The organism is Lacibacter sp. H407, assembly GCF_037892605.1.
Taxonomy (GTDB): Bacteria; Bacteroidota; Bacteroidia; order Chitinophagales; family Chitinophagaceae; genus Lacibacter.
Genome location: NZ_JBBKTU010000001.1, coordinates 2,652,889 through 2,710,559, shown reverse-complemented (window position 1 = coordinate 2,710,559; position 57,671 = coordinate 2,652,889). Strand labels below are relative to the sequence as shown.

Annotated in this window: 39 protein-coding genes (1 of these 39 running past the window's edge); 7 read left to right on the top strand and 32 right to left on the bottom strand. The window is 39.4% G+C overall.

Features of this window, described 5'->3' with window-relative positions; genetic code table 11:
- Positions 1 to 12 precede the first annotated feature (12 nt).
- The 8 genes from WG989_RS11800 to WG989_RS11765 all read right to left on the bottom strand — a co-directional run bounded on the left by WG989_RS11800 (position 13) and on the right by WG989_RS11765 (position 14,347).
- A complete protein-coding gene (locus WG989_RS11800; protein ID WP_340429625.1) occupies positions 13 to 1,089 on the bottom strand; it encodes a hypothetical protein in 1,077 nt (358 codons plus the stop codon).
- Positions 1,090 to 1,111: 22 nt separating this feature from the next.
- Positions 1,112 to 1,831: a fasciclin domain-containing protein gene (locus WG989_RS11795; RefSeq protein WP_340429623.1), complete on the bottom strand. Its 720-nt coding sequence runs from the start codon at positions 1,829 to 1,831 to the stop codon at positions 1,112 to 1,114.
- 28 nt (positions 1,832 to 1,859) lie between these two features.
- Positions 1,860 to 3,422: a RagB/SusD family nutrient uptake outer membrane protein gene (locus tag WG989_RS11790; RefSeq protein ID WP_340429621.1), complete on the bottom strand. Its 1,563-nt coding sequence runs from the start codon at positions 3,420 to 3,422 to the stop codon at positions 1,860 to 1,862.
- A gap of 11 nt (positions 3,423 to 3,433) precedes the next feature.
- Positions 3,434 to 6,505 carry a SusC/RagA family TonB-linked outer membrane protein gene (locus tag WG989_RS11785; RefSeq protein WP_340429619.1) on the bottom strand — a complete coding sequence of 1,024 codons (3,072 nt, stop codon included), beginning with the start codon at positions 6,503 to 6,505 and terminating at the stop codon, positions 3,434 to 3,436.
- A gap of 497 nt (positions 6,506 to 7,002) precedes the next feature.
- Positions 7,003 to 9,987 carry an endopygalactorunase gene (locus WG989_RS11780; protein WP_340429618.1) on the bottom strand — a complete coding sequence of 995 codons (2,985 nt, stop codon included), beginning with the start codon at positions 9,985 to 9,987 and terminating at the stop codon, positions 7,003 to 7,005.
- Between the two features lie 16 nt (positions 9,988 to 10,003).
- Positions 10,004 to 11,197 carry an alginate lyase family protein gene (locus WG989_RS11775; protein ID WP_340429617.1) on the bottom strand — a complete coding sequence of 398 codons (1,194 nt, stop codon included), beginning with the start codon at positions 11,195 to 11,197 and terminating at the stop codon, positions 10,004 to 10,006.
- 12 nt (positions 11,198 to 11,209) lie between these two features.
- Complete coding sequence (locus WG989_RS11770) at positions 11,210 to 13,363, bottom strand: alpha-galactosidase (protein WP_340429615.1); 2,154 nt, start codon at positions 13,361 to 13,363, stop codon at positions 11,210 to 11,212.
- Between the two features lie 105 nt (positions 13,364 to 13,468).
- Positions 13,469 to 14,347: an AraC family transcriptional regulator gene (locus tag WG989_RS11765; RefSeq protein WP_340429614.1), complete on the bottom strand. Its 879-nt coding sequence runs from the start codon at positions 14,345 to 14,347 to the stop codon at positions 13,469 to 13,471.
- A gap of 620 nt (positions 14,348 to 14,967) precedes the next feature.
- Between WG989_RS11765 and WG989_RS11760 the strand changes: the two genes are divergently transcribed.
- Positions 14,968 to 16,647, top strand: coding sequence for a UxaA family hydrolase (locus WG989_RS11760; protein WP_340429613.1), 1,680 nt, complete (start codon positions 14,968 to 14,970; stop codon positions 16,645 to 16,647).
- A 13-nt stretch (positions 16,648 to 16,660) separates the two neighbouring features.
- Here WG989_RS11760 and WG989_RS11755 read toward each other — a convergent pair whose 3' ends face one another.
- The 8 genes from WG989_RS11755 to WG989_RS11720 all read right to left on the bottom strand — a co-directional run bounded on the left by WG989_RS11755 (position 16,661) and on the right by WG989_RS11720 (position 29,140).
- On the bottom strand, positions 16,661 to 17,827 hold the full coding sequence (locus WG989_RS11755) for a LacI family DNA-binding transcriptional regulator (RefSeq protein ID WP_340429611.1): 1,167 nt from the start codon (positions 17,825 to 17,827) through the stop codon (positions 16,661 to 16,663).
- A 480-nt stretch (positions 17,828 to 18,307) separates the two neighbouring features.
- The gene (locus WG989_RS11750) at positions 18,308 to 19,366 is read right to left on the bottom strand and encodes a tartrate dehydrogenase (protein ID WP_340429610.1); all 1,059 of its coding nucleotides are present in this window, start codon (positions 19,364 to 19,366) and stop codon (positions 18,308 to 18,310) included.
- Positions 19,363 to 20,958, bottom strand: coding sequence for a phosphoenolpyruvate carboxykinase (ATP) (gene pckA / locus WG989_RS11745; protein WP_340429609.1), 1,596 nt, complete (start codon positions 20,956 to 20,958; stop codon positions 19,363 to 19,365). Before pckA ends, WG989_RS11750 begins: the two co-directional genes overlap by 4 nt.
- Before the next feature lie 43 nt (positions 20,959 to 21,001).
- Entirely contained in the window at positions 21,002 to 21,940 is a 939-nt protein-coding gene (locus WG989_RS11740; RefSeq protein ID WP_340429607.1) for a hypothetical protein, read from the bottom strand.
- 3 nt (positions 21,941 to 21,943) lie between these two features.
- Positions 21,944 to 23,227 carry a dicarboxylate/amino acid:cation symporter gene (locus WG989_RS11735; RefSeq protein WP_340429606.1) on the bottom strand — a complete coding sequence of 428 codons (1,284 nt, stop codon included), beginning with the start codon at positions 23,225 to 23,227 and terminating at the stop codon, positions 21,944 to 21,946.
- A 321-nt stretch (positions 23,228 to 23,548) separates the two neighbouring features.
- Positions 23,549 to 24,439 carry an alpha/beta hydrolase gene (locus WG989_RS11730; protein ID WP_340429605.1) on the bottom strand — a complete coding sequence of 297 codons (891 nt, stop codon included), beginning with the start codon at positions 24,437 to 24,439 and terminating at the stop codon, positions 23,549 to 23,551.
- Between the two features lie 14 nt (positions 24,440 to 24,453).
- Positions 24,454 to 25,872 (bottom strand): SusD/RagB family nutrient-binding outer membrane lipoprotein, encoded by a 1,419-nt coding sequence (locus WG989_RS11725; protein WP_340429604.1) that lies wholly within the window; start codon positions 25,870 to 25,872, stop codon positions 24,454 to 24,456.
- Positions 25,873 to 25,891: 19 nt separating this feature from the next.
- Positions 25,892 to 29,140, bottom strand: coding sequence for a SusC/RagA family TonB-linked outer membrane protein (locus WG989_RS11720; protein WP_340429603.1), 3,249 nt, complete (start codon positions 29,138 to 29,140; stop codon positions 25,892 to 25,894).
- 177 nt (positions 29,141 to 29,317) lie between these two features.
- On the opposite strand from WG989_RS11720, the gene WG989_RS11715 reads away from it, so the two are divergent.
- Positions 29,318 to 30,526, top strand: a complete 1,209-nt coding sequence (locus tag WG989_RS11715) for a hypothetical protein (RefSeq protein WP_340429602.1) — start codon at positions 29,318 to 29,320, stop codon at positions 30,524 to 30,526.
- A 788-nt stretch (positions 30,527 to 31,314) separates the two neighbouring features.
- Positions 31,315 to 31,662 carry an outer membrane protein assembly factor BamB family protein gene (locus WG989_RS11710; protein ID WP_340429600.1) on the top strand — a complete coding sequence of 116 codons (348 nt, stop codon included), beginning with the start codon at positions 31,315 to 31,317 and terminating at the stop codon, positions 31,660 to 31,662.
- A gap of 196 nt (positions 31,663 to 31,858) precedes the next feature.
- On the opposite strand, the gene WG989_RS11705 is transcribed toward WG989_RS11710, so the two are convergent.
- The 11 genes from WG989_RS11705 to WG989_RS11655 all read right to left on the bottom strand — a co-directional run bounded on the left by WG989_RS11705 (position 31,859) and on the right by WG989_RS11655 (position 49,393).
- Entirely contained in the window at positions 31,859 to 34,111 is a 2,253-nt protein-coding gene (locus WG989_RS11705; RefSeq protein WP_340429598.1) for a TonB-dependent receptor family protein, read from the bottom strand.
- Between the two features lie 515 nt (positions 34,112 to 34,626).
- Positions 34,627 to 37,941 carry a T9SS type B sorting domain-containing protein gene (locus tag WG989_RS11700; RefSeq protein WP_340429597.1) on the bottom strand — a complete coding sequence of 1,105 codons (3,315 nt, stop codon included), beginning with the start codon at positions 37,939 to 37,941 and terminating at the stop codon, positions 34,627 to 34,629.
- Between the two features lie 57 nt (positions 37,942 to 37,998).
- Positions 37,999 to 38,580, bottom strand: coding sequence for a hypothetical protein (locus WG989_RS11695; RefSeq protein WP_340429595.1), 582 nt, complete (start codon positions 38,578 to 38,580; stop codon positions 37,999 to 38,001).
- Between the two features lie 419 nt (positions 38,581 to 38,999).
- Positions 39,000 to 40,421 carry a TolC family protein gene (locus tag WG989_RS11690; RefSeq protein ID WP_340429594.1) on the bottom strand — a complete coding sequence of 474 codons (1,422 nt, stop codon included), beginning with the start codon at positions 40,419 to 40,421 and terminating at the stop codon, positions 39,000 to 39,002.
- Positions 40,405 to 43,650 (bottom strand): efflux RND transporter permease subunit, encoded by a 3,246-nt coding sequence (locus WG989_RS11685; protein ID WP_340429592.1) that lies wholly within the window; start codon positions 43,648 to 43,650, stop codon positions 40,405 to 40,407. The genes WG989_RS11690 and WG989_RS11685 overlap by 17 nt, the downstream gene beginning before the upstream one ends.
- Positions 43,651 to 43,676: 26 nt before the next feature.
- A complete protein-coding gene (locus tag WG989_RS11680) occupies positions 43,677 to 44,762 on the bottom strand; it encodes an efflux RND transporter periplasmic adaptor subunit (protein WP_340429590.1) in 1,086 nt (361 codons plus the stop codon).
- A 127-nt stretch (positions 44,763 to 44,889) separates the two neighbouring features.
- Entirely contained in the window at positions 44,890 to 45,342 is a 453-nt protein-coding gene (locus tag WG989_RS11675) for a hypothetical protein (protein ID WP_340429588.1), read from the bottom strand.
- Positions 45,343 to 45,562: 220 nt separating this feature from the next.
- The gene (locus WG989_RS11670; RefSeq protein ID WP_340429587.1) at positions 45,563 to 46,471 is read right to left on the bottom strand and encodes an NmrA family NAD(P)-binding protein; all 909 of its coding nucleotides are present in this window, start codon (positions 46,469 to 46,471) and stop codon (positions 45,563 to 45,565) included.
- Between the two features lie 374 nt (positions 46,472 to 46,845).
- Positions 46,846 to 47,607 carry an SOS response-associated peptidase gene (locus WG989_RS11665; RefSeq protein ID WP_340429585.1) on the bottom strand — a complete coding sequence of 254 codons (762 nt, stop codon included), beginning with the start codon at positions 47,605 to 47,607 and terminating at the stop codon, positions 46,846 to 46,848.
- A 324-nt stretch (positions 47,608 to 47,931) separates the two neighbouring features.
- On the bottom strand, positions 47,932 to 48,432 hold the full coding sequence (locus tag WG989_RS11660; RefSeq protein ID WP_340429584.1) for a nuclear transport factor 2 family protein: 501 nt from the start codon (positions 48,430 to 48,432) through the stop codon (positions 47,932 to 47,934).
- 457 nt (positions 48,433 to 48,889) lie between these two features.
- Complete coding sequence (locus WG989_RS11655; protein ID WP_340429583.1) at positions 48,890 to 49,393, bottom strand: hypothetical protein; 504 nt, start codon at positions 49,391 to 49,393, stop codon at positions 48,890 to 48,892.
- Between the two features lie 457 nt (positions 49,394 to 49,850).
- On the opposite strand from WG989_RS11655, the gene WG989_RS11650 reads away from it, so the two are divergent.
- Both WG989_RS11650 and WG989_RS11645 read left to right on the top strand, forming a co-directional pair.
- Positions 49,851 to 50,291 carry a hypothetical protein gene (locus WG989_RS11650; protein WP_340429581.1) on the top strand — a complete coding sequence of 147 codons (441 nt, stop codon included), beginning with the start codon at positions 49,851 to 49,853 and terminating at the stop codon, positions 50,289 to 50,291.
- A gap of 27 nt (positions 50,292 to 50,318) precedes the next feature.
- Entirely contained in the window at positions 50,319 to 50,948 is a 630-nt protein-coding gene (locus tag WG989_RS11645) for a hypothetical protein (RefSeq protein WP_340429579.1), read from the top strand.
- Between the two features lie 383 nt (positions 50,949 to 51,331).
- Here WG989_RS11645 and WG989_RS11640 read toward each other — a convergent pair whose 3' ends face one another.
- From WG989_RS11640 to WG989_RS11625, 4 genes are all read right to left on the bottom strand, one after another.
- Complete coding sequence (locus WG989_RS11640) at positions 51,332 to 51,787, bottom strand: hypothetical protein (RefSeq protein WP_340429577.1); 456 nt, start codon at positions 51,785 to 51,787, stop codon at positions 51,332 to 51,334.
- Positions 51,788 to 51,929: 142 nt separating this feature from the next.
- Positions 51,930 to 53,120 (bottom strand): alpha/beta hydrolase-fold protein, encoded by a 1,191-nt coding sequence (locus WG989_RS11635; RefSeq protein ID WP_340429575.1) that lies wholly within the window; start codon positions 53,118 to 53,120, stop codon positions 51,930 to 51,932.
- A 361-nt stretch (positions 53,121 to 53,481) separates the two neighbouring features.
- The gene (locus WG989_RS11630; protein ID WP_340429573.1) at positions 53,482 to 54,033 is read right to left on the bottom strand and encodes a hypothetical protein; all 552 of its coding nucleotides are present in this window, start codon (positions 54,031 to 54,033) and stop codon (positions 53,482 to 53,484) included.
- 161 nt (positions 54,034 to 54,194) lie between these two features.
- Positions 54,195 to 56,144, bottom strand: coding sequence for a hypothetical protein (locus tag WG989_RS11625; protein ID WP_340429571.1), 1,950 nt, complete (start codon positions 56,142 to 56,144; stop codon positions 54,195 to 54,197).
- 255 nt (positions 56,145 to 56,399) lie between these two features.
- Here WG989_RS11625 and WG989_RS11620 point away from each other — a divergent pair, with 255 nt between their 5' ends.
- Together WG989_RS11620 and WG989_RS11615 are read left to right on the top strand one after the other, a co-directional pair.
- On the top strand, positions 56,400 to 57,125 hold the full coding sequence (locus tag WG989_RS11620; protein ID WP_340429570.1) for an SOS response-associated peptidase: 726 nt from the start codon (positions 56,400 to 56,402) through the stop codon (positions 57,123 to 57,125).
- On the top strand, positions 57,122 to 57,436 hold the full coding sequence (locus tag WG989_RS11615; RefSeq protein WP_340429569.1) for a hypothetical protein: 315 nt from the start codon (positions 57,122 to 57,124) through the stop codon (positions 57,434 to 57,436). Before WG989_RS11620 ends, WG989_RS11615 begins: the two co-directional genes overlap by 4 nt.
- A gap of 1 nt (position 57,437) precedes the next feature.
- On the opposite strand, the gene WG989_RS11610 is transcribed toward WG989_RS11615, so the two are convergent.
- Positions 57,438 to 57,671, bottom strand: partial view of a DNA/RNA helicase domain-containing protein gene (locus WG989_RS11610; protein ID WP_340429568.1) — the end only. It continues 1,629 nt past the right edge of the window; 234 of the gene's 1,863 nt are visible here — the last part of the coding sequence; the start codon falls outside the window, past its right edge — the gene reads right to left on this strand; its stop codon occupies positions 57,438 to 57,440.

The window sequence follows — 57,671 nt, the reverse complement described above, 5'->3', positions numbered from 1 at the left end:
GTTTGTATACAATTACTTTAATATCTGTCCGTCATTATTGATATAAACATGCTTCATTACGAGTGTTGTACCGTTACTGGATGAGTTTTGTCTTGAAGGGAACGCTACACGATATTCTCGTGGTGAAGGATCCTGAAAGCCAGGATAAGCAGCTCTGGCACCTGCCAACCAGTCTTTAATACCGTTGCTGGTAAACCATTCCGCACCACCTACGTACGCATGAAAAACTTCATTTGCATCAATTGAAAAACTGAAGTTCTTCAACTCACCATTTGCCAATGAAAAAATAGGGCTCCTTCCGGTTACCGGACTGATTAAAGGCAATGGATTGGGAAATGTATTTCCTACCGTACTAAATTTTGATGAGTTTGTAGCGGGAACAAATGTTTCATAGCGTATCTGAAAATTATTGGTAGTAGCCGGATTATTCGTTGGCCAAATTTCCCAGCGTATTTCCCGGATATAGGGATAAGTAGGATTTGATGGCTGATTAAAAAACATACTGATTACAATAGTTGAACTGGCTCTGAAAAAAGTTCTCCAACCCAACCTTGTACGAACTGAAAAAGGAATCTTCAACTCTGCAAGGTCAAGGTTTCTCCGAACATTGGGCCCGTTGGTAGAAGATGATGTAAGATTTAATTGAGACAAAGCGGTATCAACATTTGTAACCAGATTATTTGTGGTGTTACTTGTACTCCAGCCGTTTCCGTTCAAGGTATAAGCGCTTTGAAATTCATCAAAATAATACCGGGTTACTTTCATTGATGTAGACTTGGATGAAGTACCGCCACTGCTTTTTGCTGTTGCTGTAACTGTATAATCACCGGCGGTATTGGGTGCTATCCACAAGTTTTCAAACAGATCCTGTGTACGAAACCCATCAAATGTTCCGCCGGTAGCCTTCCATTCGTAAGTAGTTTCATTATTATCACCGGAAGTTGATGCCCATACAGGCACTTTTTCTCCAAAATAGAATTCTTCGCCTGCTTTATTCAGCGATTCTATTTTTACACCGGGACCCTTTTTACAGGCAAATGCCAAAAAAGAAACGGCGATGATTGCAAGAGAGCTATATATTTTCCGCATAAAAAACAAGATTAGTAGGTAATTAATTATTCAAGATGGCATTTCGTGTGGGAAGAATAAACCACTTATTCATTACGTGAACTACACCGTTTGTAGCATTTAAGCCGGGTGTACGTGGCGCATTGTTTACCCAACCCATGCTTACGCCTTTATAACTGGCCGGCAAGCCAACGTAGTTATTAACACGCAAATTGGCTTCACGTACATTCTCCAGATAGAGATAAACTTTTGCTGAATCATTCGTTGCGCTCATTGCAAATGTTTCAACCCACTTTGGTCTTGAATCGAGTGTTTCGTATGTATGCCTGCCTTTCAATACATGATAACGCAACAGTTTTGCAATCGTGTCTCTAGGGTATTGCGACCAATCAGAGCCTCTCATTGAGATGGTTTGTGAAGGATTATCAGGGTTAGGACCCATTACGGTATTCACTGCCCAATAACTCGTCGCATCTTCCAGATTTGTTAGTGCAGTATTGTGAAGCAACAGAAATGTGTTGCCCGTGCTTGAGTACATTTGTTTTACATCCTTAAATGCGGGATCGCCATCTACATATTCAATTGCAGCTAACATGCCGGAAAAAATATCTTTTCGGGATTCCATAAACTCCAATACCGTCATTTTCAATTCGGTGTTGTAAAAAGAAGGATTGTAATCAAACCCATCCTGCAACTTATTACAGCCGGAAAAAACAAGCGAAATGGCTAATATAAATAATATAAATTGATGATTATTTTTCATTATACGTAGTTTAATAATTCTTGATAAATTACTCATCATAAGGTTGATTCTGATCGCCCCTTAATTTCGGATTGGCATTAAACATGGCTGCATTAATTGGATATAAAATGCGTCCCATGTTTTCATTCTCATACAAAATAGAGCCTGCACGTGTAGATAAAATCGGATTCAATGTTTCACGTAAATATTCATAACCTGCATTGGTGTAGTCATAAATTTTATCGATCCTGCATAAATCAAACCAACGTTTTCCTTCACCCATCAACTCATATTGACGTTCTTTTAAAATGGTGCGCTCAATGCCTTTCGTAATATCTCCGGTATAATCAACCAGTAATGCATTGACAGTGTATCCCACTCTGTTACGTACGATGTTTACAATGTCAAGTGCCTGCTGGTGCTGCCCCTTTTTATTTAATGCCTCCGCCCTCAACAACATGATATCTGCAAATCGATAGATTGGAATTTTTACACTGCAATCAGTGTTTCCTTCAAAGGTGAAAAAAGCACCGGGTGTTTGAACAGTTCTCCAGGGTGAAAACTTACCCAATTGTACAACACCTGGACCATCATAAATTGTTTCATCTCTATAAGTTAAGGTATCCCAATAAGCCCATAAACGACCGTCGATAGATTTACCGCTTACGGGATCAACACGATTCTTCATTTCTAACCATATTTCGGTGGTGGGCTCATACTGGTTTGTATTTGAACTGGAACCAACTTTTGAGCAAACACCAACTCCACCACCTCTTTCTGTAACCGACCAGAAGAGATTAAAAATCGTTTCGGTAGATGTTTCAGGAGCAACGAAAATATTTTTAAATCCGGCTATGTTTGTAACCCATGTGCACCCGCTTGCGGTAATACAATTTTGTGATGCTGTAAGCGCAAGGTCGTAATCCTGAAACCACATCGCAACATCTGTCTGCAATGCATACACAGCAGCTTTTTGCATATAATATTTCTGCGTTGTTGAGCTTCCGATTGTTTTTAAGGATTCTGTAATGTCACTCAGAATTTGGGTCTTCATCTCATCAATCGTCGAGCGTGATAACTCAATCGGTTGATTCAGTGACTCAATAGGTTCGATGTGCAATGGCATTCTACCCCAAACACGTAATCCATAAAAGTACAGAAGTGATCTCAACGCATAACATTGACCCAGATAATCACGGTAGGTTGCTGCAGCACCTTCAATGTTTGCTTCAATCATACCAGGCAAATATTTGATACCATAATTACAAAGAGAGATGGTTGTATACAAATTACTCCATCTTGTAATTCCATTGATGTCAGCATCATTCGCCGAAAGCGTATTGGTGATCATTGTAAGCTGCGCATTACCTGTTCCCCCTACTCGTATATGATCGGCACGAACTTCACCCCAATCATAAAAATTGGTACTTAACGTTGTTTGTAATGAATTGTAAACGCCGGCCATCCATGTAGCTGCATCGTTTCGATCCTTCCAGAATTTATCCGGCGAAACTGTTGAAATTGGTTTTTCATCTAAAAATTTCTTACATCCCAAACCCGGTACGATTACGATGAGTACAACCAGTATAGAAATAATTTTTATTCTTTTCATGATTCGTTTAATTAAAATGATACATTAAGACCCATACCAAATTCACGTCTGCGTGGGAACCTGCCGGGATCATTGCCTGGCTTAATTACACTGCGTTGTCCAACCTCGGGATCAAAGCCTGAATAATCTGTCCATGTTAACAGGTTGGTGCCGTACACATATACATTTAAACTACGCATAGCAGCCTTGGAAGAAATTTTTGAAGGGAGTTGATACCCTAAGCGTACAGATTGTAACCGAAGGAAGGAACCACTTTCCAAATACTGACTTCCCCCACGACGCATGTTATCGGTCGATCTGTCGCCACCACGATAAGCGCTGGACAGTTGACCAGGATACTTCCACATGTCTCTAACAAAATAAGAATCGGGAGTAGTGTTACTGTTTGAAAAAGATGCGAGGTTACGTCTGTTATCATTATACACCATACCTCCAAAATTTCCATACATATTTACAGAAAGATAAAAACCTTTGTATGAGAAGCTATTGTTCCATCCAATACTCCAACGTGGTTGACCATGACCAATAAACTGTCTGTCTTCATTACCGATATCACCATTCAATTCTCCTTTTTCATCGGGCAGATCTTGCCAGATCACATCGCCACCTCTTGATACAACACCAGCAGTTGTCATTTGCTTTACTACACCAGTGTATGGTGAACCGTTTGGCAAGGTGTAGCCCAGTAAGATTGGCTGCATATTTTTCTGAATGATTACATTGCCTTGTGCATCTGTTTGGAATTGAGGAATCAATCGTTGTGAGTAATCTTCTGTGTATGCATTTGACTGATCGTATTGATAAATGCCCAGGTAGCGATAGCCAAAAAAGTTTCCCGCTTCTTCGCCTTGACGTACACTCCAGATATCATCAATATAATCAACAGGCAAACTCACAATTTTATTTCGAACTGCAGACCAGTTTACAGATGATTGCCAGCTGAAGTCTCTGTTACGTACAGGATATCCCGACAGCATTAACTCTATCCCTTTGTTTTGAATAGAACCTGCATTTGTTCTTACGCTTGAAAAACCAATTTCGGCAGGTAAGGGAGCATCATATAACAAATCAGAGGTAGTTTTTACATAGTAATCACCAATGAAACTGATTCTTCCACCGAGGAATGTTAGATCAAGACCTATGTTTGTTTGTGTTGTTTCTTCCCACTTCAGTGAAGGATTTCCAAGCCTTGTATTGCTTCTTACACCACTCGCTCCATTATAGAAATAAGAACCGAAGATGTATTGTTGTACGGCATCATAATCACCGATCTGCTGATTACCCGTCATACCCCAGCTTGCACGCAGTTTACCATCAGTAAGAATTTCATTAAACTTACCCATGAATTTTTCATCACTGAAACGCCAACCTACAGACACCGATGGGAAATTACCCCATCTGTTTTCCGGACCGAACACTGAAGATCCATCTCTTCTTACGGTAGCATTTACAAGATATTTTCCTTTGTAATCATAACCTACCCTTCCATAAAAACCAACGAGTGCTGAACCACTTGCAGTAGAGAACAGATCCGTTAAATCGTACACACCTGCTGCATTGAGTGTGGTAACTGCTTCAGTTACAAAAAAAGTACCTGCGATATTTGTTTGTTCGTATTTGTTTTTTTCAACGTTCATACCAAGTAATCCCGTTACATTATGATCGCTTTTGAATGTCTTTTTATATGATAAAAACGCATTTCCCTGAAGCCTCAGTGGTATTTGTGTGGCGTCACTTCCTGAACTGATCGGCGGATTACTGTTGCTCAGGAATTTAGAAGCAAACTGATAATTTCTTCGTAACTCAAGATCAGCCGATCCATCAATATGAAGCGTTAAAGGTTCTGCGAGTTTAAAATCAAACCCTTGAAAAAGTACCCCTTTGTAAATAGTTGAAACGTTTTTACGCAAATACGCTTCTGCTAACGGATTCCTACGTCCACCATTAAAATAGATGTATTCACCATTAGGGAAATATAAAGCCATTCCGGGAGGACGTTGCAGCGATTGTGCAATCACATTCCCTTCACTGATATTATTGCGATCTTGGTAGCTGAAATTCAAACGTGTAAACATACTTACCCGCTTCGAAGGACGGTACTCCACATTCGTACGGAGTGTAAGGCGTTTGTTATAACTGCTGATCACAATACCTGTTTCATCGAGGTACTGAATGCTGTTGAAATAATTCAGGTTTTGATTACCTCCCTTAATACTAACATCTACCTGGTTACGTACTGCAAGTTGAGTAATGAGTGCCTGATAATCGTTATCAGTATTTCTGGTGAAAGCAGTGGAATCATTTGGCTTTGGATCAAGACCAAGGTTACCTCTGCGATCATACATTTGACGCTCCAAACGATTCGATTGAGAAATCCTGTTTGAAAGTTTGTTATAACTTCTTAAGAAATCAACATTTATCTGAGGTTTACCCGATTCACCACGTTTTGTTGTAATGATGATTACGCCATTCGCTGAACGTGAACCATAAATGGCTGCCGAAGCCGCATCCTTCAAAATTTCCATCGACTGGATATCCTTCGGATTGATGGCGTTGATGTTATTCATGGGTACTCCATCAACAATGTACAATGGGCGTACACCTGCATCTGACAATGTTGACAAACCACGAATGGTTATATCTGCCTCCTCACCCGGCGCACCAGAACCGCTCATTACACGTACACCCGGAGCTGCACCTTGTATGGCATCGAAAACGGAAATCGGTTGCCTTTCTTCAATCGATTTTGCATTGATGGAACTGATGGCACCGGTAACATCTCTTTTCTTTTGTGTACCGTAACCAATTACAACCACTTCATCGAGGTTGCTGATTGATTCGGCTAACTCAACGCTGATGCTGGTTCGTGCGCCAACAATTTCCTCTCTGCTGGTGTAACCTACAAGTGAGAAGACCAAGACAGCATTGCTGCCGGTAGTTTCAATTGTAAACTGACCATTTTGATTGGTTGTTGTTCCTGTCTTGCTATCGCCTTTTAGCGTAACACTAACCCCGGACAAAGGACTCCCCTTACTATCCTTGATAGTACCTGTTACACTTTTTGACTGGGCTTGTGCTGACATGACTGCGAAATGCAGTAAAAAGGCTAAAAGTAGATAACAACTTTTCCGTAAGCTGTTACTACCAAACGTGAAAATTGTGACTTTTCCCATATAGCAGTTTGGTTTTAAGAAATGATCCAAATAAATCGTTAACTGTTGACCGTTAAAACACCGATTCGTTTTGGTTAACCTGTGCGTTCGGTCATTTCAAATAAATTTATCAATAGTTTTTTATACGCTCTTGTCTGGCTGTACTTAGGCAATATATGCTGCAAACTAAACAGATTCCCATAACTCAGTCGTCTGATGATTAACTAAACACTAAGTTATTTTAACATATTTCAGGCCTTTGCCAACATAGCTTAACCATTCATATACCACATCGGAACCTGGGCTCACAAAACAAAATTCTTAATACATATAAATAACATCTTCAATTCAAGCTTTCAAAAAGAAACCTGTTATAAAAAGCCAGGATTCGAACGCTTACTGATATATGATTAATAATTTTGCTGTATTTAAAATCGAATAATCTTGCTACCCTCTTCATGTAAACCGTTTGACACCTCAATAGGTTGCTCGCTCCACTTGATATTATAGTAGAGCAACTTTCCCATAGTAAAAGCTGCACAGTCTTTCAGTTTAATTATAATTGGATTATTTGCAGCCTTTACAGTTTTAATGTCTGAAACGTCCGCTCCTATTACATCATCAAAAAACAATGCATACCGGCTATCTGTTTTTTCAACATTGAAACTACAATTGCGGATATCAATTCCCTTTACATGCCGGGCCCATAATCCGAACGATGGTTGTACTTTTAAATTAGATACATTGTACTGTCCCACTCCCAGCTCTGGTGGACTGGCAGCAGTATCAGTAATCGGATTTCCTCCTTTCAACGTAAACTGAACATCATTGAAGGAAATATTTTTGATATACCCCGTGTGCAGTCCATTCGGTAAAGTAAAATTCAACCCTCCTTCTACAAATTGATTCTTTGGTAAACTGTATCCCGCAACAATAGGCGTTGCTGTTCGTTGAGTAGCATCATATGCTTTCCATCTTTCCCGTTTGCCTCCAAAGGAACTGCCAGCATAAACTTCTGAAACATCCACCCCATTGATCAAAATATTTTCCACGATGCCGATATTCACGTTGGTAACAAGTAACTCATCGTGCTTTACGCCATTTTCATCAAACTTAAATCGACTTACAGTTGCGCCAAGGATACGACCACGGTTGGAGATAGAAATAAAAAACGGCGTGTGCGTACGTAACATTTTGGAACGAGAATGAAGAATGCCTGTATGGCCACAATTGAGATGAATGTCTTTTATATGCGCCCCATCGTTTGTTGAGATAGAAAAGCCTGCTTTGTTTGCACCGAGCACATAAATATTATCGACATGAACATCCATTATATCATCAGCAGTTTCAGAACCGATCTGAAACAGATTACAATTGGTGTCGCCAATAATGTTCCGCACCTTATAATTTCTTGCAGGGCGAGTGAATCCTAATGCACAATCAGAACCGGGCTTTACGATGTCATCGGAACTAACCTTTGAATAAATATTGGTAACGGTCACGTTGTTACAAGCCATAAAATCATAAATATCACGCACGTTCGATTGATTGCGTTTGGCAAAATAGGTATTGTGTACGTTGATATTGTCTGTACCTGTAGCTAACAAAACAAAGTGGCCACCCTGATCGATCTGCAACATATTGTCGGTATCAAAATCGATTGATCCATCTTTCCGAATATAGTAAGGCTCATCTTTTGCCGCATCATACCACAAATCTTCGCTTCTGTAAATACCTCCAATTTCTATATTGGTACAAAGTTTAAACGTAAACATTTTATCTGCACGGTTATCCGGTGCATTGTTCATTACTCTGTCGCCCGTTACTAAATTTCCGTTACCGGTAATAAGACCACTGCCGATAATTTTAATATTATCTTCTCTTTCTGAAAAGAACATAGAGTTACGGAAATAGTGATGGCCAACATCTTGCTTCGTCATATAATTTTCCGGATCATCATAGGGACCAGTATCAGTTGGCGATAATCCGGAACGATATTTTTTATCGCTGAACCATGTGGTCTCGGGAGCATCCGCTCCTTTGATTGCACGGATAATAGCACCTTTTTTCACATACAACCACACATTACTTTTTAAATGAACAGTTCGTACATTATAAACACCATCACTGAACAACAGCGTTCCTCCGCCAATGCTGTTCAAATAACTGATGGCTTCATTTGTCTTTTCTGTATGATCCGCTACACCATCGCCGTTTACACCAAACAGCTTTACATCCATTTTACCTGAAAAGAAAGTGATTTCATTTGACGATCCTTTGTGTACTCCTTCTTTTGTATATAGTTTGAAGCGATAGAGCTTATCCGGGATTAAACCGGCAATTGTAGCCGTATTTTTTTTACGATCGATCTTTGCGTTTGATGCAACCCAAGTTTTTCCGCTATCAACTGATTGCAATAATTGTAAGGTGGAAGAGGCAATGTACGAACCCCATTTGAAAGAAACAGATGTGTACGTATCATTTGTTTCCCGAAACTGTAAATCCTTATTCAACATCCGTTCGAAATCAGCAATGGTTGGAGTAACGGTAATGCTTGCTGTTTCAGTACCTGTACCTGCGCTTGTTAATGTTTCCGGTTTCGAAGTTGTATAAGATGCTTTGACAAAATAGTCACCTGTCCTGCTAAATTTTATATCCCGTATTACCAACCTGACATCTGCACCATTCGCAGGACGGAGATCAAGGTGTTTGAAAGTAAGCAACGTTCTACCATCGGCTGATTTTGAAATAGCAACATCTCCAACTTTCTTGTACGAGTATTTACTTCCAACCCGTCCGATAGGTTGCGTTGACAGATCCTTTAACAAAACATCACCACGACCGATAACGTTTACTGTTGTATTTTCTTTTGTTACTGTGATACCTGCCGGCACCCATATCCTAACCGTGGCATCAGGTGATCGTTGCCCTGCTGTCAAGAAGATGGTGAGATTGGAGATGGCGTTTACAGTAAGTTGCTTTTTTTCTAACCAAAGCTGACCACTTAATGCCATTGGCTCAACAGCAATCGTATATATTTTTTTTGTTTTGCCGTCTTGTGATGTTACGATGAGTTGATCACCGTTGACCAGTTCCCCTTCGGTTTTTATACTCCCTTCTTTGCTATGGACACCATATTGTTGAGTTGAACCATCTTTTGATCTTATTTGCGAAAGCAATTGCTTTACGGTTGTTCGGGTAGAAATAAGTCCACTCTCGGCATGTGTATCAACGGTAAATGCATACGTGCTGCCTGTAATAACAATGATCTTATCGTTTGTAACGTTTGCAACATGGGTTGAATTCTTTGGAATAATTTCTACAGAAAATTTCGGTGCACTCGTTTTCTGTGCAAATGCAGGGAGATAGACACCGAGCATTGCAAACAGAGTCAACGATACTATTTTCTTCATTCTATTCATCAATCAACTATTTGCCTGCTTTTTCTTTTTCAAAAAGAATATCATTCACGAAAGTTCTGCTTTCTTTTTCAATTTTTTTGGCTACAGAAAAATATTTCGGTTCGTTAAAACCAACTCCTGCCTGCAGTAACAAAGTATAGAGATCACTCTTGTTGTATTTACTGATCTGTTGGTATTCCCATTTCTTTTCTCCCATCGCATACGGCATCAGCCAATCAAGTGCCTTGTATAAACCTGTACCTTGTTTGGTTTTATAATTCCACAGATCGAACCCTGCTTTCTTTGCTAATGTTGCTACAGTAAACCAACCTCGCAGGTTCATTGTACTATATCCGAGTCCATTGGTTCTTTCTAACTCCAATGGTTGCTTTCCTTCTTTTGTTAATTGGCTGTCGAGCCTGTTTTTACTTTCTTCAATCAATTCGTTTGCCGTTACTTTATTGTCAGTAAATAATGCAAAGTCAATTGCCTGTGCATAATACCAGGTCCCGTGATTATTTTTTGCTTTGTGCTCATCCATTCCATACTTACTGATCAGCAACCAGTTTAAATAATCCGCATACCACTTTTTTAATGATTGATGATCATTCGTCGTCCATGCGTTCGATCCTGCAAGAAGTGAAGCGGCATCGGCAATCGTAATCAATGCAACGGTTTCAATAATACCAATGCCTCTTCCTGTATTGATTCCGGGAATTGCCTGCCCGTATTCAAGATGCGGATTCATTTTTGTTGCTTCGGATATAAACCAGGTACGTAGCAACGAGGCAGATTTCCGTGCATACTTTTCTTCGCCTGTTAAAAACCATGCAAGTGATAATATTCTGGTTGCATTTTCAAGTCTGCCAAGATAACTGCGGTCAGTGATCTTGTAAATTTCCGGATTGCGTACACCATCTTTCCGCATATATGGCAAACCATTTGGCTTTGTGCTATCGTACCAGAAATAAGGTGCCTGACTCATATAGTCATGTTTGTTTCCGCTTACAGGAGTAAATTCTTTCTCCATTACAGAAAGCGGCTTCATGTTCAATAATGAATCAGCCTCTTTACATAGGTCTGTAACTATTTTGAGTTGTTGCTGCTGATGAAGTTGTTTAAGTTCCTGCAAGCGACTTGCATTCATGACCAATGTATTGGGCACTTGAGCAACCGCATTGAAACTTATTGCAAGGCAAACAATGGTCAATAATTTTTTCATACTCATGTTTTGTTAATCTGCAGTGATTTCAAAAACTGTACTGCTTAATGCATTTGCCCTTCCGGGTGCCAAATTCAAACCTACTTTCATCAAGTATTCGCCACTAAACACTTTCTCATTATCTGGCTGTGTTGATTTTGTTCCCGGAAAAAGATTGATTTCTTTTAAACGATACTTCTTTTGATGATCTAAGCCTTGTAACAGAACTCGTGAAAAAATATCTTTTCGACGGGTAGTTGTAAAATAATTAAAAAGAATGGCCTTGCTTTTATTTTCATTTACATACATTAACACAGCCCTGCTCTCTTCGTAGGGTGAGATTAAACGATAGAGATCGCCAAACCAAATGACATCGCTGATGCGTTTGTAAGTCTTTACTGCTTCATTACTAAACTCCAATTCTTGCTTTGTAAAATTGTTCACTCTTATGTCGTAGCCCATTTTGCCCATCATAGCAACATCCGTCCTGAATTTCAACGACTGCTGTTTGCCCATACTTGTTACATGTGCAGAAATAGTGTTTGCAGGAAAGAAATAAGAGTAACCCCATTGGATGAATATGCGTTCGAGTCCGTCTGTATTATCGCTTGGCCAGAATTCTGTAAAGTATTTCATAGCACCATAGTCTGTACGACCTCCACCTCCTGCACACAACATGATAGGCAAGTGTGGATGCTTTTTGCGGATGCGTTCCATTACTTTATACAACCCTTTTGTATAATCAAGAAACAGATGCGTTTGCTTTTCTTTTAAATAAGGCGAATAAGCATTTGTCATACTCCGGTTACAATCCCATTTTATAAACGCAATACCAGGGTAATTCGTCAACATGTCGTTTACAATATTGAAAACAAAATCCTGTACCTCCGGATTCACTAAATCAAGTATCAATTGATTACGTCCATAATTCTCTTCACGATTTGGCAGTTTCAATATCCAATCAGGATGCTGCTCGTATAATTCACTTTTAGGGTTTACCATTTCCGGTTCTAACCAGATACCAAATTTTATTTCCTTTTTTTCTGCTTCTTTCACCAGATAACCAATACCACTGGGCAACTTCAATTTATCTTCCTGCCAATCGCCCAATCCATTTTTATCATCGTTGCGTGGATATTTATTTCCAAACCATCCATCATCCAACAAAAAAAGATCGACACCTAATTTTTTTGCTTCGTCAAACAGCTCAACCAATTTTGTCTCAGTAAAACTGGTGTGGGTTGCTTCCCAATTATTCAAAAGTGTGAACCTGGGTTTGTTACCATCTAATACGGCATAATTTCTTGCCCAGCGATGAATATTCCGGCTTGCTAATCCTTTTCCGTTTGCAGAATAAGTAAATATAAATTCGGGCGTTGTAAATTTTTCGCCTGGCTGCAGATTGTATTCCGAAGCATATGGATTAATACCAGAAAGCACACGAAGTCCGTTTCGTTGATCAACTTCAAACGTGAATTTGAAATTACCCGTCCAGCCTAAAGTTCCTGCAATTACGTCACCATCCGTTTCAGTAGAAGGTTTGTTGAGTGATAAAAAGAAAACCTGCGTTTGGTAAAAATTTGTACGGGTGCCAAGCTTACTCTCAATTGATTTTATTCCGTTTGTCAATTTTTCTTCCACAATGTTCATTTCTCTTGCCCAATCTCCATGAAACTGCGTGAGCCAATATTCATCTGCTGTGAAATGAAGTAAGGAAGAAGCGTATTGTGTAAGCAGCACCTGTTTCTTTTCCTTATGTACAATTTCGCTCCAGCATTTGAAAACATCTTCATTAAAATAACTAACATAATGCAGAATCACTTCTACTGGGTAAACAGGATCCTTTAATACAATAGCAGTTGATTTCACATTTGCATCACCCGTTGTTTTATGCGAAACATATTTTAACTCAAGCGAGGGATTCCCATCGGCATGAATCACTCGAATAGCTGGTTCAAACTGATTTTCCATGCCTGCAGTTAAATAAACTTCTCGCCCACCTTTCATTTCATTGTAATCTGCAGCCCCTAATTTTTGACCGATATACGATTGCTGTAAGCGTTGGTTATTTGCAACGGTCAAAACAATCGCTGTATTTTTTGTTTCAATAACAATCGGCTTCGTTGCCTGTCCAAAAGCATGGAACGTAAAAAGAAAGCACGCAACAACTGCAGGCAAAATCCTCATATAGCAATAGTTAATGTTAAAGCAAAGAAAACAGGTTACAGGAAAAGAGGATAGCTACAGGTTGCCACTCTATTCAATTATATTAGCACAGTTTTAGAGATTCAGTTAAGCCGTTAACTTTCCCATAAACTCCTTCTGATACGTGAGCGGACTTTTACTTGTAATCAATTTGAAATACTTATGAAAACTTGTAAAATTATTAAAGCCGCTTTCGTAACAGAGCTGCTTAATACTTAAATTATTTTCAATTAAAAGTTTGCAGGCATGCCCAACTCGTATTTCAATTAAAAATTGCGAATAGGTTTTTCTGGTTCGTGATTTGAAGTAACGGCAGAAAGAGTTTGGACTAATATTCGCAACACCCGCTATCTCTTCCAGTAAAATAGGCCGTTTAAAATTTTTGAGACTGTATTCGTAGATCGCATTGATCCGGTCTTTTTCATCTTCTACCATATCATACTTAAATCCAATGGAAGATAATGGCTCTAACTGTTTACAAGATGCAATGATATTTAAAGCCTCCATCAATAAAATAATGCGTTGATTGTTGGTACTTTCCAATAACGACCCAAGCAAGGTTGCCACTTTAATGCGGGTATTACCTGTTACCTGTAAACCTCGTTTTGCTTTGTCGAGCAAACTCTTAATGTTCATATTTTCCGGCAGCTCCAAAAATTGGCTTCCCCAGAAATTCTCACAAAAATGTGCCACCCTAACGTCGGCTTCAACAGGCGCATTTTCTTCAAAATAAGCATCATCAAACCTCCAGTAATGTGGCAGGTTTGCTCCTACTATCACAACATCTCCGGCTTTAAAAGGTCGAATGTTGTCTCCAATAAACTGGGTGCCTTCTCCTTTCTTAAAATGAATCAATTCAACTTCAGGATGATAGTGCCAACGGTTATTGACATACGGAGCATGATCTCTACGGACACTAAAAGAGTATTGTGGCTCTTTGGACACTTTTAATAGTTGGGGACGCATACAGCAAGTTTTCGTTTGTTAAGCAATCTTGTCCTGAATCTCAGCAAATTCAGGATCCTAATGCCAATATAGCTTACTACCCATGCCTTCTGCAAAAAAATGTCCGCAATCGTTTTCGTAATAAAAAAAAGTAATTAAAGAGTTGACTTATAATTGATTAGAAGCAAAAAGGTCGAAAAGAACCGGAAAATTCTACATCCCAAAAAGAAATAAATTTTTACGCAATCGTTCCCGAAAAACCTAAAATACCTGCGTTCGGCTGCCAAATTCTGTCTGCGACTCGACCGATTTAATGCAGAACTTCTTCATACTCTTTCCACTGAATGCTAAAATTGTTGAATGATAGGGCAATCATATAACGAATGCCTGTTTGCATTATCTCTTAATTTGTTTTTTGCATTTACTGGTGTTTGAAATTGTTTCTCATAATAAGTTATCTCACAAAAGAATTAGAAGCAAAATTTATAATGATCGTACAGCATCCTATATTTCTTCAGGTAGGCGTTACAGTTTGTAAAACAAGGTCTGAAATAAGAAAAGCAATTCCGTATACTAATCAAGAACAAAAAAAGATCAGCAAAGGAGAACAGGAAAGGATGCTGACATCAAAATAAAACGCAATGGAAAATGATTTACAAAGCGCAGGTACAGTAGAAAAACTACAACATACTTTTTTAAGAATACATCCGAGTGATAACGTTCTTGTAGCGTTAAAAGATTTAGCCATAAGAACAGTAGTTACAGACAACGGAGATGATATTATCATACATGATCCGGTTCCTGCAAAACATAAGTTTTTTATAAAAGATATGGAAGCTGGCGATGATGTGATTATGTATGGTGTGTTAGTGGGTGAAATTCAATTCCAGGTAATGAAAGGTCAGGTAATGACCACTGCCAACACCAAACATGCTGCAGGCAAGTATACCTATCGGGATACGCATTACGAGTGGACAGCACCCGATATTACAAAGTTTGTAAATAAAACATTCAACGGATTTAAACGAAACGATGGCCGTGTAGGTACTGCGAATTACTGGCTGTTTATTCCAACTGTTTTTTGTGAAAACAGGAATCTTGATGTGATAAAAGAAGCGATGTGGAATGAACTTGGCTATGCAGTTACAGATCGCTATAAGCAATTTACCCGGCAAATGTTCAAAGCATATCAGGCCGGAGAAGACATTGACAACATTAATTTGAACCCGATTCAATCTCCTAATACAGAGCGTTTTTTTAAAAATGTAGATGGTATTAAATTCTTAAATCATGCAGGTGGTTGTGGTGGTACCAGACAGGACTCTGCAACATTGAGTGCCTTGCTGGCTTCTTATGCAGATCATCCAAATGTTGGCGGAGTTACATTGCTAAGTCTTGGATGCCAGCATTTGCAGGTAAAAAATTTCCTTGCCGATCTCAAACAACGAAATCCTGCATTTGAAAAACCCATTTATATTTTCGAGCAACAAAAAATACAAAGTGAAGAGCACTTAATTTCAGAGGCAATCAGGCAAACATTTAAAGGACTCATTGAAATCAATAAACTTGAACGAGAACCTGTTCCGCTCAGTCATTTATGCATGGGTGTAAAATGTGGTGGCAGTGATGGATTCAGTGGTATATCCGCCAACCCGGCAATAGGCCATACATCCGATTTGCTTGTTGCCCTGGGAGGAAAAGTATTGTTAGCAGAATTTCCGGAATTGTGCGGAGCAGAACAGGACCTCATTGACCGATGCGTAAATAAAGAAGCGGCGGCGAAATTTATCAACCTGATGGAAACGTATGATCAGCAGGCTCGCAACGTAGGTTCCGGTTTTCACATGAACCCATCACCCGGTAATATTAAAGATGGGTTGATCACAGATGCAATTAAATCTACAGGTGCAGCACGAAAAGGTGGCACCTCTCCTGTTGTGTCTGTATTGGATTATACAGAACCCGCAACAGAACCTGGTTTGAGTTTGGTTTGCACTCCGGGAAACGATGTAGAAGCAACTACCGGCAAAGCAGCGTCCGGAGCTACATTAATTCTTTTTACAACAGGATTGGGAACTCCAACCGGCAACCCGGTTGCACCCACAATCAAATTATCAACTAACTCTGTTCTGGCAAAACGAATGAGTGATATCATTGACATTGACACCGGGCCCATTATTTCCGGCGAAAAAACAATTCAGCAAATGGGCGAAGAAATCCTTGAATTCTGTATTAAAGTAGCCAGTGGGGAAATAATCACAAAAGCAGGGCAATTAGCGCAGGATGATTTTATTCCCTGGAAAAGAGGAGTATCTCTTTAATCCTTCCAAGAAATTACCTGGAAGTTGATCTGCGCTCAATGATTTGTGAAGAGATCGATATCTTCTTATCATTCGGAAGCAAGGTTTTCTTTTCAATGATTTTGAACAGAACATCAGCCGACTTTTTGCCAATTTCATAAGCAGGCTGAACAATTGTTGATAAAGGAGGATTAAACAAAGCAGCTGCAGATAAATTCGAAAAGCAAATGACCTTTAGCTGCGATGGCACTATTACTTTAAGTTCATTGCAAACTTCATATGTATTAACAGCAAACTTTTCAATTGCTGCAAAAATAGCGTCAGGTTTATCGTTCCCAGACAACAGCTCACGAATCTTAACCCTGTTACTTTCCTCGTCAATTCCACACTCCACAACTAATCTGTTATCTGCTACATGATATTTTGAAAGTGCTCTTTCATATCCTGCAATCCGGCGCTTGCTGATGGATAAGTTATCCGCCAACGATAAAAATGCAATTTTTCTACATCCTTTTTTCAGCAATACTTCCGTTCCTTTGAAAGCAGCTTCTTCATCGTCGGAAGTTATCCTTGGCGACTTCATCACTTCACATACCCTGTCAAAAAAAACGAGTGGCATTCCGGATGCACGGCAGGCCTCCAGATGATCAAAGTCAGTTGTTGTATTCGCCACAGAAATCATAATTCCATCTACTCTGCCGTTACGGGATAAATTGAGAATCTCTTTTTCCCGTTCATTGTCTTCATGTGTTAAATAAATCAATACATGATAGCCCTTTTCTTTTGCTACCTCTTCCACACCATTCAACGCCTGTGCGAAAAAGTTATTCTGTATTTCCGGCAGGATCACTGCAATTGTTTTGCTTGTACTTTTTCGCAAACTGCTGGCATGGGGATTTGGCTGATAACCCCATTTTGCAGCAAGTGCTTTTACCCGATCCCTTGTTTCACTACTAATTTCATGACTATCCCTCAAAGCACGTGAAACAGAGGAAGGGGAAAGATTAAGTTCTTTTGCTAATTTCTTGAGATCCAGTTTATCCATAATAATCCAGTAAATGTAAGACCAACTCCAAAGGTCATGCTTTTCAAAGCAGTGTCCTAAAAAAGAATGTGCAATTTCATACTGTTTTCGTATGAAAACTAGTGAAAAAAGACTTTTTATCCTGAACTCGTTTGCTGAAACTATCGAAGATTTCAATTAAATAAAAAACCCTGAAATCCTTTTTATAGAAATAGGCTCAGGTTTGATTGGAAAAAAGAGAACTGAATTTGAATCAACTAAAGGAAGATTTCTGAAATAATCTGGATTATATTACAATAGAATGTAACTATTCATACAGCTCCGTTAGATACATAGAATTTGCATAGTCTTTTTCCGGAATATTCCGGAAAAAACAATACTTACGTAGTTCCCATTATTCCATATTCCAAAATATTGCCTACTGTTTCAGAATATTCAGGAAGAGGATTTTTTTAAACCAACGACACAGCTTGTAGGTACGAAGACTTGAAACGATTGCATATTATCCTACACATACTGTTATTGTTTCGTGTAGTCACATCACCTGAAAGGGACCTTGCGTAATTACACTTCAACGCTGTATCACGAAACGTCCCCTGCGGGAGACGTTTCTGCGAAGGAAGGGTTAGCCATAGAAAAATGATATTAATTACCTCTTTAATGAATGCTATCCAGATGCTTTACTATTTCATCTGTAACTTCTGAAGTAAAAGCTTTACCTCCAAGATCCCGTGTTAATACTTCTCTTGCACTTGTTGTTTTTTCAATTGCCTTCATTAACAGATCAGCTGCATCCTGCTCACCTAAATGTTCCAGCATCATTTGTGCTGTCCAAAAACTTGCAATGGGATTTGCGATGTTTTTTCCGGCTATATCAGGCGCACTGCCATGCACCGGTTCAAACATACTTGGAAATTTCTTTTCCGGGTTGAGATTAGCACCAGGTGCTATACCCAATCCACCAACTACCGAAGGACCAAGATCAGACAAAATATCTCCGAAGAGATTACTGGCTACCACTACATCAAACCAATCAGGATGTTGAACAAATTGTGCACACAGGATGTCAATATGAAATTTGGATCGTTCAATGTGCTGATAATTTTTTCCAATCTCTTCGAATCGTTCATCCCAATAAGTCATCGTGTGAATGATACCATTTGACTTGGTAGCACTTGCAAGTTTTTTCTTTCTCTTTCCAGCTAGCTCAAATGCATATTTCATGATCCTGTCAACACCCATTTTCGTGAAAACAGATTCCTGAATTACTGCCTCATAGGTCGTTCCTTCATGGATCTTCCCTCCAATACTGGAATACTCGCCTTCATTGTTTTCACGAATAATTACAAAGTCAATTTCACCAGGGTTTCTTAATGGAGATTGAATTCCTTTTAATAATCTTACTGGACGAATGTTTACATATTGCTGAAAAGCACGACGAATAGGAATTAATAAACCCCAAAGTGAAATGTGATCGGGAACACCCGGATAACCCACTGCTCCTAAAAAAATAGCATCCGAATCAGATAGTCGGGCAATACCATCATCAGGCATCATGTTACCTGTGCGTTTATACAATTCACAGGAATAATCGTAGTGTATGTAGTCAAGTTCAAAACCACAAAGGGTACTTAATTTATCTAACACACGAAGTGATGCAGGAATTACTTCCTTTCCAATTCCATCTCCGGGAATTACTGCTATTTTATATTTCATACATGTTCTGTATTCCGGATAATTGGACCGGCTGATCGTATTGCGTTGTTGCTTTCACGTTCATACTTCCTGAAATTCTCGATGAATTTCTGCGCCAATTTCCTGGCTTCGGTTTCATATTCATCAATTGAAGTCCATGCTGTACGTGGATTAAGAATTGTTGCATCAACCTCCCCGCAGGTTTTTGGAATACTTAGTTGAAAAATATTTTCTTTTTGAAATTCTGCATTCGCCAACGTTCCACTATGAATAGCATCAATAATGGCTCTTGTATTCTTCAAAGAAATTCGCTCTCCCTTTCCAAATGACCCTTTGATCCATCCGGTATTTATTAACCATACATTCGTTTTGAATTTGTTTATTTTTTCGGCAAGCAATTCAGCATATTTTGCAGGATGCCATACAAGAAACGCTGCCCCAAAGCAGGCAGAAAAGGTGGCTTCCGGTTTGGTAACACCCATTTCGGTTCCGGCCATTTTAGCTGTGTAACCACTAATGAAATGATACATGGCTTGTTCAGGAGTTAACTTTGAAACAGGAGGAAGGATTCCATACGCATCACAAGTAAGAAAAATAATATTGGTAGGATGTCCGCCTTTCGCCGGAATTTTTACATTATTAATAAATTCAAGCGGGTAAGAAGCTCTTGTATTTTCTGTGAACCTGATTGATGTATAATCGGCTTTTGCTGTGACAGGATCAACTTCTATATTTTCGAGTACTGTCCCGAATTTGATGGCGCTAAAAATTTCCGGTTCTTTATCCCGGGTAATATCTATCACCTTCGCATAGCATCCTCCTTCAATATTAAATACTCCATTATCATTCCAGCAGTGTTCATCATCACCAATTAATCGTCTGCCTGCATCTGCAGACAACGTGGTTTTTCCTGTACCACTCAGTCCGAAAAATAATGACAGATCTCCCGTTGTTGATTCGTTAGCCGAACAATGCATACTCAACACTCCCTTTTTGGGCATCAGGTAATTCATGATGGTGAATATTCCTTTCTTCATCTCACCCGCATATTCAGTACCCAGTATGATCACTTCCTTTTCTTCGAAACTGAAATCAATACTTGTTCTTGATGCCATATAAGATGTATGAATATTGGCCGGAAATTCTCCCGCATTGTAAATAACAAAGTCAGGATCGCCGAAATTTTCAAGCTGCTCTGCAGTTGGTCTTATGAGCATATTATGCATGAACAAGGCATGATAAGCCCTTGTGCAAATGATCCGCACCTTCAACCGATTTTCTTCGTCCCATCCTGCATAGCCATCAATAACATAAAGGCGTGTTCGGGTATTAAAATAATCAATGGCCCGTTGTCTGTTAATGAGAAATGTTTTATCATCCATTTTGATATTAACATCTCCCCACCAAATATCTTTTTCAGTATCTACATCTGCTACAATGCGTTTATCTTTTGGACTTCTCCCTGTTTTTGCACCCGATCGTAATGACAAAGCTCCAACATCGGTGATCTCAGCGCTTTCTTCATATTTAATTGCCATGGCATAAAGAACGGCCGGATTTGAATTTCGAAGTATTATACGATCTGATATTCCGTATTTTGAAAGTAGTTCCATTAATTTATAAATTGAATGTTAGTTGAGATCAGTAATTGAATTTTTACTGGAACAACAGGTTTATAACATCCTGCATCATTAGTTGTGAATCATGGCCGGCATTCGACACTACTCTATATTCCCAATTAAATGGGGAACTTAAAGATGTTGCATATGCCAGGCTTCTTTGAAAAAAATAATTCGCCCTGTCAAAGCGGTTCAAACCCTGTGCATCGGATTGTGTATTATGTCTGATCGAAGCGTCGTTATTATTATTATCGAGTTGCCCAACAGTTACAAATACCTTTCTTGAAAAATAGGAGCCGGGAGTTGTAGTTGCCAGCGGAGAATTTGAAATACCGTATGGATAATTTGGATAGGCAATCGTTGGATTGGCAACCGTGTACCAACCGCTGCTGGCTGCAACAGCAGTATCATATCTTGCAGCAGGTTTAAACATTACAAAACGATGTACAAATTGACCTCCGGCAGAAAAACCAAATAGTTTATACGTACTTCTTGTACTGCTTGTAAATTGTTTGATGTAATCAAACAAAGGTTCAATAAAAGAAAACGTCCATTGAGCTTCCGGTTTCAGTGATGAAGGTGTTGGGTTATTACCATCGCTATATACATTACCAATGGCATAGGTTACATCCGGGAAACCTCCTTCGCTAAACTCCGGGGCAAATACCATGAACTTTTTACTATTAGCAAGTGATATGCAACCATCTCTGTAATCCGCAGCATTTCTTTGATCTCCATGTAAAACCAAAAGAATGGGCATTGTTCTTTTATCACCGGTTGGCGGTATATGATAAAAGACCCTGATTGGTTTTTGTGAAAATCCGGCGTAAGTAAATGTAAATGCACCGGTATTTGTATTCGTTGGAGTATTGTTACCGCTGTTATCCGTTGCGCCTTTTTTACACCCACTAACTACCAGTAAAAACGTTAACACACTAAATAACTTCCAACAGTTATTGTAAAATCCTGCTTTCATAATTTATGCGGTTTTTTTGTACACTTTATTTACTACTACTGTTTTTTTCTCAACTACACTGTCATAAACATTCACATCAATTTCCTTCTCCCATTTAGCAACTACTATCGTAGCAACTGCATTGCCAATGAAATTGGTGAGTGCTCTGCCTTCACTCATAAACCGGTCTATACCCAAGATCAAAGCAATTGCAGCTACCGGTATATGACCAACGACAGGTAATGTTGCTGCCAATGTAATAAAACCGCTTCCTGTAACACCTGCTGCACCTTTTGAAGTAAGTAACAACACCAGCAGTAGTGTAATTTGATGACTGATGTCTAATGGTGTATTGGTGGCCTGGGCCAGAAATACAGCAGCCATTGTAAGATATATGGATGTGCCATCGAGATTAAACGAATAACCTGTTGGCACTACCAATCCAACAACCGGTTCTGAACATCCTGCTTTTTCCAGTTTTTTTATTAAGCTGGGCAAGGCTGCTTCTGATGATGATGTACCCAATACGATCAACAATTCTTCTTTCAAATAACTTAACAAACGGAAAATATTATAGCCTGTATATTTTAAAATTGAACCCAGTACTCCAATTACAAAAACAATACAGGTGATATAAAACGCAATCATGAGCTGGCCAAGTGAAGCCAGTGAACCAATACCATACTTAGCAATAGTAAAACTCATGGCACCCAACGCTCCTAATGGCGCCACCTTCATTACAAAATTGATGACGGTGAACAAACCTGTTTCAAAAGACTGGAGAGTTTGCAAAAAAGGCTTGGCTTTGTCACCTATTTTAGACAACGCAAAACCAAGCAGTACAGAAAAAAATAAAACCTGCAGCAGATTACTGTTAGAAATAGCATTAACAATATTATCGGGAATAATATGCAGAAAAAAATCAGCAACACTTCTGCTCTCATTCGCAGTTACATACCCTTCAATTGATTTGGCATCTAAACTTGCAGGGTCGATATTCATTCCTGCTCCGGGCTTAAGAATATTGACAACAAAGAGCCCGATAATTAAAGCAAAGGTTGTAACTACTTCAAAATACAGTATTGCTTTTATTCCTACCCTGCCAACTTTTTTGGTATCCTGCATACCGGCTATGCCTGTTACGATGGTGCAAAAAATAACAGGGGCAATGATCATTTTAATCAACTTAATAAAAGCATCCCCAAATGGTTTTAGCTGTTTGGCAAATGAAGGATAAAAATGACCCAACAAGATACCAATGACTATGGCAATTATAACCTGCACATATAGGTTGCGTAAATATTTCAATTTGTATATTTTTAGTTTGTTAGATTATTTTGTTTCGATAGATGCTTAACTATCTCACTTCTATAATTACTTTCCTATTTACTTGTCATCCTGTTTAAGAAAAAGTCAGTTGATCAAATGATGTTCGATCGTCGTTTCCAGATAACATATCCTCGGGCGTTTCAATACAAGGGATATTCAAAAAAATCGGATACGGATTAACTATCTGGTCTCAACAAGTTGTTACACACATTTATATACTTCGCTGTTTATGATTATTTAAAAAAAGGCAATAAAGCCTTGCATGTATGACAACATCATGTACTTCTTTACAGAAAAAACTCAGTTATTGATTAAAAACTTATTGAAGCGAAGCCAATTCATTGCCATGGGTAACCAATGATCATTTTGCTTTTTATTATGCATTGCAAAACCATGACCTCCTTCCTGGTATAACAACATTTGCGCTTTTACTTTTGCATTGGTGAGTGCCGTATAAAATGCCAAACTGTTTTGAACAATAACGCCTCCATCATCTTGCGCATGAATGAGCAGGCATGGGTTTATTCCTGGACGCACATGTAATTCACTGGAAAATATTTTCTTCTGACTTTCTGAAGGATGATCGCCAATCAACATTTTTCTGGTTACTGTTCTTGTACTCGTCAGCTCATCCATAAAACTTATGACAGGATAAACTAATACACTAAAAGCTGGAGTGAAGTGAGTAGTATGCACTGTTTTAAATGCTGCTAAATGTCCGCCGGCAGAAAATCCAATAACCCCCATTTTCGTTACATCTATTTTCCAGTTATTGGCACTATCCTTAATGATTTCGATCGCTCTGTCAAAATCATTAAATGGTACTTTTGAAAAGTCCTGATAATACCCTTCTATTTGTGTACGATACTTTAATACAATCGCTACAATACCAACTTTATTTAATTCTCTGGCTAATTGATAGCCGGCATCAAAAATTGAGAGGTAACGATAGCCACCGCCCGGACAAATAATTACCGAGGTTTTACTGGAATCTAATTTCTCTGGTATAAATACAGCAATCGAAGGAATAGTTACGCTATCTAATCTGCCACGTTCGGTTTTAACATGCACTTCTCTGTTAGTATCATCAAGATTACCCGGAGGTCTTCCTTTATATAATTTTACTTCTCTTTGTGCATAGGAAGCGAATCCAACTAATGTAGAAGCAAGTATGAGCAATATTTTTTGCATAGCTGAATTATAATTTATCTGTTAACAGGTGTTACATCAAACAAAACGGGTATGGGATTAGGAGTTGATGTATTCCTGTCAATCTCAACCTGCGGATAGATGAAACGCTGCGGGAACTGTGTTCCAAAATTTAAAGGAACAGCTACACGAATATCATTTTCAGTAAATACTCTTCTGAAGTCATTAAATCCTTCTATCTGCCCGATGAATGTTACATAACGTTCTTCCATGATCTCACGCAGCAATGCTCTATCCTGTGGTAAAGGTGAAGTGCCGCCATTTTCTATTCCAGCTGCAGCAAAGTCTAATGCAACATAGGGGTCGTATCTCCAGTTACCTGTAGTTAAATATGCAGTGCTTATATAAGCACCTGTATTCATATAAGCCCGGTATGTATTCAGTCTTGCTAAACCGGCAGTAAAGCCATTTACTCTTGTATCAGCTTCTGCAAGTATCAAAAGGTTTTCAGCATATGTAGCCATGGGAAAGGATGTGCTGTGATTAAAAAATCCGGTTCCCGTTGCGCTGAAATTCACATTGGTGGCGCTATTGTAGAAATAATTGTAGCGGGCCCGTTCATTCGTTTTTGTGTTCCCTCTATATCGGTTTCCTGATGGATTAACAAGGTTTACAGCATACATGCCTGTTGCATCAATCCAATTAGGTCTGTCTAATGCTAAAAATTGATAATAAAGATTGTTAGCACCTCTGTTTGTATTGTTATGAGGCGCTAGAAAGTTATTTGCCTGTGAACTGATACCACTCTGTGCTGAAGTCAATGCCTTTGCGTAATCCTTTACGTGCAGATAGTAACGGGCTTTAAGTGTGTTGGCTGTTTGAATCCAGCGTGTCATATTCCCTGCAAAGTGAATGTCTTGAGCAGCAAAGCTTACAAATGCTGATGAATTGAGATTTACAATAGCACTGTCAAGTAAGGTTTGTAAGGCAGCATAAACAGAAGCTTGACTGTCAAATTTTGGATTTGGAAAATTTTCATCGGCAGCCTCACTATAAGGAATATCTCCCCATAATGCTGCAGTCGTTCCCATTAAATTGGCTTCGATCACTTGTGCTACTCCGAGCATACGGCGGTTGTTTACTGCAGTCGCTTTTTGTTTCAATATTTTGATGTTCTTGTAAACGCCGGAATAGATTCGTTGCCATGCTCCATCAAAGTTGCGGGTAATCACAGCGTATTGATGATAGCTATCATATTGTTGGGTATAGCCCCTGAAATAACCCGACCACATACCTGCAAAACGGGCCAGGTCTCCTTCCTGGATGTTTATATTACCAACCATGATACTGGTAAGCATTGTAGCTGCATCTGCATCAGTTGGATTATTCGGTTCCTGATTGATCCCATCAACCATTTTCTTACATGAGCTTAGTAACAAGATGATGAACCCTATGCTTATGAAATATTTTTTCATACTAATTAATTTGGATTTGTTAGAAGTTGAGTTTGATTGTACCGAGGAATGAACGGGTAGGAGGATTTACAAAATAGACAACTCCCCTTCCCGAAGTGGTACCTGAATTGTTTGCATCAGGATCATACCCGTTTACCTTACTGATCAATAAAAGATTTCTGCCACTCAATTCAAATCCGATGGAATTGATGCCTATCTTTTTGTTTAACCATTTGTTTTTAAGATTTACACCAAGATTTACTTCTCTTAATCTTGTCCAGGTTGCATCTTCAACGAATTGCTCACCAATATTTCCAAAAAAGCCACCAGGACCAGTGTACCAGCTTTGATCAAGCGCAACATTACCGCCGCCAAAATTGTGGATGTTGCCTCTGAATGCTGTGCCGGCTGCTATTGTGGTTCCCCTGTATGTTTGCAAAGCAACATCACTTGTTCTTTCAAAACCGGTGGCAGCAGATGTGCCGTAATCAAGTAACACCGCTTCAGTTCCATTCACTACATCTCCACCTTGTGAGTGTTCAAAGAGTGCATTCAGATAAACGATCTTATACTTCAGGTTAAAACCAAAAGCAGCTCTCCAATCAGGATTGGGATCACCGATAACTCCTGCAACAGGATCCAGTACAGGAAATCCATTTGCATCAAGAATAAATTTACCGCCACTATCACGTTGAAATTTATTGGAGAATAAAGCACCCAAAGCATATCCTTCAACTGCTCTTGAAGAAATACCGTTACTACCTCCTAAATCGATAGAGCCGGTGTTAGCAAGGTAAGTAACAAGATTACGGTTACGGGTCCAGTTCATATTTACATCCAATGACCAGTTGTTCTTCTGAAATACATTATAGCCAAGGTCAAGCTCTATTCCTTTGTTTTCAATGGTTCCTGCATTAGCATAGATCGTATTAAAACCAGTAGCCGGCGATTGTGTAACGGATATCAACGCATCCTTGGTTTCGTTTTGGTACACGGTGAAACCTAATGAAACCTTATTATTAAAGAAACGTAAATCAGTACCAAACTCTATTTCCTGTTTTCTTTCCGGTTTCAAATAAGGATTGCCTTTATCATCATTTTGTAAATAAGAACCGGTTCCATACAATGCAGGATCAAGAGCACCACCAAGTCCATCTGTCCAGGATCTTGCAGTAAAATTTGTCATTGTATTATAGGATCCCGGCTGAACACCTACTATACCAAATGAAGCTCGCAGTTTACCGAATGACAACCATTTGAGAGATTCAAGGCCTTTGATTTTTGTAAATTGCCAGGCGATATCTGAAGAAGGATAAAAAAATGTTTTTGCTGCAAGCTCACCAAATGTTGAAGCTGTTTCAATTCTGCCTGTTGCGTTTACAAACAATTGATCATCCCATGCAAATCCAATACTGCTATATCCCGCATTGGTAATACGTTTCAGGTATCTGTCAGTAGTTGAAATATTTGTTGGTGTAGCATTATTAAGATCCTGTGGGCCGTCCCGCAGAATAAAATCCTGTGATTGACCTCCAAGAGTGGTTGTTTTTAAATGATTATAATTAAACCCTATCAGGACGTTACCCGAAAATTTATTGGTGAAATCATGTTCTGCTCTTCCAATAACATCAAGGTTGAATTGTGTTTCTGAATATTCTTCACGGTTGTATTGCCCGGCATTCCAGTTTGCTGTGAAATAGGGAAAATAATTTCTCTGCTGATCGGTGAAATAATCTACCCCTGCTCTTGTAGTAAGTGTAAACCATTTAACAGGTTTGATATTTATTTCAGCAGAATTGATAAACCTGTTTACAAGCGTGCTGTTTTGTAATTGATGTATTACCCACAATGGATTATTAAAACCGGGGTTAGTTGATGAACCCAATCCATTTCTGTATGAACGATGACGGTTTGGAATAAATGCACCACCGGGAGCTGAATAGTATTGTCCAATATAATCGGAGTTATCAAAATCAGGCGGTGTGCGCAGTAAACCAATGAGTAACCCTGCATTATTGATACCGCCCTGTAAACGGTTTGAATTCGTTAATGTATAAGAAGTTTTATTTGAAAAGTTCAACCATTTATTGAATTCACGACCGGCATTTATCCGGAAGGTTGTTCTTCTGTAATCACTGCCTGCACGTGCCACACCTTTTTGGTTGAGATCGCTAAGGCTTACAAAATAATTAGATTTATTATCGCCACCGCTGATGCTGATAGAATTATCTAAGAAATGTCCTGTTCTGAAAACATCATTATAATTCTTGTCAACAAAAGTTTCTTTAGAATTTTTAGTAGTGATAGGATAAATAGTTCTGCCGGTGTTCCCAACAAAATAAGCTCCTGCTGTGTTCAGGATATCATCACCTCCTGCTCTGTTAGCTATTTTATCACCCCATGTACGAATGGCATTCGCTGCCCAAACACCATTATTCCCCTGACCATACGTTGTCTGCAGATCATAAAAAGCACTCACTTGATCGAATGAAACAGTTGAACGAAAGTTGATCGTGGGCTTATTTCCACCGCTTCCTTTTTTAGTAGTAATTACGATCACACCATTGGCTGCACGGGTACCCCAAAGTGCAGCGGCTGATGCTCCCTTTAGCACCTGTATATTGGCAACGTCATCCATGCTTATGTCGTTAAGCCTGCTTTGTTGCTGAATCTGTCCACCGGCTGTTTCGCCTCTTGCATCTCCACTAATGGGAACTCCATCAACAACAATTAATGGGTCGGTACTTCTGGTGATTGTACTTTGACCACGAATCAAAATTTGTGAACCGCTTCCAGGATCACCATTGGAACGTGAAATCCTTACACCTGAAGATTTACCGGCCAAAGCCTGAATAATTCCGGATTCACCTGAATTGTTTACTGCTTCACCGCTGATCCTGTTGGTAGCATAACCCAGTTTATCCTTTTTCGTTTCAAAGCCAAGTGCTGTAACAACCACATTATTGAGCGTTGTAGCGGAAGGCTCCAGTTTAATGGTAATACTGCTTTCAATACCCGCTGTATATTCTTGCGTTTCGTAACCTACGAAGCTTATTACAAGGATATTTTTCCCCTGTGGAATCGTAATGCTAAAGTTTCCTTTGGCATCGGTGGAACTAACTACTTTTGAATCCTTCACGGAAACTGTTGCTCCTTTCATCGGGTTGTTGTTCTCATCGAAAACGGAGCCTGTTATTTTTATTTCCTGACTAAAAGATTGGGATGAAAACCCCGTCAGAGCAAATAACAGCAAAAGCGTTCTTAACTGTAAGAATCTGAATTTTGGCATAGCAATTCGTTTTGGTAGTCTAAAATTTAAATACAGAGTTGGCATGTGAAAATTAAACCATCAAGCCATGGAACATGAATTATCTGTCTCGGGAAAAAATTCTATTTTTAATTCAGGGTTTCTGGAAAGCGGAAAATAATTTCTGGAATCTTTTAACAGGTTAGCCCTCAGAAAATTATGAAAATTGTAAGCGGCAAATCCGAAATCGTTTACCTGCTTTCCAAAGTCATAGAAAAGTTTGAAAAGGAATCAGGCGAAGTAATCAGTAAGAACTCAAACCGGAAAAACTATGAGCCGATTGCAAGGGTTTTAAGTGAAATCAGCAATCAACTTCCTTATACAAGTGAAACCTTAATTCATGATCGTTATGAAATTGATTTAAACCCAAGGAAACTTGAACACCCTTTTCGCAAATACGACATTACAGGTAATCAGGTAAAAGATGCGTTCTTTAACCAGATTGTTTCCAAGCCACGTCCTTTTTTAATTGATGCCTGTTATATTTATTTATATGGAAAAGGCAGAAAAGGTTTTGAAGCTGATCCGGTAGATGAAAATCTTATCTGGCAGGAAAAGACTGACAGCCCAGTTACTGAAGTAAATGAATCGTCAGAAATCCTCAGTCCCAAAAAAAACATACCCGGTAAAACCTTCTTGCTACTTATTATTATTTTGCTGACCGCTGCATTGATTTACTCAACTTTTCAATGGAGAACATCCCGGAATCAGGTAGTAACAATCAGTCATGATTTAAAAATTTTGCCGTATAAAGTGACCCAAGCTGAAATTGACAGCCTAGAAGGAATCTGGCTTTGCTATACGGGCTCGCCACAAGCAAGATCAACTGACCCTAACCGATACCATTTGGTAGTGCCGAACATCATGGACATAAAATACAAAGACGGCTATTTTTTATTTACCCGCTATGGCGCCAGTTTTGTTCATGATGGTTACATACAATTTGAATCGCCTTGGCTTGTATCAATTCATTCTTACATCAGAAACAAAGAAGGAAAAATTGAATCACCCCGTCATTCATTGATGAAACTGAATGATTCAGGTCAATATAAAAATGTGATATCAGCATCGTGGAGTTTTGACGTGGCTGAAAAAAATAATATTATTGGGATCAGGGAAGTGTATGTCAAACAAGGCCGGGGTGGCAAGGTTGAAGAAGTGTTGAACACCTTAGAAAATGCAAGCTGCAAATGCAAAATTGTGAATTGGCACAAAAGTGATAATGATACACGGATATTCCAATTAAAAAACCAGTTGCTTGATGAAATGACGGATCAAAAACTTAAACGTCTTCTTGATGAAAAAAGCATTCTCCTGAGAACACCGGATGATAAGTTAATATTAAGTGATACAAGCAATCATAAATAACTCAGACATTACAAGTCGCTTTACAGTAAATTATAGGAAAAAAATTACAAAGCCCAGCAACAGAAACAACTGATTTTCTTTGATATCGATAACGATCAACAATCGAAACAAAAATCATTCAATGAGAAAGCTTATATAACATTCCTTAATCCGAAAATCAGATAGGATTTGTAAGCTCTGGCCAATTATTTTCATGTACCTGTTGTGATAATGCGAATGAAGAAAATCAGAATTATCCTTTACTATTCAAACTCGCAATAATCGCTTTAAAACGTTCCAACCCGGCTTCTAAATTTTCAACGATCTGTTCTACTAATGTATCAGGATGGGGAAGATTATCGAAAGCAGCCGATAATTCATTGTTAGGACTATTCGATCAAAGTGAACTTTATTAATCTTCTCTCCAATAATCGGATCAATACTACAATCTTTCTTGTACAAATCAGATTTCAAATAATGGCACCTTGGATTTACATAGGATAACTCCCCTGGTCGGCTAAACGTCACTTCAAGTGAACGGAAAAATTTCCGAAATAATCCGGATTATATTACAATAGAATGTAACTATTAATAAGACGCTATTATATTCATAGAATTCACATAGCTGTTTTCCGGAATATTCCGAAAAAAAGAGAAACGTGTAAAACGAATACTATCCTATTCCGTAACTTTTCAAATAATTTCGGACTATTCCGGAATATTATTTTTGCAGAACGTTTCTTCTTTCGCAGGCGAGCCTCCCTCCTTCACTTCCCTTCATCCGCATTTCCTATTTTTATCAAAAAAACATGAAGCCTGTCAATCATCTGTACATTCTGTCGAAAGGAAGAGTAGCTGCTGTCAATAAAAAAGATGGGGCCATCAGTTGGGAAATTAAACTGAAAGAATACCTTGCTAACAGCAATGGCTATAACTACGGACAAATTTCTGCTGAAGGCGATAAACTCTTTATAGCCTCCTCTGGTATCTTGTTTTGCTTACGTGCAAAAGATGGCTCACTGGTATGGGTAAACGAACTGAAAGGATGGGGTTACAACTTTATTAGTATGGCAGGCGTTGCAAACGAACCGGTTGCTGCTGCGGCAGCTGCAACACAGGCCGCTGTAACCGCTGCTATAATCACAAGCGGAACGTAATGACTGTCGGCTTCTTTATTTCGTAGCCACGTCTACTGAAAGGGACGTGGCGTAACAACACTTAAACGCTGTATGACGAAAGGTCCCCTGCGGTAGACGTTTTTTTTCGGTGAGTCGGTTCCACATGACTCACCGTAAAAAAATGGCATAAAAAAACTCCACTTTTTAAGTGAAGTTTTTTATGATCTGTTTCAGTTTAGAATTTTGCTCCAACACTGATAAAGAATGTCCTTCCATCTGCCGGCAATGCTCCCGGTCCCGGATAACCACCCGCCCTGCGAGTGAAATATTTTTCATTCGTAAGATTATTAATACCTGCTTTGATGTTTAGATTTTTATTGAAGCGATACGACGCCGTTAAATCAGTAACAGTATATGCAGGAATAATTCCGTTTTGCGCATTTGCTGTTGCTGTAACTGTATTGTTTGCATCTGCAAATGCTTCACTTACATAGCTTACTTGTGTGGTGAAGGAAAATCCTTTGAACGAATAAGTTAAACCACTTCGTACAATATGCTCCGGTGCGTTTTCCACTTTCTTATTCTGCAGATTGCTTTCAACCAACTGGTTGCTGCTGTTTTTTGTGATCACTTTAAAATTTCCATAACGGGCATCTGTGAAACCATAAGAAACAAACAGGTTAATATCGCCCCATGTTGATTTCTCTGTAATTGCTTTTACCGGGCTGAATTCCAGCAGAGCCTCAATTCCTTTGCTTGTGCTGTTACCAACATTGGTGCGATAGTTATAAAAACTACCATCGGTACGTTGCTGAACAATAGTGCCGATTCGGTTATTGTATTGCAGGTAAAATGCACTTACGTCAAAAAATAGATAGGAACCAAAACGTCCACGATAGCCTAAATCAGCATTATAACCCTTCGCATCTTTTATATCCTGGTCTACTTCATCGGTTGTGGGCGGTGCTGTTAAATCAGCAAACTGTACAGGGCGGTAAGCTTGTGTAATATTTGCATAGAGTTCGCTCATTGATGTAACATGATATTCTGCCCCTACACCAGCCAGTACAAATCCACGGCTGCGCTTTTGATTCTGTAACAACACTTCGTTACCGGCACTGAAACCATTACGTCCACTTGCTTGTCCGGTAATATATTCATACCGTAACCCGGGAATAACGATCAGTTTTTCAGAAATTCTGAAAATGTTTTCTGCATGTAATGCTGCATTTACCGTGTTGAAATCAATATCTCTTGTCCAGATACCGTCGCTCACCCTCATATCATAATCTGATCCTGTACTTCCTTTTCCATCAGCTGCATAACGGAGTGTTGTGCCTTTGTATAAACGCCCGCCCAATGAAAATGAGTTGTTCATTTTACCAAGCTTGTAGGCGCCGAGGTAGCGTACTTCCAAACCGTAATTCCTGTAATCATCTTCATTCAGATTACGTGTGTTGTATTGATTGGTGGTTTTGTTGATGGTATCGTTTACAATTATTCCTGCAGATGGCATAAAGCCCACACTGTTCCTGTCGCCATGTACAGCAAATAACTTTACATTCAAACGTGATGTTTCGCTGAATTTATAATTGCTGATGAGTGCGGCAGTTGTCCAGGTTACGTCAAACCAGTTACGGCTTCTGAAACTTTGTTTCATGTCTTGTTTCAATTGCGCATCGGTTAAACCTCCGGGTTGCTGGCTACGCATGTTACTCCTCATCAACTCAGCAGTAACCGAAAACTTATCGTTAAAACGATAGGTAAATGTTCCAAAACCGGAGTTGTTATAGTAACGGCTGTTCTGCCTGTATCCATCTGCATTTCGGTGATCAAAAAAACCATAGTAGTGATACTTCTTTGTTTCACCACCTACAGCATTATAACTATTAAACAAGCCGTTGCTGCCAATAGTTTGTTGTGTTTCAAATTCAAACGGCTTATTGATCTCATTCCCATTTCGTAAAATGTAATTAACCATGCCGCCGAACTGCGGACCGTATTGCAGCGATCCATGTCCTCTTATAATTTCAATCCGTTGCACTGCCTGTAGTTGCGGATTGTAGTATGCTTCCGGATAACCGTAAGGATCTGCAGCAATATCATAACCGTTTTGTCTTGTGTTAAACTCCCAGCTTCGGTTAGGGCTCAATCCTCTTGCCGCAATACCGATCTGAATGCCGCTTCCATCACTTTCCCAAATTTGTATACCGGGAATTTTAGCTACTACCTGCCGCATGGTGTTGGTAACTACATTTCCCTGCACATTATCAACTACAATTAATGAGTTCTTCTTACCCGCATTGATATTTACACCAACAATTTCAGGCAGGAAATGCACATCTGCCCGGCTGTTACGGCCTACCACTGTTATATCTGCCAGGTATTTTGTATGGAGACGACTGCTGTCTGTTTTTACTGAGTCCTGTTGAGCACTTGTTTCTATCGCTGTTATTGCCAGCCAAAAAATTAATAGAATCCTGTTCATAAGCATTTTTTTCAGGTGCAAATGTCAATCATAAACACTCAATTCATTTACACAATGAGGAAAACTGTTTACGCAATACGGAATGAAGCAGGCATCATCAATCAGCCTTAAAACGTAAAACCAGGAACCTGGAACACACATCTAACTTATCGGTTTGTCCTGTGTCGCCCGGAGTCTCAGGTAGCGGACCCCAGGATTTATATATCCTAGCTCCATGGGTCGGTTACACCAGACCTCGGGCCGACGGATTACAATAGAGTGTAACTGTTACGACAGCGTCGCTACATGCATAGAATTGGCATAGCAGTTTTCCGGAATATTCCGAAAAAAAGAGAAACAAATAAATTTGATAATTGCTCATTCCGAAACAATTCTTACTATTTCAGAATATTCCGGAACGAGCCACATACACCATTCCATTGTACCTGTCTTTACAAAAAGGAATTGACTGCTTAAATTTTCATAAGTAAGAAACGTCTGAAGAAATGGATTCATTTTCTTAGATTCTGTAGGGTTTAACGAATCAACATTACAAACCCCTTCGCTACTTGCGGTTTATCGCCTTCTAACTGATAGGTACATTTCCATGTAAACAATCCGGGATCTTGCGGATAACCTGCGAATATTCCGTTCCATCCCTTTCCTAATTCGTTTGTTGTAAAAACCAATTTCCCCCAACGGTTAAAGATGCTGAATTGGTATTGAACAATAGTACCACCAATGATGGGGTAGATCACATCATTCAGATTGTCGTTGTTTGGCGTAAACGCATTGGGAACATAAATCCCAGCCAGGCAATCTTTCGGAGCAACAAGAACACTATCACTTCCAACACAACCGTTCTGATCGGTTACAGTAAGCCAATATAATCCCGGCTTGGTGATAGTAACATTGCTGTTTGTGGAATTATTATCCCACAAATAAGAACGAAAACCCTGCTCCGGTTTCAAGGTTAATTTGTCATAGGTACAAATGGAGGTGTCGGCAGGTAAAAAACCAGCAGGAAGAGGGAGCAATGCAGTAATGCTTGTTGTATCAGATCCTACGCAACCATTATTGTCAGCTACGGTAACAGAATAAGTTCCTGTTTGATTCACAGTTAAGGTTCTTGCAGAACTGCCATCATTCCACAAATACGCAGCAAAGCTACCTGCATCCAACAGCTTGCTGCTGCCTGCACAAATAGCGTTATCCGTATCAAGACGAACAACCGGGTTGTTAAATACATTCACGATGCGCAGCGTATCAAATGATTTACAACCTTCTGCTGTTATTGCTTCAACGGAATAAACACCCGCTGAATATCCTGTTACTTGTTGCGCATTACTTCCATTATTCCAATTGTATTGTACAAATCCGCTGCCCGCATTCAACAACAAACTATCGCCCGCACAAAAACTTGTATCAGATCCAAGACTGATCACTGGCGAACGAAACACGTTTACCCGAACTGTATCAAAGGCAAAACAACCCGGCGTTAACTCGGCTCTCAGCACGTAAGACGTATCAACTGCGGGATTCACAATAATAGTTTGTGTATTCGTAGAACTCACTTGATAATTGGGCAGCCAACTGTAATTAATAAATCCTGATGGTCCGTTCAGTTGAATAGTGTCATTGTTGCACTTGGTTCGATCTGCACCGATACTCATAGGAATAGGTGGATGATCGTTGACAATAACCGTATCTGAATAAGATGTACCGCATCCATTAATAGCAGTTACATAATATGTTCCCGGAGTAACAACTGTAAAAATGGAATCAGTTGTTCCATCCTGCCATTGATATGAAGCAAACCCGGCGCCGGCATTCAATACAACTTCATTTCCCGGACAAATCACTGTATCGGCTCCAATATCCAGCTTATAAACTGCAGGAAGCACTTCGACAAAAACAGAATCCTTTCTTAACTCACAGCCCATCAAACTTGCACGAATAAATCCTTTACCCGGTTTATTAAAATGAAAGCTGTAAGTACTGTCATTGAGTTTAGTTACACTGCTCACAAAACTGCTGTCATATTCCAAAGGAACAAGACTACCGCATGCTTTATTCTTGCCAATAGTAATCGTAACATTGTTGCCCGGGCATATGGTAGTAGCAGTTGAACGAAGAACCAACGTATCGCAATTAGAAACCACCACACAGGCAGGATCGGGATGAAGCGAAAAGTCCCATTGCTCGAATTTCTTAACCCGACTTTCCCTGAAGACATTCGGAAGCACTGAATTAATTCGCCTGTTCACCGGCTCGAAATTAAAATAATAAACAGAGGTGGATGAATCCTTTAACCCAATACATAAAGAGGCTGTATCTGAAGTATGAATACGGTAGTAGTCAATTCGTGAACCCTGGTCTCCGGTTTTTGTACTGTCTCCCATCAATTTTATATTCAAAAAACCACCATCAGCAAGTTGCAGACTTGCCGGCTCATAGGGTATCCCTTCATTAGCATGCAGTCGCTTGCGCTGATGATAGATCTGGTCATCCCTGAACAGGCAAATAATCGTTTCAGCGTTATAACTGCTCACATAATCCAGCATTGTAAAAAGGCCACTCCCATCAGGGAACAAACTGATCTTTGTATTATAGCCATTGGCCTCCAGCCGGTTTTTAAACCCCCAGGCCTTCACAAAATTGAGGTTCTCATCCAGGTCTATTACACCCGCATGAAAAAGATCGATTGTTCCGGTAAAAGCCGGAAATTGAAAATACCGGGTTGTAGGACCACATAAACGATAATGCCCGTTGTTCAACTTCACCACTTGGGTACCTCTATATAAACGGGCCAGCGATGCGTCACCTGTTTGGCTGACCGATTTGGTAAATAAGGTATCACCATTCGTTTTATTGAGTGCTGTCACTTGAATATAGCTCTGGTTATAATAACCATTCACAAGATCAAACAACAACACGTGATCGCTGTTAATAACAATGCCAAAAGGTTGTTCACTATCGTACCCGTCATAACCATTACTCCAGGAAATACTTCCATCCAAAGAGGAAACTTTTGTTACACAACTGATACCTCCCCAAAGACCGCCTGTAAAATAAATAGCACCGGTTGCCGGGTCTTCTTCAAGATCGGTTAGCGGAAAAGAATCTCCGCTGCCATTAAAACCCTGCCATAACCTCGCTTCATAAGTTTTCAGCCAAATAAGGTTGCCGTTATTATCCAGTTTGGTCAACACAAAATCGTCGTTACCGGAAATTTTGTTTTTTGTTCTCCCGGCAAGTAAGATAGAGCCATTGGCTAATTCAATTACTCTGGTATAATAGGTGTAATCGGTTCCGCCAACTTCTATACTGTCGTATAGCTTTGCCCATAGCACGTTACCTTCGATATCCGTTTTTATACAATAGCCACCGCTCTCTATCAGGTAGGGTGTGTATTCCCCAAATTCGCCGGTTACGAGCACGTTGCCATCTTTTGTTTTGCAGGCGTCATTTGTATAAAGTACCAGCGAATCTTGTTTCAAAAAATTTCTTCCGGAGATGGTATAGCAAATGGCATTGGTTCTGAAAGAAGTCGCTTGTTGTTGGTTATTCAACAGATAGTTTGGAACGAGTTGCTGCCCGATGGCCTGCTTTGGATTATTTTCTTTGCGAATTAGCTTTGCACCTGTAAGGGGTGCTGAAACATGATTCCTTCTGCCGGCATTTGCTGTTTCATTGGTGGATTGGATTGAATCGATCGCCCTGGCATTTTCCGTAAACGCCCTTGGCCGTATTGAGTTGGGAGTTGGTTTACTGCCAGCTTGCTGTGCATCAACAGATGCATGTAACCATATACAGGTAAATAACAAGAGTAGGATTTTGGAAGTGGGCATATATTTTAGTTTCCTTGCTTCGCAGCAATGTTATCTGAAAGGGAGATTGCTTAAAAATTAAGCAGCTTTCTTTTTCCTTCCTTGCTGCGCCATCGTTAAAATAATAGGGCGCAACGTCATTTTAATAAAACTGGTAGGTCGGCCACTTCTTACATAGTCCTCATTTGTTACCCGGTCGTGCATGTAAAAATCAACAATTGTTTGCCCAACTCGAGCGGGAGGATTGGATGTTCGCATCGTCAATCCCGTACTTGGATCGGTGCGCAATGTGTAACCACCATCTATCCTGCTTATTTTAACCCCGGTATTGTATAGCACAAACCGGTAAACCGATGTGTCTTTGTATTTCGAATTTCCATCCTCTAAATCAGCCGGCGAAATCATCACATACTGATAACCTGTATAATTAGCTTTAAAGGCATCATCAATATCTTTTGTACCGGCTACATGCACTTTTTCAGGGTTTCTAAGTTTGGGCAATTGCAATACCAGCAAAATATGTTTGTTAGGATCAAAATGGGGAGGAATCATTTCGGGGTTGGGTGCCCACTTAATTTTTTCCTCTTTCTCTTGAGCAAATGACGTTTTACCTGCAAATGTGATTAAAATAAGTGCGAATAGAATGCTGGTTAGTTTCATCTTTTGGGATTAAAGTAATGAATTGGAAACGAATTAAAAAAAAGCAACCCTATAAAGTTTATAAGTGTGCGTCATAGAAGAATAACTGTGAGAATAAACACAATACTAATGTTCAGAATTACTAACTGCCCAAAGCTTGAAGTGGATCTTTCCGCTGCTGTAATCACCAGCGCAACGTAATGACTGCCGGCTTCTATTTATTTCGTAGCCATGTCTCCTGAAAGGAACCTGGCGTAATTACACTTCAACGCTGCATCACGAAACGTCCCCTGCGGGAGACATTTCTGCGAAGGAAGGGGCCGACGAAAAGCTTGTCATCCACTCAGTTGTTAATATCGCTGTTGCAGACTAGGTTAAAAAAGGTATTGGCTTCATCACTGTAGATTTGACGAAGCCAATACCCTTGCAGATTTACATCTTTAATTCCATCCTCCTCCCAACGCTTTATAAATATTTACTTTGGCATTAAGTTGTTTCAGCTTAATCTCAATCAGATCGATTTTGGATTCCAATGCTTCCCGTTGCGTTAACAACACTTCAATGTAATCTGCTCTTGCAGAACGGAACAGGTTGTTTGAAATAGTGATCGATTGTGTAAGGATATCCACTTCTTTCGCTTTTGTTTCATAACTCTTCGTGAAGTTGTCCATTCTTGAAAGTTGATTCACCACTTCGATATGCGCATTTAAAATGGAACGCTCATAACGATAGACAGCCTGTATCTGTTTTTCATTTGCATTAAAGTAAGTGGTTTTAATTGCATTCTTATTGATTAATGGTGCAACCAGGTCACCTGCTAAATTATAAAGGATCGATTCCGGCCTGATCAGATACACCGGATTGAATGCCTGCAAACCAACACCAGCCGTAAGACTGAACGATGGATAGAAATTCGCCTTTGCCACCTGCACATCCAATTTCGATGCAGCAAGTTCTAACTCAGCTCGTCGAATATCGGGACGATAAAATAGCAGTTGCGATGGCACACCTGCAAAGATCGGATCAAGCACCAGGTTGTTAAACGCAGCTGAATTACGTACAACAGGTTGCGGAAATCGTCCCGTTAAAAAATTGATCCTGTTCTCTGTTTCAACGATTTGCTGTTGAATTTCATATTGCAGATTTTGTGTGTTGAGCAATTGCGCTTCAAAGCGGTTAACAGCTAACTGCGTAACCTTCGCAGCATCTTTCTCAAGCTTCACAAGCTGCAATGCATTTTTTTGCAACTCAATATTCTGTTGAATAATCGCCAGTAGATTATCCATCGCTATTAACTCGTAATAAGAGTTGGCTATTTCTGCAATGATCGTTGTAACCATAAAGTTTTTTCCTTCAATGGTTGACAGATATCGCAGGACGGTTGCTTTTTTTGCAGTACGTAATTTCTTCCACACATCCAGTTCCCATGTAAAGTAGGTACCCACCATGAAATCTCCAATGTATGGATGACCTTTATCCGGACTTGATTTCCAGTCTTCTTCCGAAATGCCATCCCATGTGTAGTTACCTGCTCTGTCGGCAACAGCACCTGCTTTCAAATGAAGGAATGGCATGTATTCACCTTTCCGTGCCATGATCTCATTCTTACTCATTTCAATTTCACGTAACGTTATGTTCAACTCCTGGTTATTACGGAGAGCAGTGTCGATCAATGCAAGAAGATTGGGATCGGTAAAATAGTTTTTCCAATTTAATTTTACCGAGTTGGTTGTATCCTGCGAGTTGGTGTAAGCCGCAGGAGTAAATTTTCTTTCCTGTTTACTGCTAACAGCAGGTATTTTACAGGCACCCAGCCAACCTATGCAAACAACAAGTGCAATGTATTTAGCTGTTATGTTCATTTTCATTTGTATTAGTGTTTCTGATTCGTTTGATTAATTTTTTGATCGTCTTCGTAAGTGCTGCCTCGGAACGGCTTTCAACAAAATCTTCACTCAACGGATTTTCATCTTCGTCTCTGATGAGATGTTTGCCTTCCGACAGTTTGCCGAATACGAAGTAGAGTCCCGGTACAATGATGACACCGAAAACGGTTCCGAATAACATACCACCCAATGCAGATGCACCAATGGTATGGTTACCCACAGCACCAGGTCCTGTTGCAAGTACCAATGGAATCAAACCCGCAATAAATGCAAACGATGTCATTAAGATGGGACGGAAACGGGCTCTCGCACCTTCAATGGCTGCATCAAGTACAGTAGCGCCTTTGTTGTGTTTCTGCACTGCAAATTCAACGATCAATACCGCATTCTTGCCAAGCAAACCAACCAACATAATAAGCCCAACCTGTGCATATACATCATTCGCTAATCCCATACTTTTTAATAACAGGAACGAACCGAATATACCGGGTGGCAGCGAAAGCAACACTGCAAACGGCAACAGAAAACTTTCATACTGTGCAGCCAGAATTAAATACACAAAGAAGAGTACAACAAGAAATAAATACAAGGCTTCGTTTCCTCTTCTTGCTTCATCGTATGAAAGACCTTCCCATGCAATATCATAACCACGTGGTAATTTTTGTGATGCTACTTCTTTAATGGCCCTGATGGCATCACCTGATGAGTAGCTCTTCGCTGGTATACCATTTATCAACGACGAGATGTATAAATTGTAACGTGCAATTTCATTGGGCCCCTGTGTCTTTTTGATTTTCATGAAAGCTGAGTAGGGAACCATTTCACCATGCTCATTTTTGATAAACATGTTGAGAATGTCGGATGGCTGCTTCCTGAACTCAGGACCCGCCTGCGTATACACTTTGTAATAGTTGTTGAACCGGATAAAGCCCTGTTCGTAGGTGCTGCCGATCATGACGTTCATGTTTTCCATGGCATCACCAACAGAAACCCCTTTTTGCATGGCCAATTCGTTATCTACAAAAATTTCATATTGCGGATATTTAGCTGAGTAAAAAGAAAATAAACCATTCAACTCTTTTCTTTTTTTCAGTTCGGCTAAAAACTCAGCATTTACTTTGTCGAATTCCTGGTAATCTACATCACTGCCTTTGTCTAATAAACGCAGAGAGAAACCATCCGATGTACCATAACCCGGCACAGCAGGTGGCTCAAAGTATTCGATATTGGCAGGAAGATCTTTGCATTCTTTTTCCAACTCTTCGATCACTTCTTTTACAGATTGTTTCCGCTCCGACCAATCTTTTAAGTTGATCAAACAAGTACCTGCATTCGATCCACGTCCTTCCGTAAGAATTTCATAACCTGCAAGAGAAGTTACCGATGCAACACCTTCGATTTTCCTTGCAATCAGTTGAAGCTTTCTGGATATTTCATTGGTACGTTCAAGCGTGGTGCCGGGTGCTGTTTGTATAATCGCATAGATCTGCCCCTGATCTTCACTTGGAATAAATCCTGCAGGTAACACTTTGTTGACGCCGGCAATACCAAACGCAAATACAATTAAAACGCCAAACGTAACCACTCTTCGGTTTACAATCAGTGTAAGAAATTTGGTGTACTTACCTGTAACACGTTCAAACGTTCTGTTGAACCAATCGAGAAACATGCTGATCGGCGTTTTCCGTTTTGGTTTGCCATGCGTGTTCTTGAGTAAGATGGCACATAACACCGGTGTAAGCGTAAGTGCCACAAAACCGGAAATGAAAATTGCACTTGCCATGGTCAATGAAAACTGGCGATAGAGTACACCCACTGGTCCGCTCATAAATGCAACCGGAACAAATACCGAGATCATAACTAAGGTTATGGCAATGATGGCACCACTGATCTCACGGATCACTTTCTTAACTGCAGCGAAAGGAGAGAGGTTTTCTTCTTCCATCTTCACATGTACTGCTTCTACTACCACAATGGCATCATCCACCACCACACCAATGGCGAGTACCAACGCAAACAATGTAATGAGGTTAATACTTAAGCCGAAGAACTTCATCAATGTAAATGCACCAATGAGTGATACAGGAACTGCAAGAATGGGAATGAATGTAGATCGCCAATCACCAAGAAAAATAAACACAACAATGGCCACAAGAATAAATGCTTCTACCAATGTGTGTAATACTTTCTCAATGGATGCATCCACAAATTTTGATACATCGTAGTTGATCTCGTAATCAATACCCGGAGGAAAATCTTTTTTCAACTCCTGCAGTTTTGCTTTTACTTCATCGATCACGATACTGGCATTACTGCCGGGATTTTGTTTCAGTACAAGCGATGCAGAAGGATGGCCATCTTTGTTTGAGTAGATATCAACAAATTCACTTCCTACTTCAACTTCAGCAATATCTTTCAGCTTCAGTAGTTCACCATTGGCATTTGCCTTGATAATAATATCCTGGTATTGCTCAGGTGTATTGTACCATCCTTTGTAAGTAAAAACATATTCCTGCGATTGTGCAGTTTTTCCTGAGCTCAAGCCAACCCTGCCCGGCCTTGCCAATACACTTTGCTCATCAATTGCTTTCAACACTTCATCAGCAGAAATGCTGTAGGCTCTCATTCGTTCAGGGTTTAACCAAACACGTATTGCAAACGAACGACTGCCAATTGCCTGAGCAAGTCCCATTCCCTTGATCCGTTGAAGCTCCGGCAAAATAAATGTGTTGGCATAGTTGAATAAAAACTTTTCATCAACATCGTTTTTCTCGCTGTAAAGATTCAAATACATCAACATACTTGGTTGTAACGGAGAGATGATCACCCCTTCCCGTTGAACCAAAGGAGGCAGGTTGGTCATTACCTGATCAACTCTTGATTTCACTCGCACAGCGGCGAGCGTTGGATCGGTGCCCGGTTCAAAAATCACTTCAATCGTTGCTTCGCCTGCACTGGTAGCATCACTCAAAATGTATTGCATACCCTGTACACCATTAATAGCACGCTCCAGAATGGTAAGTGTTGATTTCACCAATACATCTGCATTAGAACCGGGAAACTCAATGAAGATATTTACCCGGGGTGGAGCTATTTCAGGAAACTGTGCAACCGATGATGTTTTAATAGCCAACAGTCCCATGAAAACAATTACGATAGATAGCGCAATAGCAAGAACCGGTCTTTTTATAAACTTATTAAACATTCGATATTTGTTTTTTGGTTCCTGCCTTACTCGGCATGTAAATTATTTAACTCCGCCATTTCTTTCCTGAACGAAACAAACTCATACGTGATCTTTTCGTTGTTCTTCACCTTACCTAAACCTTCTGCAAGAATTTTATCGCTGGCGCTAAGTCCTGTTGCAACGATGTACAAGTGTGGCATTTCCTGAGCAATGGTGATTTGTTTTGCCTTCAGCACATTGTTTTTATCAACGATATAGACAAACTTTTTATCGAGCACATCGAAAGTTGCCTTTTGCGGAATGATGAGGACGTTTTTAAGTGTAACAGGCATCAAAACATTTCCTGTTTCACCATGTCGAAGAATCCCTTTTGGGTTCGGGAATGTTGCTCTGAAAGCGATGTTGCCTGTTTCATTATTGAAATCGGCTTCAATGGTTTCTACAATGCCGGGTAAGCTGAACAATTCTTTGTTGGCCATTTGCAACAGCACATGTTGTGTTTGTTGCGATTTTGCTTTTTGGATATAGTCGAGATACTCAGCTTCCGGAACATTAAAGTACACCCACATTTTGCTGTTGTTCGAAAGAGTAGTGAGTAATTCACCTTCGTCGATAAGACTGCCCAAACGTTTCTGAAAACGATCCATGATTCCATCAAAAGGCGCACGTATTTCAGTAAAGCCTAAATGAGCCTGCGCTAATGCCAGCTCTGCTTTTGCTTTATCCAGCTTGGCTTTTGCAAGAGCCAGTTCGTTAGGCGATACAACATTGTTATCGGTAAGGCTTTTGGTGTTCTTGTATTCAATTTCGGCAAACTCCATTTCTGCTTTTGCTTTTGCAACTTCTGCCTGGTAAATGAGTGGCATGATCTTGAACAGCAGTTGCCCTTTTTTTACAAACTGTCCTTCATCAACAAATATTTTTTCAAGGAAACCACGTTCCTGCGATCGTAATTCAATATGACTGGAGGATTGAACCTGACCTACATACTCTTTGTAAAGAACCGTGTCCATTTGTATCGGACTGGTCACTACAAACGTTGCTTCTGTTTCTTTTTCTTCTTCCTGATGTGCACAGGAAGAAAAACCAACTACCGCTGCCACAATGGAGAGAGCGAATATCTTCTTCATTAAAATTTCGATTTAAGATGGGTGAATGCATAACCACAGTATTCATTCCGCTACTGAATGAACGTAGTAATAGAAAGATGTTTATATGGTACGAACCATATAAAGGCAAGAATCGAAAAAGAAAAAATTAAGACAGGTAACTCTTCCACGAATGGTGGAGAATGAAAAAAGGAACCGTTGAGCGGTTATGAATAGAAGTTGCCAGTTGCAAAAAGCGACTTTTTAGTGAAGACGTATAAAGAATTTCATCGGATGAATAGGTTTGAACAAACGCTGTACAATATTCATCATGACTGTTTTTGGTTTCATCTTCTTCCAGCACTTCCATTTCCATCTCTTGTCCGATAGGAGCCGATTCAAATGGAAAATGAGAAGAAAATTGAGGAGCAGTTGCCGTTGAATGTTGAGCGTGAAAACCGGAAGCACTGGCAGTTCTGGGGCCTTGGATAGTTATAAAAGCTGAAAACTGCTGCCAGGAAAAACTAAAAGCCAACAAAGCAATCAGGCAGTAATTAATAACTGTTTTGATGGGTGTTTTACGCTGCTTGCGCAATTTTATGTAACTGCTTGTTTGTGACATTCCGGAAGCGAAAGTACAAACAGATCAGCAGATCGGCGAAAACTTATCATTTTTTAGCATAAATCACTAACGTTCATTAAGATGATGCATGTACAAGAAAGAAGAAATGGAAAAGCGATAGTTTGTTGTCAGCCATTAACATACAAATGAAAAAGACACGCAAAAAGGCAGCGATATAGCTGGTATTTTCAATGCAAGCCGAATCGATCAAATGATTCACTTAAGTATTTAACACTTGCATGTTCGTCTTCAAAAAATCTCTCACAGAGAGCCATTGCAAGTTTGGATATCGATTGTTATCATATGCTTGAAATTGTATTCTACCCTCCATCATATCACGCATATATTGCATCCCCTGCCAGGCCGGGTAAAGTTCATTTTTTGAAGGTGAAAAAAACTTTGTAATGTTGATCACCACATTCAAAAAACCGATTCCTCCCGGTCTGAATAGTTTATATTTTTTTCCTGTAAGCGTTGTCAGCAATTGCACAAAGTCGTTGCAGGATAAACGATCACCGGCAATTCGTAAATATCTCGGAGTGTCAGCATCCAACGCAGCCTCAGCAGTAAATGAGGCAACATTATTGGTATGGGTAAATTCAATGATTTGATCAGGATTACCCCAACAAAGAATGCGCTGTTTTTTAAAAAGAATCAACGGCATGTCTGTTGTGAGCAAATCCATAAACGGTCCGTTAAAAACAGTTGTCGCTTTTATCGGAGCTCGATCAAGATATTCATGAAACTCACGACGCAAATCAAAGTTTCGATTTTGCCCAACCACCAGATTCGTAAAATCATTTGAATAATCACTTGGAATAAACCGGGGAACCTTTGCCTCCACTGCCGCATCTAACAGGATTTTCTGCGCATCAATAATTGTTTCCCGCAGACCAGCTAAAGCTGATACCACACAATGGGCGCCTATGCAATGTTTTGAAATCTCTGATTTCTCAGTTGTGTCTACCCGAAATACCTGAACGCCCTTGGCTTCCAATTCACGTACCTTTTTATCATCTGTTGTTAACCGAACAATGGCAACAACTTCTGCATCTTTTTCTAACAACGCATCAATAATTTTACCACCTAAATTGCCCGTGCCGCCAGCTACTACTATTTTTCTCGTCATGCTTTAATTATGATTTTCTAAAAGCTTTCGCTTATTTCTATGCACTGTAAATGTTTAAGAACGAAAATCAATGGATTTGTTCCTCGTGAAGATACGTGCCTTAGTAGTTGCCAGGTTACTTAATTGCAAATACTCAACTTATAATTCCTTTTTTCATCGCCACAATATCTCTTCCACCCAAAGCAAGTCGTTCCAATTGTTACCAACCTAATTGCTTATATAAATTTTCCGCAGTAGGTGTAAATAAATAAAATCCTTATTTCGAAGCCACGTCTCCTGAAAGGGACCTGGCGTAAGTACACTTCAACGATGTATGACGAAACCTACCCTGCGGGAGACGTTTCTGCATAAGGAACGGGAAACATCTTACGCAATCATAACGCCAGATCCAATGCAGGTAATTCTTCATACTCAACTTCAGCCAACGGATCAGCAGCCGTTTTAAAATCTTTTGCAATCGTATGGGCATTCATATCTTCCGACGGATATTGATAGCAAGCCAACTCCGTTATCCGTGCTTCCGATAAATTACCCAACGCCCATTCGTACGCCAATGCTTCGGGCAATATCGTAGGCATGCGCTTTTTTTTGTTGTGCACTACTTCCATTAATTCGTTGGCCCTTGTGGTAATAATGGCAAACGTATCCATCGTTTCGTCGGTTGTTTTATCAGTCCATGGTTGCCAGATGCCTGCCATGTAGAAATAATCAGTATTGTTTACTTCAATGGCATAGGGGTAGGCTGTTTCTTTCTTTGCGTCTTCCGGTTGGTAGTGTCGCCATTCGTAGAAGTGTGTGGCCAACACCAGGCATCTGCGTTTGAGTGCCGCTTCTCTGAACATTTTACTCTCCAGCAACGTTTCTCCTTTTGAATTGAGCCAGGGTATCCCCTGCTTTCGTTTTTCTTTCAGCTCATCGATCGACTTTATCCATGGCGGTATAAACTCCCAATGAGCAGCAGCCGCTTCCACATCATCAGTGGTTGCTTTTCGCAGGATCACCGAGTTGGAATACCTGAACCTGTCTTTCATGATTTGCAGTTCATTCATCGCTGCTGCAGTGCCGAGCTGTTTTTCAATTTGCAGCAGTTTGATGTACTCTACCCTCTTTACAATTGTTCCATAAAAATTACACATACCCATGCATTTGCATTAAAGTTAATTGTTTGCATGGATTTGATGTTGTTGCAGGCTGTTCGTAGGTTTCTTGCGCAGATCTGCCCACCTGTGCATGTGCGTAACTGAACTGAACTATATTTTTGCAAGGACTACTTCGAAGCCACATCTCCTGAAAAGGACCTGGCGTATTTACACTTCAACACTGTATGACGAAACGTCTTCTGTGGGAGACGTTTCTGCGAAGGAAGGGCTGCGTGATTTTTTCCTTAGCAATCCAACAAGTGCAATAGAAATCGTTTGGCTTTTTTTGCACAGTTCATGTTGTGTGCTGTTTTAAAAATGTCACTTTCTTAACCAAGGCGCTTTTGTATAATTATGAGTTGCATGTACAGTGGTTATTTTCCAGTTGCCATTTATTTTCTGCATCCCTAATGCAAAGGAGCCTGGTCCCATTACTGTATCACCATTTTTATGTATTCGTAGGTTGTCAAATTCAACGAGAAAAGAAGCTGCCTCTTTTGAGAACGGATAAACATGTGAATTGCTGAGATTCCAGTAAATGATTGTGTCGGTATTTTCACAAAAGTCTCTCCATACTTTTTCAATGATTTCGTAACCTCCCCAATATTTGCCATCTACAAACACTGCTTGATCTTCATTATTTACATAATATGGCATTAATGCATTATAATCTAGTCGTTTCAGGTCTTCTATATGTTTCTTATAGCTTTCAATAATTTTAGCCTTTATTTCTTTTTTTTCTGCTTCCGAAAGAGAGTTGCTTGTTTCCCTGCACCCTACGATCAGAGTGAACAGCACCAGAGTCAAATATTCCTTTCGCATTTTCTCTTGTTTTATAATGAAAGATAATTCGATTTTTTATTTATCAATAAAATCCTTGTAAAATGGCCTACAGCTTTCTTGGCTTTGCGAAGTATGGGAATTAGAATTCCTGTCGCTTACTTGGCCTACCTTTTTATTGCGACGGCCAAAGTACAAAAGTTGATTAGAATTACAAATGTTGATGGGAATTATCCGTCCGCCCGTATTTTGCAAAACTCTTGTTGACTGCAGTTTTCTTCTTTCTCAGGCGAGTCTCCTGGAAGGGACTGGCCGTTATATTATTTCGTAGCAACTTCTCCTGGACGGGACTTGGCGTAAGTACACTTCAACGTTGTACGACGAAACGTCCCCTACGCCGTTGTTGGTCGCCGACCAATCAACAGTTTAGTGTAAGTACACTTCAACGCTGTATAACGAAAACTCCCCTGCGGGAAACGTTTCTGCGAAAAAAGCTGTCCTATTTCACCGGCACATAAAACGCACCGTTCGTAATCGTTTTCTTTGCACCCGTTGGATCTCCGTCATAATAGAAGTCGCCGCTAAAAGTACCTTTCGCAGTTTGATTATTGATAGAAGTAATGTTAAGCGTAAAACGATTGGTAATTGTTACACCTGCTGACTTTGCTTCATGAAATAAAGTTGTTCCCGCATGATAATCGAAGTTTGAGCTGATGTTTGGCGAATACGCAGCAAGCATCTCGAAATTGGTTGAGGCATCGGTATAGGTGCCCGCATTAATTGAATCCCGACTTGGGATATTGGTTATCACAAACCCAACATAAGCCGCAGTTGACGATAGATCCGTTGCACCGTTGATCGTTACCGATTTGTAGCCGCCCGACCATTCATAGTGACAAAATAAGTGGCCATTAAATTTCATAGCATTCCCATCAATTGTGCAGGTTACATAATACGCATCGTTGTTATTGCTTCCCGACTGCTCTTTCGTACAGGAAAGCAAAAAGCTGGAACTGAACAGCAGGCATAACAAGAATTTCAGAATTGCAAAGGGTTGAATAGATGTTATCTTTTATTAGTTTACTTAATTTGTTTCTTAGGCCATGGTTCTTATCTTATTTCGCAGCAATGTCTACTGAAAGAGATGTAATATAATTACAATTCAACGCTGTATCACGAAACGTCCCATGCGGAGACGTATCTGCGAAAGAGAGCAGCAAAGGCCAAAACTCGGTTTGACGGGGTATCTTTCATTGTCGTTGGATAACTAAAATATTTATATTAAATTTAGATTACTTGTCAAAAAACCAATGAAACTCCGATATGATTAGTCTTTAATTTTAATAGAATTAAAAGATCAAGAATTTACAATAATAAAATGCTTTCCTAATTCAAAATGCAGTTTTTACCTTCAAATTATAATTTTAGTTAATAAAAGGTACTTATTAAAAACGTTGAAAATGAAACAATTTATTTCTTTATTATCGTTACTGCTCATTGTATGCACGCTTCAATCACAAACCCGCAATAAGGAAATGCTCTACGACGAGAAAGGGATCAAGTTGTCTTACCGTTTTAGTCTTCTAGATGAAAGCTTTAAGTGTGACGGCATGTTTTGGAAAAAATATAAAGTGATAGCCCGTCTTGAAAATGAAAGCGGTAAAGATATTTTAACCGGAGTCATTTATGTGAGTCATGAACCATTCACCGAAAGAAACAGCTTCCCAAAACATTGCTGCATGTGCGGATTCGCTGCCAGAATCAAATGGAATACAATAGTAAAAAATGGGAACTATTTAGAAGATCAATATGAATTCCTGGTACCTAGGCATATTGCGGAATTTCCAAAAGGAGATGGCAACGATACTTGGGGATTAAAGTTTTCATGGGTTAATAATTAAAATATCGACATATTTAAAGGATTTAATATGCCACCAAATAAATCATTCCAGATTTTTACTGTAAAAAGTAGACAAAAAAAAACCACTTTTTTATCTTTTGTAATATTATTATTAAGCTTAACAAATGGAAATAATTCTTGTACTGCACAATCAAAAGCAGAAACTCAAAATTGGATTATAGAAAAGCTGAATAAACTTAAATCAAAAAAATATATCATAACAAAAAGCCGTGATGAATATGGTATTTCTGTTGTTTCTAGAACAGAATATTCGCCAGATTTTGTAGAGATCAAAGACAGTATACTTACAATTAAGTATACTCACTCTGTTTATTCAAAAATCTATCCAGAGACAACAGAAACAAAAACGGTATTTGGCATTTATATATATTCAGCTCCAATTAATTATGTGTCTTCTATAGGCATGTCTGGTTTACCTCAAAACACGACAAATCAAACAAACACAGGAGATATATATTTATATCTTTATTTTAGTACAAACTGTGTAAATGAACGATCTCATAATGGACAAAACAGGAAAGTAAATTTTATTCCTTTACACATTGACCCATATGCTGAAGAGGATCTCGCAAACAGGCTTCTAAAAGCATTAAATCATCTAAAAACATTCTATCCAAAACCAAAAGAGGTTTTTTAACTAAAGCATCAGAAAAACTCATTCATTTCTCAGTCCGTTTCTCCTGAAACGGACTAGACGCTAGATGCTATTTTTTAGAACAGCGAATTCTGTACGCCCGGGGTTTCACGTAGTGGCCCCGGGATTTCTACGCCGTTGTTGGTCGCCAACCAATCAACAAGTCAAACGTCAACCTCTCATCATGGCCATCATCCCAATCACATCATCAGTGGTCTGTGTTCATTCGTGTCCATTTATGTATTTCGTGGCCCTCATCTGCGTTCATTAGTGTCCATCTGTGGACGTTAATCATGCCCTCATACCATCACATCATCAGCGGTCTTACACCGTTGTTGCTCGCCGACCAATCAGCAAGTCAAACGAAAACCCTGATCATGCCCTCATCAACGAAAATCATAGTAATAAATAGCAGTTCCCAATGGATGATATCTGTTCGATTTAAATTTGCCCGCCAAGGATGAATAGTCTCCGGTTGTAAGTGTATCTATTTTGTTGTCGGTAATTGCAAGTAACAACACGTCCGGTTGATTGGAGCCTAAAGCCAGACCGTTTGACACATCTGCGATATTGACAACAGTTGAAGCAGGAATATCAATATAAAAATTTGTAGTGTCCACCCACGTCACAAAAGCATTGGTACGCCAGTCACCGTAAAACTGGCGTTTCGTAGTCGAAGTATCGTAAAAGCTTACCTTGTTTGGAAGTTTTTTAAATAGGCGACGGTCTGCAAGCGTTGCATGAAGTCTGACTGTTTGATTTGAAAAATTTCGGAAGAATACTTCGGCCGGTATTATGCAACCAGATAAAAGAAATGAGATCAAAACAAGAAGTTTCCACATAGTGTTTAGTTGATTTCGCACAACGTCAGTAGCTTATGCAGGTTATGAAATAGCAATCCATCTGCCTGTAATCGAAACTCGATATAAATTATATTGTTGATGCCAATCCCAAATTGTACATAGCTCAATATTGTGTGTCAGCTTAGTTCTGGAGTGCTTTTATTTCTGCCTCAATTTCAGTCATTAGTTCAACTCTTTGCTCCTCACTATAAAACGAATTGTCTGTTAGTTGTTGTTTGGCTTTCGAATAAAATTCTACAGCTGCAATTTTATTCCCTTCTTTCGAATGAGATTTTGCAATGCTGATATAGGCATAAGTAAACATCGGGTATTCCTGTAGCAAAATCTGCCAGGCGGCTCTGGCGTGTTCATACTTCTGAGTATTATAAAACTTATAACCGATTCCGTTTAAGATTGCCAATCCCAGCCCAATGCCATCTCCATAGTGAATCTTCATTTGATTCGTGAAGTTTGTATACACTTCAGTCGTAAAAGGTTGTTCGCTTTGATGAACCTTCGTCATTTCATCCGACCAGTAATCAAAAACTTCCAAAAGAGAAGGCATAACACCAAGTCCGGGAATAACATTATGTTTAGCATTATAAAATGCTGTTCCTTTCCAGTTAAAGTTTTTAATAGGCTTTGCTTTACTCAAAAAAGACTTCATGAGGGAGTAATCGTTTGTATCAGTAATTGAATCGCCTGTAATAAACCTGTAGTAGACCTTATGATTTAATGTGGTAGTTGATAAGCGTTTCTTTAAAGTATCAATCAGGTTAACGTTAGGCTCTTTAAAAAATGGACTAAGTGAGATAACGCCGGTTAGGTCGGTAAGCTTATTCGTAAGCAGGTACGAAGAAAAATAGCCAAACCTGGAATGTCCGATGAAAATCCTATTGCTGCCGCAGTTAAAGTCAGCTTCTGCCCAAGGAATGAGTTCTTCATAAAGAAAACGAATAAAGTTCTCCCCTGTAGCGTTTTCCATAGATGATTTGAGCGAAGTCTCCCATAGACGCTTTTGGTTATTCTCAGTGGATATGCCAATTATTACAGCTTCAGGCATTTCATCAAAAGAAACCAAATAGTTGATTTCTTCAAATGTTTGACGGAAGATGCGTTTGTTCTGTCTATCAAAAACAACAATTAAAGGAAACTTCGTTGCTTTTTCTTTATGAAAGCTTTTTGGTAGAATAATGCTGACATTTCGTTTTTCACCCAAAATCTTTGAGGAAAATGTCATGTCTTTAGGCGCTTGGTAATAGTCGGATTCTGTTTGTCCAAAAGTGAACGTTGTAAAAAAAAAGCAGCAGAATAGTAAAATAGTTTTTATCATAAATGTTATCTCATTAAAGCTGGCCTGCAACACAAAAATATGCGTAACCCCATACAATTTCAAAATTACGCCGTTGCTGGTCGCCAACCACTCAACAAGTCAAACGTCGCCTTAATCATGGCCATCATTCCATCACATCATCAGTGGTCCGTGTTCATCTGTGGCCAACCCACTTCTTGTTAATTCGTTTAACTTGTCTGCCGCCAGGCAGGTTCGTGGCTCCATTATCTGCGTTTATTTGCGTCCATCTGTGGCCAAATCACTTCGTGTTAATTCGTGCAATTCGTGGCTTAACTTTAGCGTATGTGCTACTACAACGGCTGCCGGGTCACCCGCTCAGAATATATCCGCCTTTTAGTCTCTACTTCCCCTCTTTTACCTTCCTCCCCACAAGTTCATTGGCAACATACCAAACAATAAAGTTCTCACCTGCATATCGCAAATCTTCTGTTTTTAATGCCTCCACTCCTATCTTCTCTTTATCATCTGTTAACTGTACTTTATAAATTACGTTTGTTTCAAAATCGATCTTTAAAAGTGAAGGATCAATTCTAAGGTCTTCCTTACCCGCCAGTACAACTTTCTCGTTAAACGCACGCACAAAATCAACTGATAGTGTGTAACTCAAATCACCTCTGCATTCACATGCAAAAACGTCCTCCTTTTTCTCCGTGGTCATTACATTCTCAATTCGTAGTTCACCATTTCGTAAAAAAGATGAAACGATAGAATCCGTGTTAATTGGAAGGAGATTTTGTGATGCCTTTTTGATCTTGCCTTCCTTGCTCGCAAGATATTTCTGCAGATCTTCTTTGTATATATCAAGAACCATTTGCTTTATCAGTTCACTATTACATTCAGGCTGCTTTTTACTACAAGCTGTTATAAAGATGAAAAATAAAATACCGATCACATTTCTCATTTGAAATATATTTAATTAAGTTTAAAATGTTTATCATGGGGATTTATAATCAATATTTTCGAAATCCAGCCCCTTCTTGTTCGCTCTGGCCTTGCTCCTTCACGGAAATCAAAATCCTCATTTTCAAATTACCCAACTAAAACAGCAGGTGCTCATTCTTCTTGAAAATATTCATTCGTTACACGCTTCGCAAGCATTAGATCATCAGTAATTTTTAGAAGTACCAACACGATTAACTTCAATAATATACGATATTCATACTCGTGCATTTTCTCATCACTTTTATTTGTTCCATGCAAATACTTGTTTCGTATATCCAGCCCGTTGGTATATTCCTTCTTATTGAGATAATAATTAAAATAATTAAGTTCGCCCTTAGTAAATAATGTGTCCTCAAATCTAATGAAACCATCTGCTGCCATCCTATTCAAAACCTTCCGTTCATCTGGTGAATAATGCCAATAGCTTACAACCGTATTTCTATGAATATCCCCTATTACAGACAACAATATGGGCTCATTTATTTTAACATACCCTTTACCGTCAACAATCAAAAAGTTATCCTTCATTAACTCCTTAATAGAATCAATTTGATAGTTCTTAAAGTGGTCCAACGTTACATCTTCCTCAGAAAGTAAATTAAACAGGTTGTCATGTTTGTCCCGGAATGGCTCAACATAAAACAGGGGGCTTTGATCTGAAAAAAATTGAAACTTCAAGCCTTTTGCTTTGTCATTCTTAATATAGCCATACTTTACTGCCAACAAACTCTTAATTTCTGAAAATGCCAATGGCTTTGAATTTAACTCAATCAAGTCAAAATCAATTTCACCATCATCAGAAAAAGTTTGAAACTGCTTTAACAATGATTCCATTTCCGGAGCAACAATCCGTATTCGCTCCAGGTATGTGGTGTTTTCAGAAGGAAATTTGAATAGCACATGTTCCATCCCAAAAAAATCATTTATCACTTGTTTGATATAAGACTCAATAAGTGTTTCAATAGTTTTGCCTTTCTGTTTCAGGTAATGCTCAAATGCAACAAGCTGAAGTTGAGAAAGCCCTTCTTTTCTTCTAAATATTATTCCGGTATTATATTCATTTTTGGATTGCATGGTTATTTTCTCCATCACATCCATTTCTGAATCCTTATTTACCAGAGTAATGAGTCCGTGTATATCTGTATACGTAAAAAGAGTTTTAAATAAAAGAAATAGTGAACTCGAAGTTGTCTTACTATCAAGAAATGCAACACTATAAGATGCTTCCAATGTATGATCGTGATTACGAAGAGTCGCTGGCTCCGTTTGGTCTTCATTAAAACTAACGCTCACTTTTTCCTGCCATGCGTAGCCCGTCTCAAAAATCCTGTTATTTAATTGCTCAGCCTTCTTTTTAGCTTTCAGCCGAACCTTGGTAGAAAGCTTTATATATTCCGAATCCTTTGAATGTTCAATAAGCCGGATATAGTTTAAATTCGGCTCATTCTGTTCAATATAACTTTCAATGATTCGTTCCTTATCAGCAATCGTCAAACTCTTCGGAAAATGATAATTCAACTCTTTATGTCTCTTTTCTTCTTCAAAGTTCGCAAGTAACAACTCGGCTGAATCTCCATATTCAAGTAAAAAGGCCCGTATTTCTTTATCATAATATTTAACGAGTGGCTGGTTGGTAAGTATGTCGAAAATATGGTGGGTATCTCCTTCCAGGATCAAACTTACAGTTTCACCTTTAACATTCTTAAATACCTGAAATAAGGAGAAAAGCCGCCAAAATGATTCCCGGTAATTGTAGTCTACATTGCCAACTACTTCTAGAAGACTTTCATCAGAAAATGATCTGAATAAAGTTTGCGTTTGCTTATATACGATTTCAACTTGTGCTTTATACCCTTCTTTTGTTTGGTTGTCCCAATCATTTAGATATAACTCATTGTCGAAATATAATCTAATATGGTAAATCTCTAAAAGGTCGTTTATATCTATAACTGTAGATCCATCTAGCTCGTTAAGTAATCGTTCAGCATTTTTCAGATTATATCCAGCACTCATATCAATTTTTGAATAAAAAACCACCCTTTTTAAATCACTTCTTTCCATAGATATCCAATATAACAATTATGACTCTTTCTCCAACCGCTCATCCAATTTATTCTTCATTCGCCTCGGGCCTCGCACAAGTAAGGCACCTCATTTTTAAATGCAATATTCTGTAGCAAAGTTGCCTCCCAAGCAATCAGTTAAAAGTATTTTTTTGCAATCCCTTCGAGCTAATTCGTGCAATTTGTAGTTTAACTTTATAGCATGTGTTACTACAACGGCTGCCGGGTCACCCGCTCAGAATACATCCGCCTCATGGCCATCGAAAAAGAAATCAAGAATCTTCTTTTTCTAAATCGTCCTGCACAGAGTGGCTTCGATTACCGTGACTGGCCCGTCATTGTCCCCGTCCACAACGGCACCGATATCGACATTCAGCTCATGCATTGGGAATACATCCCCGAATCCATTCATGATGCCGATGAATTGATCGCAGCACGTAAAAACTTTACTTGGCTCAATGCCAAAGGAGAAAATATTCTCATCAACGAAAAAGGAAAAGAGTCCATGTATCGGGAAGGCGCATTGCATGGTCGAATGTTGGCACTCTCATCAGGTTTCTTCGAATGGCGACATATACCCAAAATCGGCAAACGTGGACAACCATTAAAAGAAACAGAAAAGATACCCTATTACATTACCATCGATAACAGTCAAGACTACTTCTTTATGGCAGGTGTTTCCCGTGTATGGCATAATCTAGAAATGGATCAAAAGGCAGCAACCTTTGCTGTACTTACAACAGACGCCATCGGTCCCATGCTTGAAATTCATAACACAAAAAAACGCATGCCTGTCATCCTGCCACCCGAACTGGCATATGAGTGGATACAAAAAGATTTACCGGAAGAACGCATTACTAAAATAGCAACACACCAATACGATCCTTCAAAAATTATAGCATGGCCCGTTGCCAAAAACTTTCTGCATGCGCCTGATCCCACAAAAGAATTTCACTACGAAGACCTACCAGCCCTGTGAACATCAACGTAACCTTTCATATATCCGTTGATACAAAAACCAAAGGCCGGTTCCGCATGGAAGTGGAACATTATTACAGCAGCCCGCAGGTAGAGCGTTTCAAGATCAAAGGCAAAAACGATCGCTATATTTTAATGGAAAAAAGGCTGGAGCTGAAACGGCAACCATGGAAAGTTACCAAAGTAGATATTACTACCACCAACTACCAGGAAGCATCCATGGCCTTGCGTGATATGCAGGATGCCATTGATCGCTATCTCGATCAAAAAGACAATCAACAAACCTCCGGCCACATCATCCCGAAGCGCTGATTTAAAGTGAACTGATACTTTCCTTCAAATACCCCTCCAACCCCTTATCTACACAATACACATAACACCCTTTCATCCCTCTTGTCATCAAAGTCCGGTATGTATTTTTAATCAAAGAGCGAAGTGTTGCTTTCGCTTCTTCAGGATGTCGCTCCATGTACTTCTTATATCCAAAAACAGATTTATCACCTTTCGCTCTGGCGGCAGGTTGCGTTTTAATTTTGCCATCTTGGTA

Bases quoted from the DNA above. Each gene is read 5' to 3' on its own strand.
- WG989_RS11800 (WP_340429625.1), bottom strand. From the start codon at position 1,089: ATGCGGAAAATATATAGCTCTCTTGCAATCATCGCCGTTTCTTTTTTG.
- WG989_RS11795 (WP_340429623.1), bottom strand. From the start codon at position 1,831: ATGAAAAATAATCATCAATTTATATTATTTATATTAGCCATTTCGCTT.
- WG989_RS11790 (WP_340429621.1), bottom strand. From the start codon at position 3,422: ATGAAAAGAATAAAAATTATTTCTATACTGGTTGTACTCATCGTAATC.
- WG989_RS11785 (WP_340429619.1), bottom strand. From the start codon at position 6,505: ATGTCAGCACAAGCCCAGTCAAAAAGTGTAACAGGTACTATCAAGGAT.
- WG989_RS11780 (WP_340429618.1), bottom strand. From the start codon at position 9,987: ATGAAGAAAATAGTATCGTTGACTCTGTTTGCAATGCTCGGTGTCTAT.
- WG989_RS11775 (WP_340429617.1), bottom strand. From the start codon at position 11,197: ATGAAAAAATTATTGACCATTGTTTGCCTTGCAATAAGTTTCAATGCG.
- WG989_RS11770 (WP_340429615.1), bottom strand. From the start codon at position 13,363: ATGAGGATTTTGCCTGCAGTTGTTGCGTGCTTTCTTTTTACGTTCCAT.
- WG989_RS11765 (WP_340429614.1), bottom strand. From the start codon at position 14,347: ATGCGTCCCCAACTATTAAAAGTGTCCAAAGAGCCACAATACTCTTTT.
- WG989_RS11760 (WP_340429613.1), top strand. From the start codon at position 14,968: ATGGAAAATGATTTACAAAGCGCAGGTACAGTAGAAAAACTACAACAT.
- WG989_RS11750 (WP_340429610.1), bottom strand. From the start codon at position 19,366: ATGAAATATAAAATAGCAGTAATTCCCGGAGATGGAATTGGAAAGGAA.
- pckA (WP_340429609.1), bottom strand. From the start codon at position 20,958: ATGGAACTACTTTCAAAATACGGAATATCAGATCGTATAATACTTCGA.
- WG989_RS11740 (WP_340429607.1), bottom strand. From the start codon at position 21,940: ATGAAAGCAGGATTTTACAATAACTGTTGGAAGTTATTTAGTGTGTTA.
- WG989_RS11730 (WP_340429605.1), bottom strand. From the start codon at position 24,439: ATGCAAAAAATATTGCTCATACTTGCTTCTACATTAGTTGGATTCGCT.
- WG989_RS11725 (WP_340429604.1), bottom strand. From the start codon at position 25,872: ATGAAAAAATATTTCATAAGCATAGGGTTCATCATCTTGTTACTAAGC.
- WG989_RS11720 (WP_340429603.1), bottom strand. From the start codon at position 29,140: ATGCCAAAATTCAGATTCTTACAGTTAAGAACGCTTTTGCTGTTATTT.
- WG989_RS11715 (WP_340429602.1), top strand. From the start codon at position 29,318: ATGAAAATTGTAAGCGGCAAATCCGAAATCGTTTACCTGCTTTCCAAA.
- WG989_RS11710 (WP_340429600.1), top strand. From the start codon at position 31,315: ATGAAGCCTGTCAATCATCTGTACATTCTGTCGAAAGGAAGAGTAGCT.
- WG989_RS11705 (WP_340429598.1), bottom strand. From the start codon at position 34,111: ATGAACAGGATTCTATTAATTTTTTGGCTGGCAATAACAGCGATAGAA.
- WG989_RS11700 (WP_340429597.1), bottom strand. From the start codon at position 37,941: ATGCCCACTTCCAAAATCCTACTCTTGTTATTTACCTGTATATGGTTA.
- WG989_RS11695 (WP_340429595.1), bottom strand. From the start codon at position 38,580: ATGAAACTAACCAGCATTCTATTCGCACTTATTTTAATCACATTTGCA.
- WG989_RS11690 (WP_340429594.1), bottom strand. From the start codon at position 40,421: ATGAACATAACAGCTAAATACATTGCACTTGTTGTTTGCATAGGTTGG.
- WG989_RS11685 (WP_340429592.1), bottom strand. From the start codon at position 43,650: ATGTTTAATAAGTTTATAAAAAGACCGGTTCTTGCTATTGCGCTATCT.
- WG989_RS11680 (WP_340429590.1), bottom strand. From the start codon at position 44,762: ATGAAGAAGATATTCGCTCTCTCCATTGTGGCAGCGGTAGTTGGTTTT.
- WG989_RS11675 (WP_340429588.1), bottom strand. From the start codon at position 45,342: ATGTCACAAACAAGCAGTTACATAAAATTGCGCAAGCAGCGTAAAACA.
- WG989_RS11670 (WP_340429587.1), bottom strand. From the start codon at position 46,471: ATGACGAGAAAAATAGTAGTAGCTGGCGGCACGGGCAATTTAGGTGGT.
- WG989_RS11665 (WP_340429585.1), bottom strand. From the start codon at position 47,607: ATGTGTAATTTTTATGGAACAATTGTAAAGAGGGTAGAGTACATCAAA.
- WG989_RS11660 (WP_340429584.1), bottom strand. From the start codon at position 48,432: ATGCGAAAGGAATATTTGACTCTGGTGCTGTTCACTCTGATCGTAGGG.
- WG989_RS11650 (WP_340429581.1), top strand. From the start codon at position 49,851: ATGAAACAATTTATTTCTTTATTATCGTTACTGCTCATTGTATGCACG.
- WG989_RS11645 (WP_340429579.1), top strand. From the start codon at position 50,319: ATGCCACCAAATAAATCATTCCAGATTTTTACTGTAAAAAGTAGACAA.
- WG989_RS11640 (WP_340429577.1), bottom strand. From the start codon at position 51,787: ATGTGGAAACTTCTTGTTTTGATCTCATTTCTTTTATCTGGTTGCATA.
- WG989_RS11635 (WP_340429575.1), bottom strand. From the start codon at position 53,120: ATGATAAAAACTATTTTACTATTCTGCTGCTTTTTTTTTACAACGTTC.
- WG989_RS11625 (WP_340429571.1), bottom strand. From the start codon at position 56,144: ATGGAAAGAAGTGATTTAAAAAGGGTGGTTTTTTATTCAAAAATTGAT.
- WG989_RS11620 (WP_340429570.1), top strand. From the start codon at position 56,400: ATGGCCATCGAAAAAGAAATCAAGAATCTTCTTTTTCTAAATCGTCCT.